At 65.1% G+C, this 57,671-nt stretch carries 46 protein-coding genes and 1 tRNA gene (1 of these 47 running past the window's edge); 22 read left to right on the forward strand and 25 right to left on the reverse strand.

Features of this window, described 5'->3' with window-relative positions; translation table 11 throughout:
- From C4S73_RS28820 to glpK, 4 genes are all read right to left on the reverse strand, one after another.
- Positions 1-1,652, reverse strand: a 1,652-nt coding sequence (locus C4S73_RS28820; RefSeq protein WP_244595776.1) for a DNA translocase FtsK, incomplete at its 3' end; no start/stop codon positions are given.
- 422 nt (positions 1,653-2,074) lie between these two features.
- Positions 2,075-2,290: a DUF1059 domain-containing protein gene (locus C4S73_RS24755; protein WP_103875265.1), complete on the reverse strand. Its 216-nt coding sequence runs from the start codon at positions 2,288-2,290 to the stop codon at positions 2,075-2,077.
- 384 nt (positions 2,291-2,674) lie between these two features.
- A tRNA-Gln gene (locus C4S73_RS24760) sits at positions 2,675-2,748 on the reverse strand.
- A 164-nt stretch (positions 2,749-2,912) separates the two neighbouring features.
- Complete coding sequence (glpK, locus tag C4S73_RS24765; RefSeq protein ID WP_103875266.1) at positions 2,913-4,418, reverse strand: glycerol kinase GlpK; 1,506 nt, start codon at positions 4,416-4,418, stop codon at positions 2,913-2,915.
- Positions 4,419-4,725: 307 nt separating this feature from the next.
- Between glpK and C4S73_RS24770 the strand changes: the two genes are divergently transcribed.
- The 3 genes from C4S73_RS24770 to C4S73_RS24780 all read left to right on the forward strand — a co-directional run bounded on the left by C4S73_RS24770 (position 4,726) and on the right by C4S73_RS24780 (position 8,213).
- Positions 4,726-5,808 carry a Ppx/GppA phosphatase family protein gene (locus tag C4S73_RS24770; RefSeq protein ID WP_244595784.1) on the forward strand — a complete coding sequence of 361 codons (1,083 nt, stop codon included), beginning with the start codon at positions 4,726-4,728 and terminating at the stop codon, positions 5,806-5,808.
- Positions 5,809-6,084: 276 nt separating this feature from the next.
- Complete coding sequence (locus C4S73_RS24775; protein ID WP_244595785.1) at positions 6,085-6,762, forward strand: RlmE family RNA methyltransferase; 678 nt, start codon at positions 6,085-6,087, stop codon at positions 6,760-6,762.
- A gap of 377 nt (positions 6,763-7,139) precedes the next feature.
- A complete protein-coding gene (locus C4S73_RS24780; protein ID WP_103875269.1) occupies positions 7,140-8,213 on the forward strand; it encodes a D-alanine--D-alanine ligase family protein in 1,074 nt (357 codons plus the stop codon).
- A gap of 74 nt (positions 8,214-8,287) precedes the next feature.
- Here C4S73_RS24780 and C4S73_RS24785 read toward each other — a convergent pair whose 3' ends face one another.
- Positions 8,288-9,727, reverse strand: coding sequence for a DHA2 family efflux MFS transporter permease subunit (locus C4S73_RS24785; protein ID WP_103875270.1), 1,440 nt, complete (start codon positions 9,725-9,727; stop codon positions 8,288-8,290).
- Between the two features lie 267 nt (positions 9,728-9,994).
- On the opposite strand from C4S73_RS24785, the gene C4S73_RS24790 reads away from it, so the two are divergent.
- From C4S73_RS24790 to C4S73_RS24835, 10 genes are all read left to right on the forward strand, one after another.
- A complete protein-coding gene (locus C4S73_RS24790) occupies positions 9,995-10,327 on the forward strand; it encodes a hypothetical protein (RefSeq protein WP_146071493.1) in 333 nt (110 codons plus the stop codon).
- A gap of 178 nt (positions 10,328-10,505) precedes the next feature.
- Positions 10,506-11,999: an IMP dehydrogenase gene (gene guaB, locus C4S73_RS24795; protein ID WP_103875272.1), complete on the forward strand. Its 1,494-nt coding sequence runs from the start codon at positions 10,506-10,508 to the stop codon at positions 11,997-11,999.
- Between the two features lie 93 nt (positions 12,000-12,092).
- Entirely contained in the window at positions 12,093-12,503 is a 411-nt protein-coding gene (locus C4S73_RS24800) for an MAPEG family protein (protein WP_103875273.1), read from the forward strand.
- 207 nt (positions 12,504-12,710) lie between these two features.
- Positions 12,711-13,967 (forward strand): efflux RND transporter periplasmic adaptor subunit, encoded by a 1,257-nt coding sequence (locus tag C4S73_RS24805; protein ID WP_160115905.1) that lies wholly within the window; start codon positions 12,711-12,713, stop codon positions 13,965-13,967.
- Positions 13,967-17,110: an efflux RND transporter permease subunit gene (locus tag C4S73_RS24810; protein WP_103875275.1), complete on the forward strand. Its 3,144-nt coding sequence runs from the start codon at positions 13,967-13,969 to the stop codon at positions 17,108-17,110. The genes C4S73_RS24805 and C4S73_RS24810 overlap by 1 nt, the downstream gene beginning before the upstream one ends.
- Positions 17,111-17,399: 289 nt before the next feature.
- The gene (locus C4S73_RS24815) at positions 17,400-18,398 is read left to right on the forward strand and encodes a DUF2865 domain-containing protein (RefSeq protein ID WP_160115906.1); all 999 of its coding nucleotides are present in this window, start codon (positions 17,400-17,402) and stop codon (positions 18,396-18,398) included.
- A gap of 221 nt (positions 18,399-18,619) precedes the next feature.
- Complete coding sequence (locus C4S73_RS24820; protein ID WP_103875277.1) at positions 18,620-19,633, forward strand: extracellular solute-binding protein; 1,014 nt, start codon at positions 18,620-18,622, stop codon at positions 19,631-19,633.
- A gap of 101 nt (positions 19,634-19,734) precedes the next feature.
- Positions 19,735-21,312 (forward strand): ABC transporter permease, encoded by a 1,578-nt coding sequence (locus C4S73_RS24825; RefSeq protein WP_244595777.1) that lies wholly within the window; start codon positions 19,735-19,737, stop codon positions 21,310-21,312.
- Between the two features lie 97 nt (positions 21,313-21,409).
- Complete coding sequence (locus C4S73_RS24830; protein WP_103875279.1) at positions 21,410-23,164, forward strand: AsmA family protein; 1,755 nt, start codon at positions 21,410-21,412, stop codon at positions 23,162-23,164.
- A 101-nt stretch (positions 23,165-23,265) separates the two neighbouring features.
- Complete coding sequence (locus tag C4S73_RS24835) at positions 23,266-24,444, forward strand: E22 family MetX-like putative esterase (RefSeq protein ID WP_103875280.1); 1,179 nt, start codon at positions 23,266-23,268, stop codon at positions 24,442-24,444.
- Positions 24,445-24,582: 138 nt separating this feature from the next.
- On the opposite strand, the gene C4S73_RS24840 is transcribed toward C4S73_RS24835, so the two are convergent.
- Positions 24,583-25,215, reverse strand: coding sequence for a MarC family protein (locus C4S73_RS24840; RefSeq protein ID WP_103875281.1), 633 nt, complete (start codon positions 25,213-25,215; stop codon positions 24,583-24,585).
- Between the two features lie 56 nt (positions 25,216-25,271).
- On the opposite strand from C4S73_RS24840, the gene C4S73_RS24845 reads away from it, so the two are divergent.
- A complete protein-coding gene (locus C4S73_RS24845; RefSeq protein WP_103875282.1) occupies positions 25,272-25,775 on the forward strand; it encodes a hypothetical protein in 504 nt (167 codons plus the stop codon).
- Positions 25,776-26,088: 313 nt separating this feature from the next.
- Entirely contained in the window at positions 26,089-28,863 is a 2,775-nt protein-coding gene (gene gyrA / locus C4S73_RS24850; protein WP_103875283.1) for a DNA gyrase subunit A, read from the forward strand.
- A gap of 220 nt (positions 28,864-29,083) precedes the next feature.
- On the opposite strand, the gene C4S73_RS24855 is transcribed toward gyrA, so the two are convergent.
- A complete protein-coding gene (locus C4S73_RS24855) occupies positions 29,084-30,199 on the reverse strand; it encodes a M20 family metallopeptidase (RefSeq protein WP_103875284.1) in 1,116 nt (371 codons plus the stop codon).
- 186 nt (positions 30,200-30,385) lie between these two features.
- Between C4S73_RS24855 and C4S73_RS24865 the strand changes: the two genes are divergently transcribed.
- On the forward strand, positions 30,386-30,862 hold the full coding sequence (locus C4S73_RS24865; protein WP_103875286.1) for a VOC family protein: 477 nt from the start codon (positions 30,386-30,388) through the stop codon (positions 30,860-30,862).
- A gap of 172 nt (positions 30,863-31,034) precedes the next feature.
- On the opposite strand, the gene ssb is transcribed toward C4S73_RS24865, so the two are convergent.
- From ssb to C4S73_RS24890, 5 genes are all read right to left on the reverse strand, one after another.
- Positions 31,035-31,571 carry a single-stranded DNA-binding protein gene (gene ssb / locus C4S73_RS24870; RefSeq protein ID WP_103875334.1) on the reverse strand — a complete coding sequence of 179 codons (537 nt, stop codon included), beginning with the start codon at positions 31,569-31,571 and terminating at the stop codon, positions 31,035-31,037.
- A 221-nt stretch (positions 31,572-31,792) separates the two neighbouring features.
- Positions 31,793-32,374 carry a biotin transporter BioY gene (locus C4S73_RS24875; RefSeq protein ID WP_103875335.1) on the reverse strand — a complete coding sequence of 194 codons (582 nt, stop codon included), beginning with the start codon at positions 32,372-32,374 and terminating at the stop codon, positions 31,793-31,795.
- Between the two features lie 142 nt (positions 32,375-32,516).
- Positions 32,517-33,185, reverse strand: a complete 669-nt coding sequence (locus tag C4S73_RS24880; RefSeq protein ID WP_103875287.1) for a GntR family transcriptional regulator — start codon at positions 33,183-33,185, stop codon at positions 32,517-32,519.
- A 118-nt stretch (positions 33,186-33,303) separates the two neighbouring features.
- Positions 33,304-34,167, reverse strand: a complete 864-nt coding sequence (locus tag C4S73_RS24885; RefSeq protein ID WP_244595778.1) for an ABC transporter permease — start codon at positions 34,165-34,167, stop codon at positions 33,304-33,306.
- A complete protein-coding gene (locus tag C4S73_RS24890; RefSeq protein WP_103875288.1) occupies positions 34,164-35,174 on the reverse strand; it encodes an ABC transporter substrate-binding protein in 1,011 nt (336 codons plus the stop codon). The genes C4S73_RS24885 and C4S73_RS24890 overlap by 4 nt, the downstream gene beginning before the upstream one ends.
- A gap of 598 nt (positions 35,175-35,772) precedes the next feature.
- Here C4S73_RS24890 and uvrA point away from each other — a divergent pair.
- Positions 35,773-38,694, forward strand: coding sequence for an excinuclease ABC subunit UvrA (uvrA, locus tag C4S73_RS24895; RefSeq protein ID WP_244595786.1), 2,922 nt, complete (start codon positions 35,773-35,775; stop codon positions 38,692-38,694).
- Positions 38,695-38,828: 134 nt separating this feature from the next.
- On the opposite strand, the gene C4S73_RS24900 is transcribed toward uvrA, so the two are convergent.
- The 3 genes from C4S73_RS24900 to C4S73_RS24910 all read right to left on the reverse strand — a co-directional run bounded on the left by C4S73_RS24900 (position 38,829) and on the right by C4S73_RS24910 (position 41,853).
- Positions 38,829-39,938, reverse strand: coding sequence for a beta family protein (locus C4S73_RS24900; protein ID WP_103875289.1), 1,110 nt, complete (start codon positions 39,936-39,938; stop codon positions 38,829-38,831).
- A gap of 10 nt (positions 39,939-39,948) precedes the next feature.
- Positions 39,949-41,223: an XRE family transcriptional regulator gene (locus tag C4S73_RS24905; RefSeq protein WP_103875290.1), complete on the reverse strand. Its 1,275-nt coding sequence runs from the start codon at positions 41,221-41,223 to the stop codon at positions 39,949-39,951.
- A 279-nt stretch (positions 41,224-41,502) separates the two neighbouring features.
- Entirely contained in the window at positions 41,503-41,853 is a 351-nt protein-coding gene (locus tag C4S73_RS24910; protein ID WP_103875338.1) for an AraC family ligand binding domain-containing protein, read from the reverse strand.
- A gap of 921 nt (positions 41,854-42,774) precedes the next feature.
- On the opposite strand from C4S73_RS24910, the gene C4S73_RS24915 reads away from it, so the two are divergent.
- Complete coding sequence (locus tag C4S73_RS24915; protein ID WP_103875291.1) at positions 42,775-43,116, forward strand: hypothetical protein; 342 nt, start codon at positions 42,775-42,777, stop codon at positions 43,114-43,116.
- 30 nt (positions 43,117-43,146) lie between these two features.
- Entirely contained in the window at positions 43,147-43,968 is an 822-nt protein-coding gene (locus C4S73_RS24920) for an arylamine N-acetyltransferase family protein (protein ID WP_103875292.1), read from the forward strand.
- Between the two features lies 1 nt (position 43,969).
- On the opposite strand, the gene C4S73_RS24925 is transcribed toward C4S73_RS24920, so the two are convergent.
- Together C4S73_RS24925 and C4S73_RS24930 are read right to left on the reverse strand one after the other, a co-directional pair.
- Positions 43,970-45,709, reverse strand: a complete 1,740-nt coding sequence (locus tag C4S73_RS24925) for an adenylate/guanylate cyclase domain-containing protein (RefSeq protein WP_103875293.1) — start codon at positions 45,707-45,709, stop codon at positions 43,970-43,972.
- 58 nt (positions 45,710-45,767) lie between these two features.
- A complete protein-coding gene (locus tag C4S73_RS24930) occupies positions 45,768-46,748 on the reverse strand; it encodes an ABC transporter substrate-binding protein (RefSeq protein ID WP_103875294.1) in 981 nt (326 codons plus the stop codon).
- A 702-nt stretch (positions 46,749-47,450) separates the two neighbouring features.
- Between C4S73_RS24930 and C4S73_RS24935 the strand changes: the two genes are divergently transcribed.
- Both C4S73_RS24935 and trmFO read left to right on the forward strand, forming a co-directional pair.
- The gene (locus C4S73_RS24935) at positions 47,451-47,606 is read left to right on the forward strand and encodes a DUF1127 domain-containing protein (RefSeq protein ID WP_103875295.1); all 156 of its coding nucleotides are present in this window, start codon (positions 47,451-47,453) and stop codon (positions 47,604-47,606) included.
- A 166-nt stretch (positions 47,607-47,772) separates the two neighbouring features.
- Entirely contained in the window at positions 47,773-49,179 is a 1,407-nt protein-coding gene (trmFO, locus tag C4S73_RS24940; protein WP_103875296.1) for a methylenetetrahydrofolate--tRNA-(uracil(54)-C(5))-methyltransferase (FADH(2)-oxidizing) TrmFO, read from the forward strand.
- Between the two features lie 86 nt (positions 49,180-49,265).
- On the opposite strand, the gene C4S73_RS24945 is transcribed toward trmFO, so the two are convergent.
- The 5 genes from C4S73_RS24945 to yajC all read right to left on the reverse strand — a co-directional run bounded on the left by C4S73_RS24945 (position 49,266) and on the right by yajC (position 53,849).
- Positions 49,266-50,177 (reverse strand): phytoene/squalene synthase family protein, encoded by a 912-nt coding sequence (locus tag C4S73_RS24945; RefSeq protein WP_425290376.1) that lies wholly within the window; start codon positions 50,175-50,177, stop codon positions 49,266-49,268.
- A 79-nt stretch (positions 50,178-50,256) separates the two neighbouring features.
- Positions 50,257-50,634, reverse strand: a complete 378-nt coding sequence (locus tag C4S73_RS24950) for an Mth938-like domain-containing protein (protein WP_103875297.1) — start codon at positions 50,632-50,634, stop codon at positions 50,257-50,259.
- A 17-nt stretch (positions 50,635-50,651) separates the two neighbouring features.
- The gene (secF, locus tag C4S73_RS24955) at positions 50,652-51,602 is read right to left on the reverse strand and encodes a protein translocase subunit SecF (protein WP_103875298.1); all 951 of its coding nucleotides are present in this window, start codon (positions 51,600-51,602) and stop codon (positions 50,652-50,654) included.
- 29 nt (positions 51,603-51,631) lie between these two features.
- Positions 51,632-53,242, reverse strand: a complete 1,611-nt coding sequence (secD, locus tag C4S73_RS24960; RefSeq protein ID WP_103875299.1) for a protein translocase subunit SecD — start codon at positions 53,240-53,242, stop codon at positions 51,632-51,634.
- A gap of 223 nt (positions 53,243-53,465) precedes the next feature.
- On the reverse strand, positions 53,466-53,849 hold the full coding sequence (gene yajC, locus C4S73_RS24965) for a preprotein translocase subunit YajC (protein ID WP_103875300.1): 384 nt from the start codon (positions 53,847-53,849) through the stop codon (positions 53,466-53,468).
- Between the two features lie 212 nt (positions 53,850-54,061).
- Here yajC and C4S73_RS24970 point away from each other — a divergent pair, with 212 nt between their 5' ends.
- Complete coding sequence (locus C4S73_RS24970) at positions 54,062-54,940, forward strand: ATP-binding protein (RefSeq protein WP_103875301.1); 879 nt, start codon at positions 54,062-54,064, stop codon at positions 54,938-54,940.
- Between the two features lie 245 nt (positions 54,941-55,185).
- Here the strand turns inward: C4S73_RS24970 and C4S73_RS24975 are convergent, their stop codons facing one another.
- The 3 genes from C4S73_RS24975 to surE form a co-directional block, all read right to left on the reverse strand.
- Complete coding sequence (locus C4S73_RS24975; RefSeq protein WP_244595779.1) at positions 55,186-56,313, reverse strand: LysM peptidoglycan-binding domain-containing M23 family metallopeptidase; 1,128 nt, start codon at positions 56,311-56,313, stop codon at positions 55,186-55,188.
- A 351-nt stretch (positions 56,314-56,664) separates the two neighbouring features.
- Entirely contained in the window at positions 56,665-57,348 is a 684-nt protein-coding gene (locus tag C4S73_RS24980) for a protein-L-isoaspartate O-methyltransferase family protein (RefSeq protein WP_103875302.1), read from the reverse strand.
- 146 nt (positions 57,349-57,494) lie between these two features.
- Positions 57,495-57,671: the 3' portion of a 5'/3'-nucleotidase SurE gene (gene surE, locus C4S73_RS24985; RefSeq protein WP_103875303.1), read on the reverse strand. It continues 585 nt past the right edge of the window; the window shows 177 of its 762 coding nt (coding positions 586-762); its start codon lies off the right edge, out of view; the stop codon is at positions 57,495-57,497.

Consider the following 57,671-nt stretch of genomic DNA (forward strand, 5'->3'; position numbering starts at 1 on the left):
ATCTCGTCGACGATGACGACGATATAGGGCAAGGGCTCGAGGTCCATGACCTCTTCCTCGTAGATTGCCTCGCCGGAATGCTTGTCGAAGCCGGTCTGGACCGTGCGGGTGATGACCTCGCCGGCGGCCTTGGCCTCGCCGACGCGGGCATTGAAGCCGTCGATGTTGCGCACCGCGACCTTCGACATCTTCTTGTAGCGTTCCTCCATCTCGCGCACCGCCCATTTCAGCGCCACGACCGCCTTCTTCGGGTCGGTGACGACGGGGGTGAGCAGATGCGGGATGCCGTCATAGACGGAGAGTTCGAGCATTTTCGGATCGACCATGATCAACCGGCACTGCTCGGGCTTGAGCCGGTAGAGCAGCGACAGGATCATGGTGTTGATCGCGACCGACTTGCCCGAGCCGGTGGTGCCGGCGACCAAGAGATGCGGCATCTTGGCGAGGTCGACGATCACCGGCTCGCCGCCGATGGTCTTGCCGAGGCACAAGGCGAGCTTGTGCTTGGTCGAATCGAAATCCTGGCTCGCCAGCAATTCGCGCAGGAAGACCGTCTCGCGCTTGGCATTGGGCAGCTCGATGCCGATGGCGTTCTTGCCCTGGACCACGGCGACGCGGGCCGAGATCGCGCTCATCGAACGGGCGATGTCGTCGGCCAGCGCAATCACACGGGAGGATTTGGTACCGGGCGCCGGCTCGAGCTCGTACAGCGTCACCACCGGACCGGGGCAGGCCTGAACGATTTCGCCACGCACGTTGAAATCCTCGAGCACCCCCTCCAGCAGTCCGGCATTCTGCTGCAGCAACTCGGTCGGAATGGCAGCTCCGAGCGCCTGTGGCGGCTCGGTGAGGAACGTGATCGGCGGAAGCGCGAAATCATCGGCGTGATCGATATTCGCAGCATTCCCGGCCTGATCGCTGCTCAGCTTGGCCCGTGCTGCGACGTCGTCCCTGATTTTCCGCGATACGGCAATTCCGCGCCCGGAAGCCGCGCTGTCACCAGCCACGCCCTGAGCGCTTGCAGAGATCGCCGCCGCCCCCTGCCCTGTTTCGGATTGTGGCCGAACCGACCCCCTGACATTGACATGAGAGGCCAGGGACGCACGCGCGGCCGACCCACGAGCAACGAGGGCAGGCGCAGGACGAGCGGCAGTAACAGGAGCAGGAGCAGGAGCCACCGGAGGCTCGTGGTTGATCGCAATATTGTCGTCCGGCGCAGACAAAAGCTCGGCAAGAACGGGAGACGTCCCCTGTAGGCCGGCGCCTCCACAATACGCATCGTCAGGCTCGGCTTCGACTTCATCGGGCGCAGCGCCGGACAGCCCCTCCCAGAAGGCATGGTCGGAGATGAAGGCGAAAGGCGTTGGCGCCGCCGGGATCACGTCCAGCGAGGCGGCACTGTCCTCCTCGCGTCGCATCGGCACGATGTCGACTTCACCTTGCAGGATCTCGCCCTGAAGAGGAACCTCGCCCTCATGAAGATCATCCGTTGCAGCCGTTAACGGCATCGTGGAATCGGGCTTTCTGGCCCAGACCTGATTCATCAGGCGGTTTGGAGTGCGCCAATAGCGGACCTGGGTCGGCTCCGATGTCAGACCCGCAGCCGGCTCCTCGTCGGGAACATCGACACCAAATGCGGCAGCCAGCGGCATGGCTGGCTGCGCTTGCGGCTCGCAGGATGTCGGGTTCGCGCGCCTGAGCCTGACGGGCGCAGGAGAGACCGGCGGCATCGCCGTCTCGGCTCCCCGGCGACCGGGCGGACCTGCCACTTCGCTGTCGCCATTTTGCGATGAAAATCGTTCTGTTTCAATACTCTGGGCGAGAGTGTGAATGCCGAACTTACGCATGCGATACCGCGAACTCTACAGATCTGAACCGGCACCAACGCCTATCGGCGGAGGGTTAAGAGGCGGTGAATGATGCCCGGCAAATGGTGCGGCGTTTCAGCCTGGCGTCGGTAAGCGACCAGTATCGGCTACGCCATGCGCGCTCGGATCAGCAGCAGAACTCCCCTGCCGCGCCCAGTATCCCGAGCGCGGCGTTGGAAGAGATGAAAACGACGGCGCTTGCCAGATCAGGCGGCGCGACTTGGTGCCTCCTCAGACGGCATACCATCCTTGATGATGCCTCTGAGTTGGCCCCGCAGTTCGGGCGTATCCTGATGACCGTGCACGGCGACGGCATGCTGCACGGCCGCCTCCAACAGTTCGCCTTCGCTATCGGCGCTGATCGCGACCGAGCAGTTCATCTCGCTCGGGAATGCGCGGCAGTCTACGAACTTGCGTCCCATGGCGTCCTCTCCGCTTGGGAGATTTCAAGCACCCTTCCAGTCGAAATGAAGCGTGCCACATTGGTACGCTACGCTTCCGCAGGGCGCTTGGCAAAAGCTGCGCCGAGCCGCTGGAATGCCGCTCCCGCTAAGAGGCTCGGCCCAACAGACCCGATAGCCACACGCTGCCCCAGCTCCTCCTCAGGATTCCCGGCAACTGACGGCGGGAGACGATAGCGAACCTCCCAGCGGCGTCGCAGCAGCGTCAGCAACGCGCCCGTTCCGGGGGCATGAATGACTTCGCGCAAAACATGCCCGTCGGGAACGCGAAATGGGCTGCCAGAGCAGCCGGAGCGAGTCGCAAATGCTTGATTTAATTTATCTACCGAAAGCCACCTGGGTGAGTGGCTGGGGGACTAGGATTCGAACCTAGACAACCAGAGTCAGAGTCTGGGGTCCTACCGTTAGACGATCCCCCAACGGCGCGAAGCGCTTTTCGTTGGTGAGCCGGGGTCTAATCAAAGCGCGCTGAGATGGCAAGCCCAGAATGCGCGGCGTCACATAATCTCTGTGAAGCTGTGCGGCGATGTCCGGTCCTCGGTCTCCCACCACGCACCCGCCGTTGCAGCGCCCCTGCGCGGCCTCATGCCCGGCTCAGCGTACGCCTGACGCTGTCGCGCCAGCCGGCGACCTTGCGTTGGCGCTGGCTGGCGGCCATGGCCGGCGAGAAGCGGCGCTCCAGCCGCCAGAGATCGGCGAAGCGGTCGGGCTCGGGCAGAAGCCCGGCATCGAGCCCCGCCAGATAGGCCGCGCCCAGTGCCGTCGTTTCCAGCACGACGGGCCGGTCCACCTGGAGGTCCAGGATGTCGGCGAGGCGCTGCATCGTCCAGTCGGAGGCGACCATGCCGCCATCGACGCGCAGCACGGAACGCCCGCCCTGCCCGGCTGCCGGCCAGTCGGCATGCATCGCCTCGATCAGGTCGAGCGTCTGAAAACAGACGCTCTCCAGCGTGGCCTGGGCGAATTCGCGCGGACCGGTGTTGCGCGTCAGGCCGAACATTGCGCCACGCGCTTGCGCATCCCAATGCGGCGCGCCCAGGCCCACGAAGGCCGGCACCAGATAGACGTCCTGCGCCGGGTCCGCGGCCTCCGCAAGCGGCCCGGTTTCGGCTGCCGTTCCGATGATGCCGAGACCGTCGCGCAGCCATTGCACGGCGGCGCCGGCAATGAAGATCGAGCCCTCCAGCGCATAGGTGCGCTGCCCGCCGAATTGATAGGCGATCGTGCTGAGCAGCCGGTGCTTCGAGACGACCGGCGCAGCCCCTGTGTTGAGCAAAGCGAAACAGCCGGTGCCATAGGTCGATTTCACCATGCCGGGCGAGAAGCAGGCCTGCCCGATGGTCGCCGCCTGCTGGTCGCCGGCCATGCCGCGCACCGGGATCGCGGCGCCGAAAAGCGCAGGCGCGGTCTCGCCGAACAGGCCGGAGCAATCCCGGACCTCGGGCAGCATCGCGGCGGGAATGTCGAACAGCGCCAGCAGCTCCTTGTCCCACACGCCCTTGCCGATATCGAACAGCATCGTGCGCGCCGCATTGGTGGCGTCGGTGGCATGCACGGCGCCGCCGGTCAGCCGCCAGAGCAGGAAGCTGTCGACCGTCCCGAAGGCGAGCTCGCCGGCCTCGGCGCGGCGGCGCGCTCCCGGCACATTGTCGAGCAGCCAGGCGATCTTGGTGGCGGAGAAATACGGATCGATTCGCAGGCCGGTGCGCTGCGCCACCAGCGCTTCATGGCCGGCCTCGGCCAGTTTCGCGCAGGCATCCGCCGTACGCCGGTCCTGCCAGACGATGGCGCGGTGGATCGCCTGGCCGGTGCTGCGGTCCCAGACCAGCGTGGTCTCGCGCTGGTTGGTGATTCCGATCGCGGCGATGTCGCTAGCCCCGAGATTCGCCTTGGCGATTGCCTTGCGGCAGGTCGCGAGCACGCTGTTCCAGATATCCTCAGGCTCATGCTCGACCCAGCCAGAAGCCGGAAAATGCTGTGGAAACTCCTGCTGGGCGCTGGCCACGACCGCCAGAGACGCGTCGAACAGGATGGCGCGCGACGAGGTCGTTCCCTGATCGATTGCGAGAATATGGCGTGCTGCGGCCATGTTATGCGCTCCCTGCCTTGTTCGGCCGTCGTCCCGGCGGCCTGCCCGAGACTTGCCGGAGCCCGCGCCCCCCGGCAAGGGGCCAAGGGAGGGGCCAAGGGAGAGGCCAAGGGGCAACGCATCAACTCGCTCAACCAATCATGTGCCGGAGCAAGGTTCCGCTTGGCACCGCAGTCCCGCTGTTGTTACCCTCGGCATCGAAGCAAGCAGCCGCATCTCGCATGTGGCTCCCGTCGCGCCTCAGGCGCGGCTGGTCAAAGGATTGGAAACGGTGACGGTCGACGACCGGCAGGAGCAGGACGTCACAATCGTGGCGCCCGCGCATGTGCATAGCGCCGATCCCGATGCGGTCGGCACGAAGCCCGTTGCCGGGACCGCGAGCCCATTTTTACCGACATATGCCCCCCGCCCCCCGGTCGCGACCTATGCGGCGCTCGATCTCGGCACCAACAACTGCCGCCTGCTAATCGCGCGGCCGGCGCAGCATGGCTTCCGCGTCGTCGACGCCTTCTCGCGAATCGTGCGCCTCGGCGAGGGCCTTGCCGCCAGCAGCCGGCTCGGCGACGCCGCCATGGACCGCGCCGTCGAAGCCCTGAAGATCTGCCGCGCCAAGATGGCAAGCCGGGGCGTCACCCGCGCCCGGCTGGTGACGACGGAAGCCTGCCGCGCCGCCACCAACGGGCTCGAATTCGTCCGTCGCGTTGCCGCCGAGGCCGAGCTCGACCTCGAGATCATCGACCAGCGCACCGAAGCCTCGCTCGCGGTCTCCGGCTGTGCAGCCCTGGCCGACCCGGCCGCCGAGGGCGTCATCGTCTTCGATATCGGCGGCGGCTCGACCGAGATCATCTGGATGGGCGGGCGGGCTGAAGCGCGCGACCCCGCCGCCCGCATCCGCGAATGGGCCTCGCTGCCGATCGGCGTGGTGACGGTGGCCGAGCGCTATGGCGGCATCGACGTCAGCCGCGAGCTGTTCGAGCGCATGGTCGAGGATTGCGCGCAGGCGCTCGCCCCCTTTGCGCTCAAGGCGGCCGGGGCGCGCGGAGCCAGGAGCTTCCACCTGCTGGGGACGTCTGGAACGGTGACGACCGTCGCCGGCATCCATCTCGGTCTCGCCCGTTATGACCGCCGCGAGGTCGACGGGCTGTGGATGCGACAGGAGGACATCCTCGCGGTCATCGACCAACTCGTCGAGATGGACTATGCCGCACGGGCGGCCAATGCCTGCATCGGCCGCGAGCGCGCCGATCTCGTGCTGGCCGGCTGCGCCATCTTCGAAGCGATCCGCCGCGCTTTTCCAAGCGAGAGGGTGCGGATCGCCGATCGCGGACTGCGTGAAGGCATTCTCCTCCGGATGATGCATGAAGATCGCGCCTGGTGGCGCCGGAGATAAGCATATGCGCAGGTCAGGGCCGGCACGGATGATGGGCGGGCGGACATGAGCACCGGTAAATCGGGCGGCAAGGCAACAAGCGGCAAGGCGACCAGCGGCGAGGCTTCGGGCGCTAGAGCTTCCGGTGCCAAGGCTTCCGGTGCCAAGGCTTCCGGTGTCAAGGCCTCGGGCGCCAAGCCTTCGGGCGCCATGGCGCCGGGCGCGAAGGCTTCGAGCACCAAGGCTTCCAGCACCAAGGCTTCGGCCACCAAGGCCAAGACGGGCGGCGCCCGCGACATGCGGGTCAAGGTCAAGAAGGCCGGCAAGCTGAAGCACTCCTCGCAGCTCTGGCTCGAGCGGCAGCTCAACGACCCCTATGTGAAGCGCGCCAAGGAGCTCGGCTACCGTTCGCGCGCCGCCTTCAAGATCGAGGAGATGGACGACCGCCACAAGTTCCTGAAGATCGGACAGCGGCTGGTCGATCTCGGCTGCGCGCCGGGCGGCTGGTGCCAGATCGCGGCAGCTCGCATCGGCCTCGAAAAGGGCAAGGGCCGCATCGTCGGCATCGACTTGCTCCCGGTCGATCCGATCCCCGGCGTCGATCTGATCGAGATGGACTTCATGGCCGACGACGCCCCTGCCCTCCTGACCGAACGCCTCGGCGGCCGGGCAGATGGCGTGATGTCCGACATGGCCGCCAACACGACCGGCCACAAGAAGACCGACCACCTCAAGATCATCGCGCTGGCCGAGGCCGCGCTCGAATTCGCCAACGGCATCCTGGCGCCGGGCGGCTTCTTCCTGGCAAAGCTGTTCCAGGGCGGCGAAAGCGCCGAGCTCCTGGCCCAGCTCAAGCGCGACTTCACCACCGTGCGCAACCTCAAGCCGGCCGCGAGCCGCTCGGATTCGTCAGAGCTTTACGTGCTGGCCACGGGCTTCCGGCGCAAGGCGGAGACCGACGACGCCGCGGTTTGAACCGGCTGCGATCAGAGGGAGCTGGGCGTTCGGAAATTCCTCCAGCCCTTAGCCTGAGAGCCCTGCCGATAATGTCGTGAGCGATTTCAGTCGGTTGGCATTTCGCCTCGACAGGCGCCGTCATCCCGGGCGACCGCAGGGAGACCCGGGATCCATTCCGGAGCCCCACCGGTAAGCCCTCGGGAGTGGATCCCAGATCTCCGCTTCGCTGCGTCCGGGATGACGACGCATCTCGCTTGAAGCAGCGTCTCGAAGGATGAGGGCTGAATTCTTCGGCCGTCACGTGGCATTCTTTCGAGCGCTATTGGCCCATTCCGCATCGATTCTTTTACCGATGCCGGGGTAACAGCGAATGTCGGAACGGAGGACTGGATTCGATGGCGAAAAGACTACGGGTCGCGGTTCTCTTTGGCGGGCAGTCCGCCGAACACGACGTCTCCATCCTGTCGGCCAGCAATGTGGTGAAGGCGCTCGACGCGACGCGATACGAGGTCGTGCCTGTCGCGATCACGCGTAGCGGCCACTGGCTCCTGATCGATCTGAATGGCGGTGCCCTGCCGGATCGCGTCCCCGATGACGGCACGCAGATCTGCCTCCTGCCGGGTGGGAAGGGGCGCCTTTTCGCCATCCCGAAAACCGGCCACCCCCACGAGCTTCCGGCGATCGACATCCTGTTTCCGGTTCTGCACGGCCTGCATGGCGAGGACGGCTCGATTCAGGGCCTGGCCGAAGCGGCAGGCGTTCCCTTCGCCGGATGCGGCATCCTCGGATCGGCGACCGCAATCGACAAGGACGTCGCCAAGCGCCTGCTGCGCGAGGCCGGATTGCCGGTCGCGCGCTCCGTGACAATTCGGCGTGGCGAGACACCGTCCTTCGACGAGATTGCAGGCCAGCTCGGCACGCCGGTCTTCGTAAAGCCCGCCCGCCAGGGCTCGTCGGTCGGAGTGAGCAAGGCCCGGACGGCCGAGGAATTGAGCTCTGCTTTGACCGAGGGGTTCAGGCACGATCACAAGGTGCTGATCGAGGAATTCATTCAAGGACGCGAAATCGAATTCAGCGTTCTCGAACAGCCCGATGGCGAGCTGATCGTCTCCCTGCCCGGCGAGATCGTTCCGGCCGAGGCCCATGGCTTCTACACCTACGAGGCCAAATATCTCGACGCCGACGGCGCCGCCCTCAGCATTCCCGCAGATCTGCCCGATGAGGCAACCCAGCGGCTCAGGGACATGTCAGCCAAGGCCTTCCGCGCGTTGGGTTGTGACGGCATGGCGCGCGTGGACTTCTTCGTGCGCGCCGATCTCAGCGCCCTCGTCAACGAGATCAATACGATTCCGGGCTTCACCGATATCAGCATGTACGCCAAGGCGCTGGCGGCCAGCGGGATCGCCTATCCCGAGATCCTCGACCGCCTGATCGCCCACGGCCTCGCGCGGGCGCAAGCTCAAGGCTGAGCTCTGCAGCATCGGCTTCTTCCGAAAACCGCGTTCCACTTTTCGGGCGGATGCTCTAGTGCCGGCGCTGCCGCTCACTCCAGCGGCTTCTGGTCCGCGATCGCCTCGGCCGTCGCCTTGCGGGCGCTGAATGGCGCGTGGCCCGAGACTTCCGAGCCGGCATCGGGCGCAAGCCGCATCATCCACAGCACGGATGAGGCCGAGATCACGCCGACCAGGACGAAGGCCGGCCAGAAATCGCCCGCCCCCAATGCCTTGCCGCCATTGAAGGCGTTGGCGGTCTCGAGCGCGAAGGCGCCAACCGTCACGCCCACGCTCAGCGAGAGCTGCTGCGCCACGCTGGACAGGCTGGTCGCGCTCGACATCTGGGGGTTGGAAACATCGGCATAGCTCAGCGCATTGATGCCGGTGAACTGAAGCGAGCGGAAACAGCCGCCCAGCAGCAGCACCGCGAGCATGATGGCGTGCGGCGTCGTCGGCGTGAACAGTCCCGACGCCGCAAGGAAGGCCGCGCCGATCAGCGCATTCACCGTCAGCACACGCCGAAAACCGAAGCGCGACAGGATGGTCTTGGCCAGCGTCTTCATGATCAGCGCGCCCGCCGCCGAGGCGAAGGTGATCAGCCCCGACTGGAACGCGTCGAGCCCGAAGCCGAGCTGCAGCATCAGCGGCAGCAGGAAGGGAATCGCGCCGATGCCGGTGCGGAAGATCGAGCCGCCGATCACGCCGATGCGATAGGTCGGAATCCGGAACAGCGCGAGATCGAGCACCGGATGCGGGACCCGGCGCGCATGGAACCAGTAAGCGACCAGCGCCGCGATTCCCGCGGCGACGCAGAGATAGGACACCGCCTCGGGGAGCAGATGCCGCCCTCCCGTGACGAGGCCCAGCATCAGCGTGGCGAAGCCGAAAGACGACAGGATGAAGCCCTTGATGTCGAGCGGCGCGACGTCCTCCTCGCGCACATCTTCGAAAAACAGGCTCGACAGCACGATCCCGACGAGCCCGATCGGGATGTTGATGAAGAAGATCCAGCGCCAGTCGAAATAGGTCGTGATGAAGCCCCCGAGCGGCGGCCCGACCACGGGCCCGACCAGCGCCGGCACGGTGAGATAGGCCAGCGCGCTGACGAGCTCGGCCTTGCTGACGCTTCTCAGGATGACGAGTCGGCCGACCGGCACCATCATCGCCCCGCCCATGCCCTGGATGAAGCGCGCCCCGACGAAAGCGCCAAGCGAATTGGACATGGCGCATAGCACTGAGCCCAGCATGAAGACGACCAGCGCGGTGCGAAAGATCGTGCGCGCGCCGTAGCGGTCGGCCATCCAGCCGGAGATCGGGATGAACACGGCCAGGCTCACCAGATAGGACGTCACGGCCAGCTTGAGCGCGATCGGGTCCTCGCCGAGCGACTGGGCGATCACCGGCAGCGACGTCGCGATCACCGTCGAGTCGGTGTTCTCCATGAACAGCGCGCAGGCGACGATCAGGGGCAGGAGTTTGGCGCGCTGCAAAGCGGAAGGCTTTCGGAGTGAAGCGATGCCCCGCTTTATCGGGCGGCGATGCAGGTGACGAGAGCCGAAACCTTCACAAGTTCACCAAAAGCCCGATCTGGCCGCAGAGCCGCCATGCGTCAGCCGGATGATTCGGCTTGAAAGACAAGTCCGTTATGCGTTTCGACCGCTCATTGCCCCATCTGTGGCACTCTATATCTCGTCTGTGCGGTCCCAATCGGACCTTCGCGAAGGGGCGACCTCGCTGACTGAATGGAGAAACGTCCCATGACCAATCTTGCAAGCAATTTCAATGCGTTCGGTCGCGTTCCCGCAGGTTGGCGTGGTGCCGGCCTTGCGTTCGTGGCCGGCGTTCTCATGAGCGCCGCCGGCGCTCTGCCCTCCTCTGCCGCCCCGCTGACGGATTGGAAGGCGGCGTGCACCTTCGCGACCATGCCACAAGGACCTTCCGGCGACGCGATCCGATATGGCTACTGCCTGCGTCAGTGGGACTGCCACCGACTGGCCAATGCCGAAGGACGAACAGTGTTCGAACTGGGTTGCTTCGGCGTCGCGCCGGACGCCCCCGCCATCCATAGCTCGGCCCGTAGCTACCGCTAGTGGCGGTCAGGCGATGCGGGACTCGGAAGCCAGCTTTCCGATCCCGCAGCGCAAAATATTTACACGCCGCGCTCTAGCCGCGCCAGCTCACGCATGCTAACGGGCCTCGTCAACTTGGCTATGGGCGCACCCGCCCGGCCCTGAACTTAAGCCGGTATCGCCGGCGTCGGAGTTGACGATGACGCTTCCCCTCGACGGCCTGATTCGCGACGGTCTCACCTTCGACGACGTGCTGCTTGAACCCGGCCCCTCCGAGGTCATGCCGGCCGATGTCGATATCCGCACGCAGCTCACCAAGACGATCTCGCTGAACCTGCCGATCATCGCCTCGGCCATGGATACGGTGACGGAAGCCAGGATGGCGATCGCCATGGCGCAGGCCGGCGGCCTGGGCGTGATCCACCGCAATCTGGAGGCCGACCAGCAGGCCGCCCAGGTCCGGCTCGTGAAGAAGTTCGAGTCCGGCATGATCGCCAACCCGATCACGATCTTCCCCGACGAGACCCTGGCCGACGCGCTCGGCCTGATGAAGCAGAACGGCATCTCCGGCATCCCGGTCGTCGAGCGCGGCCCCCAGGGCCACAAGGGCAAGCTCGTCGGCATCCTGACCAATCGCGACGTGCGCTTTGCGGCCAACCCGGAACAGCCCGTCGCCGAGCTGATGACGAAGGACCGGCTGATCACGGTGCGCGAGGGCGTCGCCCAGGATGAGGCGCGCCGCCTGCTGCACCAGTTCCGCATCGAGAAGCTGGTCGTCGTCGACGACCACTATCGCTGCATCGGCCTGATCACCGTCAAGGACATGGAGAAACAGGTCGCCCACCCCAATGCCGCCAAGGACGCACAGGGGCGGCTGCTGGTCGCGGCTGCGACCACCACGGGCGATCTCGGCTTCGAGCGCTCGGAGATGCTGATCGATGCTGGCGTCGACCTGATCGTCGTCGACACCGCCCACGGTCACTCCGCCAAGGTGCTGGAGGCGGTCACGCGGGTGAAGAAACTCTCCAACACCGTTCAGATCATTGCCGGAAACGTCGCCACCGCCGGGGGCGCCCAGGCGCTGATCGATGCCGGTGCGGATGCCATCAAGGTCGGCATCGGCCCGGGTTCGATCTGCACGACGCGGATCGTCGCCGGTGTCGGCGTGCCCCAGCTCACGGCGGTGATGGACGCGGCCTCTGCCGCCAACAAATCCGGCATCCCGGTCATCGCCGATGGCGGCATCAAATATTCCGGCGACCTCGCCAAGGCGCTGGCGGCGGGCGCCTCCTGCGCCATGGTCGGCTCTTTGCTGGCCGGCACCGACGAGACGCCCGGCGATAGCTTCCTCTACCAGGGCCGCTCCTACAAATCCTATCGCGGCATGGGCTCTGTCGGCGCCATGGCCCGCGGCTCGGCCGATCGCTACTTCCAGCAGGACATCAAGGACGCGCTGAAGCTGGTGCCGGAGGGCATCGAGGGCCAGGTCGCGTATAAGGGCCCGGTTTCGGGCGTGCTGCATCAGCTCGCCGGCGGCCTGCGCGCCGCGATGGGCTATGTCGGCGGCCACGATCTCCGCGACTATCAGGCCAAGGCCCGCTTCATCCGCATCACCAGCGCCGGCCTGCGCGAGAGCCATGTGCATGACGTGACGATCGTCCGGGAAAGCCCGAACTATCCGACCAGGTCTTGAACTCCAAACCTTGAGAACTTTCCCACGACATGCGAGCGCTGGCTGCGTGCCAGCTCTCCTGTCCGCGAGGCAAGGCCCATCGAGGCAAGACACATGACGATCAAGCTGATCTACCCCGCGCTAGCCCTCATCCTGTGGATGTTCATCGTGCTGGGCATCGTGTTCCAGCGCAGGCAGAAAGCCTTCGCGAGCAAGGAGGTACGGCTCTCCGATATCGCGGTCTCAACCGAGCGCTATCCGGAGCCAGCCCGCCTCGCCGCCGCGAATTTCTCGAACCAGTTCGAAACGCCGGTCATCTTCTTCGCGCTGATCATGCTGGCGATGCACGTGGCCGCAGTCGGCTACATCATGGCGGCGCTGGCCTGGGCTTTCGTCGCGACCCGCGTTGTCCATACGCTGATCCATGTCGGCTCCAACAACCTCAAGCTGCGCGGCTCCGTCTATGCTGTGGGCGTCGTCATACTCTTCTGCATGTGGGTCGGCGTCGTTGTCACTGTCCTGTAGAAGCTTTTCGCCTTCTGCTTGCAAGGGAAGCTGACGCCCTTCCTTTAAGGACGCCTGTCACATCTACGATACATGACGCGATAAAGCCGGCTATCTGCTTGCGTCGCAAAGCAGCTCTCTGCATGATAAATTCTTGCGGCTGGGCTGGTTATGGGGACGACCGCTCGTATCGATTCAGGGGCAGTCCCCTCTGGCGCAAGGTTCGACATGGCGGTTCTGAGTTTCGGGCGCGTCGCGGCTGTGGCTGTTATCGGCATTGTCGCCGCCGGTGCAGGGCTTCACTATGCCGGCCGTCCAGTTCCCTGGCCGCTCGACCGCGTCCCTTACGGCAAGATCATTCCTCCCTATGCGGAAGCCAAGCCGGCGGCGCCGCAAGGCCAGCGCGCAGCCGGAGCGCAGCGCCCGCCCGTGACGATCGTCACGACCACGGCGGAGCGGCGTGCCATGCCCGTCCGGCTCGACGCGATCGGCACCGTGCAGACGCTGTCAGCCGTCACCGTGCGCTCGCGCGTCGAAAGCCAGATCATGGAGGTCGGCTTCAAGGACGGCGATTACGTCAAGAAGGGCGGCATGCTCTTCCGGCTCGACTCCCGCCAGCTGGAAGCCCAGCTCAAACAGGCGGAGGCCAATGTCGCGCGCGACCGGGCCCTGCTCGTCTCCGCCGAATCCGATCTGCGGCGCGCGGAGGAACTGGCCAAGCAGAACTTCGCCACGGACCAGCGGCTGGACACGGCGCGCTCGCAGGTCGCCACGATGCGCGCGGCCATCCGGGGCGGAGAGGCCGCCGTCGAGGGCCTGAAGGTCCAGCTCACCTATTACACCATCAATTCTCCCGTCGCTGGCCGCATCGGCGTCGCGATGATGAAGGAAGGCAACATCGCCAAGACCGGCGACAATTCCGGCTCGCTCGCGACGATCCACCAGATCGATCCGATCTATGTCAGCTTCGCACTGCCGCAGCGCGTTCTGCCGGAGATCCGCGCGGCGATGAATGCCGGCACCGCCAGGGTTCAGGCGACACAGCAGGGCACGACCAAGAGCGTCGAGGGCAAGATCGCTGTCGTCGACAACACCATCGACGCCACGACCGGCACGATCCAGCTGCGCGCGCTGTTCGACAATGCCGACGAGACGCTCTGGCCCGGCGCGCTCGGCCAGGTCCGCATCACCCTGCGCGTCGACCCTGACGCCATCACCGTCCCGCGCGAAGCCGTCCAGAACGGCCAGAGCGGCGCCTTCGTCTTCGTCGTCGAGGACGGTACCGCCCGCGCTCGGCCGGTCACGGTCGATCGCATTATCGACGGCCGCAGCGTCATCACCGCCGGGCTCAATGGCGGCGAGGCCGTCGTCATCGACGGGGCGCTCCTCCTCACGGATGGCGCGCGCACCGTCGAGCGCAGCAGCGGCGACACCGGCCGCAAGCCGCCGCCCACTATCACGTCGCAGCGGGGGAGCGCGGGCTGATGAACCTGCCGGAGGCCTGCATCCGTCGCCCTGTCATGACGACACTCGTCATGGCGACCTTCCTCATCTTCGGCTTCTTCGCCTTCAAGCAACTGCCCGTCGCGGCCCTGCCCCGCGTCGACTTCCCGACGATCAATGTCAGCGCGCGCATGCCCGGCGCCAGCCCGGAGACGATGGCGTCCTCGATCGCCGCTCCCCTGGAGCGCGAATTTGCCTCGATCTCGGGCATCACCTCGATGTCCTCGGTTTCGCAGCAGGGCTCGACCTCGATCACGCTGCAATTCGACCTGAACCGCAGCATCGACGGTGCCGCCCTCGACGTGCAGGCGGCGCTCAGCGCCACCGCGCGGCGCCTGCCGCCGGAGCTGCCGACGCCGCCGAGCTTCAGGAAGGTCAATCCGGCCGACCAGCCCGTGCTGTTCATGGTGCTGACCTCGGATACCAAGCCGCTCTACGAGGTGCATGAATTCGGCGAGAACGTGCTGCAGCAGCAGATTTCGCAGCTCAACGGCGTCGCCCAGGTCAACATCTTCGGCGCGCAGAAATATGCCGTCCGCATCAAGATCAACCCGGACGCCGTGTCTTCGCGCGGCCTTGCGCTTTCAGAGGTCCGGACCGCCGTCGCCGCCGCCAATTCGAATTCCCCGGTCGGCACGCTCAACGGCGAGAACCAGCGCCTGACGCTGGGCGCCACCGGCCAGCTCGAACGCGCCGGCGAATACGGCAAGCTCATCGTCGCCCAGCGCAATGGCACGCCGATCCGGCTGGAGGACCTCGCGACCGTCTACGACTCCGTCGAGAACGACCAGACGGCAAGCTGGTACAACGGCAAGCGCTCGATCATCCTGGCGGTCTATCGCCAGTCCGACGCCAACACCGTCGAGGTCGTCGACAGCATCAAGAACCGGCTCGATTCCTACCGCGCGCAGCTGCCGGCCGCGATCAATCTCGATGTGCTCAACGACCGCTCGATCCCGATCCGCGAGGCGGTGGAGGATGTCGAGTTCTCGCTGATGGTCGCCATCGCGCTCGTCATCATGGTGATCTTCCTGTTCCTGAAGAGCCTGGCGGCAACCCTGATCCCGACTTTGGCGCTGCCGATCTCGCTGGTCGGCACCTTCGCCGTGATGCATGCGCTGGGTTATTCGCTCGACAACATCTCGTTGCTGGCGCTGACGCTCGCGGTCGGCTTCGTCGTCGACGACGCCATCGTGATGCTGGAAAACATCATCCGGCATATCGAGATGGGCAAGAAGCCGTTCCAGGCCGCGCTCGACGGCTCGCGCGAGATCGGCTTCACCATTCTCTCGATCACCATCTCGCTGGTCGCCGTCTTCATCCCCGTCTTCTTCATGGGCGGCGTTGTCGGCAAGGTCTTCGTCGAATTCGCCGGCACGATCTCGGCTGCGATCATCGTCTCGGGCTTCGTTTCGCTGACCCTGACGCCGATGCTCTGCGCCCGCTTCCTCAAGCCGCATGACCACCACAAGAAGGCCAATGTGGTCGAGCGTGTCTTCGAGGCCGGCTTCCAGGGGATGCTGAACGCCTATCGCTGGACGCTGGACTGGGTGCTGCGGGCGCGCATCCTGATGCTCGTCTTCACGCTGGCGACGGTCTACATCTCGGCCAGCATGTATGCCTCGATCCCGAAGGGCTTCTTCCCGCTCGAGGATACCGGCCTGTTGCGCGGCGCCACGGAAGGCCCGCCCGACACCTCCTTCGAGGCGATGGCGGCCCGCCAGCAGCGCGTCGCCGAGATCGTCCGCGCCGATCCGGCGGTCGACTACCTCACCTCCAATATCGGCGGCTTCAACGCCACCAATAACGGCTTCCTGTTCATCTCGCTCAAGCCCAAGGACGAGCGCGACAAGGCCGATGTCGTGATCGCGCGCCTGAGACGCGCCGCGGCGGAAGTACCGGGCATGTCGGCCGTCTTCCAGCAGGTCCAGAACATCAACCTCAACGCCGGCCGCTCGTCGCGCGCGCAGTATCTCTACTCGCTGCAGGGGCCGGACCTGAACCAGCTCTTCACCTACGCTCCGCTGATGCAGCAGCGGCTGGCCCAGATCCCGCAGCTGCGCGATGCCAATATCGACCTCCAGCTGCGCAATCCGCAGCTCTCGATCGACATCGACCGCGAGCGCGCCGCCAGCCTCGGCATCACCAGCGAGCAGATCCGGCAGGCGCTCGGCAATGCCTTCGGCTCGCGCCAGATCGCCACGATCTTCACGCCCTCGACCGATTACCAGGTCATCATGGAGGCAGACCGCGCCTTTCAGCAGGATCCGGCCGTGCTCTCGCGCCTCCAGCTCAAGGCGGCGAACGGGCTGAACGTCCCGCTGGAATCGATCGCCACGATCAAGCCGAGCGTCGGACCGCTCGCGGTCAACCGCATCTCGCAGCAGCCGGCGGTGACGATCTCCTTCAACACCGCGCCTGGCATCTCGCTCGGCGACGCCGTCAACGCGATCCGCGCAGCCGAGCGTGACGTCAACCTGCCGCCGACCATCGTCACCAGCTTCGCCGGCTCCGCCCAGCTCTTCCAGGACGCGCTGAAGGGCCAGGGCCTGCTGATCTTCGCCGCGATCCTGGTGATCTACATCATCCTAGGCATTCTCTACGAGAGCTTCATCCACCCGATCACGATCCTGTCCGGCCTGCCCTCGGCCGGGCTGGGCGCCCTGCTCGCGCTCGAATACTTCAACATGGACCTGTCGGTGATCGCGATCATCGGCATCCTGATGCTGGTCGGCATCGTCAAGAAGAACGCCATCATGATGGTCGATTTCGCCATCGAGCGGCGCAAGATGGGCGACGATGCGCTGACCGCGATCCGCGAGGCGGCGCTGGTGCGCTTCCGGCCGATCATGATGACGAGCTTCGCCGCCATCTTCGGCGTGCTGCCGATCGCGCTCGGCCACGGTGCCGGCGCCGAACTGCGGCAGCCGCTCGGCATCGCCGTCGTCGGCGGCCTGCTGGTCTCGCAATTGCTGACGCTCTACATCACGCCGGTCGTGTATTTTTATCTCGACAAGGTCGACAGCTGGCTGTCGGGCCGCAACCGCCGGGCCGAGCCGGAGCTTCCGGTCTCCGCCACGCCGCTGGCCGTCCCGCAAGCCGTGCACAAGCCCGATCTCTCATAGTCGATCCCGAACCGGGATCGCGCCGCTCATCGAGCAGGCCGCAGCGCGTTAAGCATTGCGGCCTTTTTGCTGGCGCGATTTCGCGCTGCGGTTGAAGCTTAACAAAAAGTAAACTACATCCGAAGGGCGGCGGACGAGTAAACAAGCGTAGAGTGGAGTCGACGCAATGTTGCGTGTCCGTGAAGTCCCCGAACGGGTTGTGGCGCGCGGGGAAAACCCTGCCGCACCCGCTACTTGCAGCACGCCTCTGCCACGCGCGAACCGGCCGGCGCGGCCTTCGATGCGTCTGATGGCGATGACCGCTCTCGGCCTTGTGCTGGGCGCTGGCGGAGCGGTCTTCACCGTCTCCCTCGTTCAGGCCGAAGACGATTCCGGCATCCGCGGCGTGCAACGCATGGACGCATCCCAACGCCAGGCACAGCGCGCCCCGCAGCAGATCGCCTATGCGTCGAGCCAGGCCTCCGCCTATGCGCCGGCCCGCAATGGCTGGCGCCTGCCCCTGTTGCAGATGGCGCCTGACGGCCGCATCGCCCATCCGCCGATCGCACTGAACCCCTTCAAGGCGCGCCCTGCGGCCGCCACCCAAGCCAAATCCGCGAACCGGAACAAGACTGCTGCAGTCAGGCTCGACACCGTCTCCGGCGCCGCCGACAAGGCCCGCACCATCTGCGTGCGCCTCTGCGACGGCTTCCAGGCCCCCATCGGCTACCTCAACGCGCAGTCCGATCTGCCCGCGCATGACGCGCTTTGCCAGGCGATGAACCCCGGCATCCCCGTCAAGGTTTTCCGTGTCGCGGCCGGCGCCACCACCATCGACGACGCCCAGGCCGCAGACGGCAAGCGCTACAACGCCCTGCCCGTCGCCTATGGCTATGAGACGTCGAGCGATGCCGCGGCCTGCCGCCCCGCCATCGTCCAGGCGGGCGAAAGGCGCGTCTCGCTGCTGCGTGACTTCACCTTGCGCGCCGGCGACAGCGTCGTGCTCGACGGCAGGGTCCAGACCTTCACCGGCGGATCGCGCTGGCCCTACAGCACCGCCGATTTCCGCGACTTCCGCAGCGTTCCCGAACTCAGCAGGAACCAGCGCCAGCAGATCGACGAACGCGTCGGCGTGTCCCGCATGGAAGCGCAGGCGCGCAGCCTGCGCCGGCAGATGCGGCTGCGCGAGGCGAGCCTGCACGACGACACGACCGCCAGCGACGCCATCCCCTTGCGCGGCTCGCTCGACCCGACGGCGCGCGGCCCCGTCCGCCTGATCGCGATCACCGGGGCCTCACAGCAACGCTGATCCAACCGCGCACGACTAAAGACCTACGACACGGCGTAGCGAAAAAACGCGAACCGTTTCCGAGGGATGGCCAGCTTATTAGAATTAGTCAATATACCATCTAACTTAGAATTGATCTAACGCGTTGATTTAAAAGGATTATCCGGTTGACGCTCCGGAAGCCGGGCTCTATCGCTCGCCAGTCGCGCGCATCTGGCGCCGACGACCGACGGAGCGAGAACATGATCGGAAAGACACATCTGCACGCGCTGGCGCTGGGCTCCTGCCTGCTGGCCGCGCCTGCCTTTGCCCAGAGCGTCAACCTCTACACGACGCGCGAGCCGGCCTTGCTCAACCCGGTCCTGGAATCCTTCACCAAGGACACCGGCATCAAGGTCAACGCCGTGTTCCTCAAGGACGGCCTGCAGGAGCGCATCAAGGCCGAGGGCGCCAACAGCCCCGCCGATGTGATGCTGCTGGTCGATGTCGGCGAGATCAATGCCGCCGTCGATGCCGGCATCACCCAGCCGGTGAAGTCGGCGATCGTCGACAAGGTCGTCCCCGTGCAGCTGCGCGGCGCCGATGACAATTGGGTCACCCTGACCAAGCGCGCCCGTATCGTCGTCGTCTCGAAGGACCGGGTCAGCCAGGACGCGATCACCTATGAGAATCTGGCCGATCCGAAATGGAAGGGCAAGTTCTGCATCCGCGCCGGCCAGCACCCCTATAACAACGCCTTTCTCGCCGCCTATCTCGCCCGCAACGGCGCCGAGAAGACCGAGACCTATCTGAAGGCCCTCAAGGCCAACGTGGCTCGCAAGCCCGGCGGCGGCGATCGCGACGTGGCGCGCGACATCCAGTCCGGCCTCTGCGACATCGCCATCATCAACACCTACTATATCGGTCTGATGAGCCAGGCGAAGAACGAGCAGAAGGGCTGGTATGACGCGATCAAGCCGCTGAAGACCACCTTCGCCAATGGCGGCACCCATGTGAACGTTTCGGCCGCGGCCATCGCCAAGAACGCGCCGAACAAGGACAATGCCGTCAAGCTGATCGAGTACATGCTCGGCGAGAAGGCCCAGGCGCAGTACGCCGACGGCAATTTCGAGTTCCCGGTCAATCAGGCCGTCAAGGACAGCGCCGCCGTCAAGCTGCTCGGCGTGGTGACTCCCGACACGACCCCGCTTGCTGACGTCGCCAAGAACCGCAAGGCCGCCGCGGACCTCGTCGACAAGGTCGGCTTCGACAATTGAGCCTGAGCGTTTCCGCACACGCTTCGCGACGGTCGCCACTTTCGTGGCGGCCGTCGACGCGTTTTGCCTGGGCGTCCCTGCTCGGGGCAGTCCTTGTCGGCATGCCCGTGCTTGCGCTGGCGCTGACCGCCCTGTCCTCGCAGGCCGCGTCGATCTGGCCGCATCTGGCCGCAAACGTCATTCCCGTTGCGCTTGCAAACACCGCCATGCTGCTGCTCGGTGTCGGCCTGCTCTGCACGGTCATGGGCGTCGGCACCGCCTGGCTGGTGACGCAATACGAGTTCCCGGGGCGGCGCGTCTTCGAATGGCTGCTCGTGCTGCCGCTGGCCATGCCCACCTACATCACCGCCTATATCTATGTGGAATTCCTGGGCTTTCAGGGGCCGCTGCAGAGCGTCCTGCGTGCGCTGACCGGCTGGCGCAGCTTGCGCGACTACTGGTTTCCCGACCCGCGCAATCTCGCCGGCGCGATCTGCATCATGGCGATCGTGCTCTACCCTTACGTCTATCTCAGCGTCCGCGCGCTGTTTGGCCTGCAAGGCGCGACCATCGTCGAATCGGCCCGCACGCTCGGCGCCTCGCGCAACAGGCTGTTCTGGCGCATCGGCCTGCCTATGGCCCGCCCGGCTCTGGCGGCAGGCCTGACGCTCGCATTACTTGAAACCCTGAACGACATCGGAGCGACCGAATATCTCGGCGTGCGCTCGCTGACCCTGTCGATCTATACGACCTGGCTCAATCGCGGCTCGCTCCCCGGCGCGGCGCAGATCGCCTGCGTCATGCTTCTGGTCGTCGTCGCGCTGATCCTGGTTGAGGCGAGATTGCGCGGCCAGCGCCGCTTCGCACTTCCGGTGCGCCAGCCGCGCGCCGTCGGGCGCATCAGGCTTGCAGGACGCCCTGCCTTGGGAGCGGCAATCGCCTGCGCCCTGCCCGTGCTGTTCGGCGCCGTGCTCCCGATCGGATTTCTCATCGTCGAGGTGCTCCAGCGCGGCCTTGCGCAGCAGCTCGACGCCGCGCTGCTGCGCAATCTCGCAAACGCTGTCATCCTTTCGGCCCTTGCAGCCGGCCTCGTCGTCGCGCTTGGCCTGTGCATCGTCGCGGCGAGCCGACAGGGCCGCGAAGCCTGGTTGAAGCCGCTGGCGCGGGTTGCCTCGCTTGGCTATGCGGTTCCCGGCACCGTCCTGGCGCTCGGGCTCCTGGTGCCGCTTGCGGCCTTCGACAATGCAGTGGCCAATGCCGCAAGGGCGCTGTTTGGCGCCAGCCCCGGCCTCCTGCTCATCGGCTCTGGAGCGGCGCTGGTCATTGCCTATGTCGTGCGCTTTCTGGCCATCGCGATCTCCGGCATCGATAGCGGATTTTCGCGCGTTTCGCCCCGCATCGACGATGCCGCACGTGCGCTCGGCGCCACCGCGCCTGAGGTGCTGCGCCGCGTACACTGGCCGCTGGCACGCCCGGCGATCGCGGCTGCAGCCCTGCTCGTCTTCGTCGACTGCCTGAAGGAACTGCCCGCGACCCTGCTGCTGCGGCCACTGAATGTCGACACGCTCGCGACGATCGTCTACGGCCATGCCTCGCGCGGCGTTTTCGAGGAAGGCGCGCTCGCGGGCCTGCTGATCGTGCTCGCCGGCCTCTATCCGGCCATCATTCTGGCCCGGGCGAGCGGTAAACGGGCGGGATAGCCGGCTTCAGCAACTCGACAAGCTCGCGGCATCCCCTTAAACCGGTTGCCGCCAGGGGGGCTGGCTGACTGCCGGTTCGACGCCGGCTCGAAAGTCCATGACACGACGCGCCTCGATTCTCGCCTATAGCGTTGCCATCGCGCTCGGCCTGCTCGGATTGCAATCCTGGAGCATTGCCGTCGGACGCGTCGAGCAGCGCGTCATTGCCGCGATCGAGGACCGCACCGGCCTCGTCGTGACCGGCATGGAGCGCGCCGAGATCGCGCTGCTGCCGCTGCCGCGGATCAGCCTGTCCAATGTCCGCTTCACCCAGCGCGACGGTGTCCTGGCCGGCTCGGCGGTGCGCATCAAGGCGCGTGCGCGCCTGCTCCCGCTGCTGGTCGGCCGCTTCTCCTTCAACCGCATCGATCTCGTCGCCCCCCAGATCGACGTCGCGGTCCCCGGCGACGGCGGCAGCGTCACCGACTGGCTCGCTCCGCCTCTGGCCTATCTCGAAAGCCTGCGAAACCAGAGCAGGATCGTCATCGCCGCAGGCTCGATCTTCATCCGGGCGCAGGGCGCGATCCAGAGCGTGCTGCGCGATGTGAACCTCTATCTCGAAGAGCGCGATCCCCATGAGCCGATCAGCCTCTCCGGTTCCCTGAACTGGCGCGGCATCCCGACCGAGCTGAGCCTCGTCTGGCCAATGGCTGACGGGCGGGCCAAGACAGCCCTGTCGGTGACGTCAACGCTGGTGAAGCTGCGGTTCGAGGGCACCCGCTCTGGCCCGCACGACCCGGTCATCAATGGTCAGCTCGCCTTGTCGACCCCGTCCCTCCAGGAGCTTCTCGGCTGGTTCGACGAAAAACCGCGGCTGGTAGCGGCGATCGGCTCGCTCGCGCTCTCGGCCGACGCCCAGATCAAGCCCCACGAGGTATCGCTCAGCAATGCGGTCGCCAGCCTCGATGGCGAACGACTCGACGGCGCGATCAAGCTCGGCGACGCCGGCGAGCGTCTGTCGCTGTCGGGCACGTTGGCAGGCGCGAGCCTCGATCTGGGGCGTCTCGTCAGCCGCCTGCAGATTCCAGCCCTCGGCTCCGCCGGGGACGCACCCCTCACCTTCGAGTCCTGGACAGCACAGGATATCGACCTGCGCGTCTCCGTCGATTCCGCACGGGCCAATGGCGCCCATCTCTCGGATGTCGCGACCTATCTGCTGGTCAAGAAGGGGCGGTTCGAGGCAGGTCTTCTGCGGGCCAACGCCTATGGCGGCAACGTCAAGGGCCGCTTCCTCGCAGTCTCCGCCCCTGGCGGCGTCGACGTGAAACTTCAGGCCGGGCTCGACAAGGTCAATTTCGGTCAGGCCGCAAGCGATGTCCCGCAATTGGCCCGCCTAAGCGGCACGGGCGGCCTCCAGATCACTCTCGACGGTCTCGGGCGCACGGTGGATGAGGTCATCGGCTCGCTCAGCGGCAGGGCCAATCTCGCGCTGCGTCAAGGCGAAATCGGCGGCGTTGCCTTGGCCGAACTCCTGCGCCGCGCCGAACGCAGTCCGGCCCTGGCCTTGCGCGACTGGCGCCAGGGCAAGACGCCTTTCGAGACCGCCACCGCCAATGCCGGGATAGCCAATGGCCTGCTGGTCCTGACAGACGCGCAGATGTCGGGCCCGAGCTACAGGCTGACACTGGCCGGCACCGCCTCCCTGCCGGCGCGCACGCTCGACATGACGGCCCTGCTTACTCCCGTGAACGGTTCGCTGAAACTGCCGTTCACGCTCAAGGGATCGATGGACGACCCGGCCCTCGAGTTGGACGTTGACGCCACCCTGCGCCCCAGCGGCGCGCAGGCCTTCCCCACGCTCCTGACCCGCTGAAGCGGCGGACATCGACGACGCGCGGTCTTCCGCTCGTCACCGAATTCCGCTCTGATGGCCGCAAGGCCGCGTGACGGTCGCCCCGGAGGAGGAAATCGATCATGAAGCGTTGGATCGCGGGCGTTCTCTGCGCCGCTGGAATGATGGTGACTGGGATGGCCGACGCACAGGATCTGATGGTCGAGAAGAAGGTCTTCGACCTGCCGAGCTTCACCACGCAATCGGGCCGCACGCTGAAGAACGTCAAGGTCGGCTGGGAGAGCTACGGCACGCTCAACGCCGACAAATCCAATGCCGTGCTGATCTGCCACTTCTTCTCGGGGAACTCGCACGCCGCCGGCAAATACGAGGCCGCCGATGCCGCGCCCGGCTATTGGGACGCGATCATCGGCCCGGGCAAGGCGATCGACACCAACAAATACTTCGTCCTCGCCTCGGACACGCTGGTGAACCTCAATACCGGCGACCCCAAGACCACGACGACCGGCCCGGCCTCGATCGATCCCGACACCGGCAAGCCCTATGCGCTCGACTTCCCCGTCGTGACGGTCGGCGATTTCGTCAATGTCCAGAAGGCGCTGGTCGAAAGCCTCGGCATCCGGAAGCTCGCCCTCGTCGCCGGCCCCTCGATGGGCGCGCTCCAGACCTATGAATGGGCGGCAAGCCATCCCGAGATGGTCGCCAAGGCGATGCCGGTGATCGGCGCTGCCGAGGCCGATGCGCAGCTGATCGCCTGGCTCGACGTCTGGGCCGCTCCAATCCTCGTCGATCAGAACTGGAACAAGGGCGATTATTACGGCAGGACGCCGCCCAATGCCGGCCTCGCCAAGGCGCTGGCCGTGGTGACTCTGCAGGCGAACCACGCCGAATGGGCCAACGCCACCTTCGGCCGCCGCCCCGCCAAGCCGGATGAGGCCCCCGCCAAGGCGCTCGGCAACAGGTTCCAGATCCAGAGCATCCTCGACAATGCCGGCGAAGCCCGAGCAAAGGTCTCGGACGCCAATCATTTCCTCTATCTGATCAAGGCGAACCAGCTCTATGCCGCCGGCGGCACTTCGCTTGCCGACGCCGCCACGAAGATCAAGGCGCCCGTGCTGCTGATCACCCAGCCGAAGGATCTGGTCTTCACCGCCGACATGATCGAGCATACGGCCGATACGCTGCGCAAAGGTGGCGTGAACGTCACCCAGGCCTTCATCCAGGGCACACGCGGCCATCTCGACGGCGTCATCTCGATGAAACAGGCCGAGGGAGCGATCCGCGCGTTTCTGGAAAAGTGACGCTCGCGAACCTCGCCGTCATGCTCGCCCTTGTGGCGAGCATCCACGTCTTGGACACCGCACACCACTAGCAAAGACGTGGATGGCCGGGACAAGCCCGACCATAGCGGGAAACAGGCGCGGATCGGTCGCTGTCAGCTACCCGCCCTGCACCACCGCCTTCACCCCGTCGATCACGAACTGCACGGCGAGCGCCGCGAGGATGACGCCGAGCAGGCGCGTCAGCACGACATTGCCGGTGACGCCGAGCAGCCTGGCGATCGGCACCGCCAGCCAGAACACGACGAGACAGGATAGAACGACGAGGCCGCAGATCACGGCAAGCGAGACCAGCATCAGCGGGTCTCCCCCGGCCCGGCCCGCCAGCAGCATCATCGCCGTCAGCGCGCCCGGCCCCGCCATCAGCGGGATCGCCAGCGGGAACGCCGCGACATTGCGGATATGATCCAGCGTGATCGCGGTCTCGGCGGTCTGTGCCTTGCGCTCGTTGCGGCGCTCGAACACCATCTCGAACGAGATCCAGAACAGCAGCAACCCACCTGCGATGCGGAAGGCCGGCAGCGAGACGCCGAGCGCCTTCAGCACCACGTCTCCCGCCACCCCGAAAAACGCCATGATGCAGAAGGCGATGATGCAGGCGCGAACCGCGACCTGCCTGCGTTCGCCCGCCGTCATGCCGCGCGTCAGCGAAAGGAAGATCGGCGCCAGGCCCGGCGGATCGAGCGTGACCAGCAGCGTCACGAGGGCGGAGGTGAGGAATTCAATGAACATGGCCCAACCTATGTTAACCTGCGCGCGTGGACGAGACGCCATGGATCGCCCGTTATATGCAGCCATTCGACGCACAAGCGCCAACCAGCATCGAGTTCCGCGGGAATGAGAGTCGCTGGGAGGCCCTGTTTTATGCTGGATTTGGGGTGGCGATCATCTGGTGGGCGGCGTCTAAAGGTGGCTGGACAGGCATCGTCGGCGGCATTGGCTTTGGTGTATTTTTCGCTCTGCTCACATTCGGAAAGGCAATGGCGGAGCCTGATCGGTCGGTGCGTCTGGCATTCGATGCTGACGGCCTCCTCGCGCCGAATGTCTTTGCTCGAAAGCTACCTTGGGCCGCTATCGAAGGTTTCGCGTTTTGTCCCGGTTCGGAGATCGACGACTTTCTGTTCGTCAAGGTGAGAGAACCAAAACTCTACGAACCCATACCAAAGAAGCCCTTGGAATTCTGGCCCGTCACTCAGACTGGCTTTCGCTTGGCAATCGCCCCGCTTGGCTGCGCACCTGACGACATCGAAGCTGCCTTCCGACGCTTTGCGCCCGGCATTCCCAAAATATGACCGCCCGCTCCCAACCGCCGTCATTCCGGACAAGCCGCGCAGCGGCGCAGATCCGGAATCCATCGTAGAGCTCAGTGCCCTCCGATGGATTCCGGGTCTCCGCTTCGCTCCACCCGGAATGACGACGACGATGATTGTGGCGACCAGGTGGCGGGGCACGGGCCGACACCGCGCAGCATGCTGACATCGCCACGCAAGCCATTGATATCGCTAGGCTTTAATTTCACGGGAGAAACGACCGTTTCGCTGGCCTAAAGCCCCGGAATCGGATAGCCAGAAGGTTGAAAAATCGACCAAAAACGGGACTTATCCCTTGAGCGAAGACGACGACAGCAAGCGCCCTGACGAGCCGCATTTCGGCGGCGACATCAAGCCGATCGCGATCACCGACGAGATGAAGAAGAGCTATCTCGATTACGCCATGAGCGTGATCGTGAGCCGCGCTCTGCCCGACGTCCGCGACGGCCTGAAGCCCGTGCACCGGCGCATCCTGTTCTCGATGCACGAGAACAAGAACACACCCGACCGGCCCTACACGAAATGCGCCCGTATCGTCGGCGACACGATGGGTCGCTATCACCCGCACGGCAATCTCGCGGTCTATGATGCGCTGGTGCGCATGGCGCAGGATTTCTCGCTGCGCCTGCCGCTGGTCGACGGCCAGGGCAATTTCGGCTCGATGGACGGCGATTCGGCCGCGGCCGATCGCTACACCGAGGCCCGCCTCGAAAAATCGGCGATGGCCCTGCTGGAGGATCTCGACCTCGACACCGTCGAGTTCCAGCCGAACTATGACGGCAAGGAGCGCGAGCCGAAGGTTCTGCCGGCGCGCTTCCCCAACCTCCTGGTCAACGGCGCCGGCGGCATCGCGGTCGGCATGGCCACCAACATCCCGCCGCATAATCTCGGCGAGGTCATCGACGCCTGTATCGCGCTGATCGACAATCCCGAGATCTCGATCGACGAACTGATCGAGATCGTGCCGGGTCCCGATTTCCCGACCGGCGCCTCGATCATGGGCCGCAGCGGCATCCATTCCGCCTATCACACCGGCCGCGGCTCGATCGTGATGCGGTCGAAGACGCATATCGAGGAGATGCGCAAGGAACGCGAGGCGATCATCGTCACCGAGGTTCCCTACCAGGTGAACAAGGCCTCGATGGTCGAGAAGATCGCCGACATGGTGCGCGAGAAGCGCATCGAGGGCATTTCCGATCTGCGCGACGAATCCAGCCGCGAGGGCGTGCGCGTCGTCATCGAGATCAAGCGCGATGCGCTGGCCGATGTCGTGCTGAACCAGCTCTATCGCTTCACGCAATTGCAGACCTCGTTCGGCGCCAACATGGTCGCGCTGACCGGCGGCCGGCCCGAGGTTCTGAACCTCAAGGACTTCATCTCCGCCTTTGTCGAGTTCCGCGAGGAGGTCGTCTCCCGGCGCACGCGCTTCCTGCTCAACAAGGCCCGCGAGCGCGCCCATGTGCTGTGCGGCCTTGCGACCGCGGTTGCCAATATCGACGAGGTCATCCGCCTGATCCGGACGGCGCCGACCCCGGCCGCCGCCCACGCCTCGCTGATGGAACGCAACTGGCCGGCCGAGGATATCGCGCCGCTGATCGCGCTGGTCGACGATCCGCGCCATCCGATGAATGCCGATGGCACCTACAAGCTGTCGGACGCCCAGGCCCGGGCGATCCTCGAGCTGCGCCTCGCCCGCCTGACCGCTCTCGGCCGCGACGAGATCGGCGAGGAACTGGCCAAGCTCGCCACCGAGATCGCCGACTATCTCGACATCCTGCGTTCGCGCATCCGCATCCAGACGATCATCAAGAACGAGCTGGCCGAGGTGAAGGCCGCCTTCGCCACGCCGCGCCGCACGGTGATCCAGGATTGGGGTTCCGACCTCGACGACGAGGATCTGATCGCCCGCGAGGACATGGTCGTGACCGTGTCCCATGCCGGCTACATCAAGCGCGTGCCGCTCTCGACCTATCGCGCGCAGAAGCGCGGCGGCAAGGGCCGCTCCGGCATGGCGACGCGCGACGAGGATTTCGTCGCAAGGCTCTTCGTCGCCAGCACGCATACGCCGGTGCTGTTCTTCTCTTCGCTGGGTCAGGTCTACAAGGAAAAGGTCTGGCGCCTGCCGCTGGCAGCGCCGAACGCGCGCGGCAAGGCCCTGGTCAACATGCTGCCGCTCGAAAGCAACGAGCGGATCACCACGATCATGCCGCTGCCGGAGGATGAGGAGAGCTGGGAGAAGCTCGACGTGATGTTCGCCACCGCCTCGGGCGGCGTGCGTCGCAACAAGCTGTCGGACTTCGTCAACGTCAACCGCGCCGGCAAGATCGCGATGAAGCTCGACGAGGGCGACGCCATCGTCGACGTGCAGATCTGCACCGAGGATAACGACGTGCTGCTGACCACAGCGCTCGGCCAGTGCATCCGCTTCCCGGTCCCGGAGGTGCGCGTCTTCAAGGGCCGCGATTCGACCGGCGTGCGCGGCATCACCCTGGCCAAGGGCGACATCATCATCTCGATGGCGATCCTGCGCCATGTCGAGGCGGACGGCGACACCCGCCAGGCCTATCTCAAGCTGCGCCGCGCCATTGCCGGTGAAGTCGGCGAGGAGACCGGTGGGAGCGATGTCGAGGAGGCCGCCGGCAATGCCGAGATCAGCCAGCAGCGCTATGTCGAATTGTCGGAGGCCGAGGAGGTCATCCTCACCATCTCCGAGAATGGCTTCGGCAAGCGCACCTCAGCCTATGAGTACCGGATCACCGGACGTGGCGGCAAAGGCATCGTCGCGATGGCGACGACCGAGCGCAACGGCAAGCTGATCGCCTCCTTCCCCGTGGAGGAGACCGACCAGATCATGCTCGTCACCGATGGTGGCCAGTTGATCCGCTGCCCGGTCGACCAGATCGGCGTCAAGGGTCGTTCCACCCAGGGCGTCACCATCTTCGACACCGCCAAGGACGAGAAGGTCGTGTCGGTCGAGCGCGTCAGCGACGATGGCGGCGATGAGGGCGAAGCGGATGGCGAAGCCGATGCCGGCCCCGCAGCCGAGACCGGAGAGCCCAGCGGCGAGTGATCGCCGCCGGCGCCTTGGTCGGGCTCGTCCCGACCATCGTCGTCGATTGCTGACGAATGAAGGCGTCATCCCGGGCGCAGCGAAGCGCAGACCCGGGATCCATTCCGGAGCCTTTGCTTTAAAACGCTCTGGAATGGATCCCGGATCGGCGCGGCTGCGCCGCTTGTCCGGGATGACTCTGCTGGGAAAAAGCGGAGGTGTGGAATAGTGGTGCGGCCACTCAAACCGTCTCCAGCAACCCCTTGATCAAGGCCTGACGCGGGGCGATCGATGAGATCAGGGCGTATTCCTTGAGCGTATGGGCGCCGTCTCCATCGATGCCGAGGCCATCGAGCGTCGGTATGCCGAGCGCGGCGGTGAAATTCCCGTCCGAGCCACCGCCGGTCATCGGGCAATCCTGCAGATCGAAACCGATACCCGCCGCGATCGCGCGCGCTGTCTCGAACAGCCCGGCAACCGCCATGGATTTCTCGTAGGGCGGCCGGTTCATCCCGCCGCTGATCTTGATCGTGACATCGGGATCATGCGGCTTCAGGCCGAGAATGCGGCTCTCCATCATCTGCCCATCGACCAGGCTGGTGACACGGCAATCGACGCTGAACCAGGCATGCTGAGGAATGACATTGGCGGCGGTCCCGCCCCCGACCAGCGCCACGCTGGTGGTGATGCCACGCGCATAATCGGTCATTGCCTCGATCGCGAGGATCTGGTGCGCCGCCTCGCGGATGGCACTGCGCCCATCGGCATGGCGAGAGCCCGAATGGGCTGGCCGCCCCTCGAGCTTGACCTCGAAACGCCCGACACCCTTGCGCGCGGTCACGATCTTGCCGCCCTCGCGCGCCGGCTCCGTGACCAGCACTGCAACGGAAGCGCGGCCGATATCCTCGATCACGCCGCGTGTGGTCGGCGAGCCGATCTCTTCATCCGGCGTGAACAGGAACACCATCGGCCGCTTGGCCGAACCGGCCTTGGCGACCTGTTTGAAGGCCTGCAGCGCCAGCCAGGCCCCGCCCTTCATGTCGTAGACGCCCGGGCCATAGAGCCGGTCGCCCTCGATGCGCACCGGCAAATCCTTGGCGCTGGTGCCGACGGGGTGCACAGTGTCGAGATGCGACATCACCGCGACCGCAGGCTCGCCATTGTCGAGCCCGGCCCGCAGGATCAGGCTGTCGCCCAAACCGTCGCGCCCCGGCAGGCGCTCGACCGCGATCGGCAGGCCTTCGACCTCCTTGGTGACGAGATCCATCATCCCGTTCACGCCGGGAAGATGGTGAGTGGGGCTTTCCAGCGCGAGCCAGACAGACAGGGCGGAGACGTTGGGATCGACGATGCTCATGACGCAACCTTCGCCAAGAAGCGTGGCTGGAGCAAGGACGCCTGGCAGGCGGGCAGGCCTGCCCGGGCCGCATGGCTCCGCCCCTGCCCCTCAGTGCTTGACAGGGCCGGCACAATACATAACCATTCGGTTATATATAGCACCGCAACCGACGCGCCATTCACCAGCCCGGCAAGGAGGACAATCATGCACGTCCAGAAGATCACGCCGTTCCTGTGGTTCGACAACCAGGCGGAAGAAGCGATCGCCTTCTACCTTTCGGTTTTCAAGACCGCCAAGCCCGGCCCGGTCATGCGCTGCGGCGATGCCGGGCCCGGCCCCAAGGGCAGCGTGCTATGCGCGTCCTTCGAGCTGGAAGGCCTACAGATCACCGCCATGAATGGCGGACCGCATTTCAAGTTCACCGAAGCCATCTCGCTCCTCATCCACTGCGGTTCGCAAGAGGAGGTCGACTATTTCTGGGAGAAGCTCAGCGAAGGCAGTCAAACCAGCCAATGCGGCTGGCTCAAGGACAAATACGGCCTGTCCTGGCAGGTCACGCCGGACCGGCTGCTGGAGCTCAATATGGATCCTGACCCTGCCAAGGCCGGCCGCGTCATGCAGGCGATGATGCAGATGACCAAGATCGACATCGCCGCGCTGGAACGCGCGGCAGCGGGGTGAGCGGGGTTTGAAATGCGCAGCCATGTCGGGGAAAGGCACCGTCATCCCGGACGCAGCCATCCCGGACGCAGCGCAGCGGAGCTCCGGGATCCATCGTAGAGCTCCGGCGCCTTACGATGGATCCCGGGGCAAGCCCGGGATGACGGTGTGTTTCAGAGTGAAATCAGACGCTCTAGAACGGAATGTCGTCGTCGAGATGGGTCGAGGACGACCGGCCGCCGCCGCTCGACATGGCCGGCTGCGGCTGGCGCGAACCGCCGCCACCACCCATCGGGCTCTGCCGGCCGAAGGAGCTGCCGCCTGAGCGATCCTCCATGGCGCCGCCGCCCTCGCCATATTCGTCGGAACCGCCCTGCCCGCGGCTGTCGAGAATAGTCAGTTCACCACGGAAACGCTGCAGCACGATCTCGGTCGTGTATTTCTCCACGCCGGACTGATCCTGCCATTTCCGTGTCTGGAGCTGGCCCTCGATATAAATCTTCGAGCCCTTCTTCAGATATTGCTCGGCGACCTTGGCGAGGTTCTCGTTGAAGATCACCACCGAATGCCACTCGGTGCGCTCCTTCTTCTCGCCCGACTGCTTGTCGCGCCAGGTTTCGGAGGTGGCGATGCGCAGATTGACGACCGGCTCGCCGCTACCGAGACGCCGTACCTCGGGATCGCGGCCGAGATTGCCGACCAGAATGACCTTGTTGACGCTACCAGCCATGAGAGGCTCCATTTCCTGCGCACATCGAAACCGGCTTGAAACCGGAGCCGGACCCTACCGATCCGTAACGCCACTATCAATGATGTTCTTGCTTTGTTCAAGAGGCTTCAGCAAGGTTGTCCCCGGAAATATGATTCGCTTCGCGGCATGATCGTTGCCGCGATCCAATGCCCCGCCTCATCCCGGCGCTCCAGCCGGGATGAGGCGGGTTCGATAAAACTTTAGCCCTCGGAGCTCGCCCGACCGCGCGCCCAGAGCGTGAGCGTCGCGGCCCCGAGCGCCGATTTGACGATCGCGCCGAGCAGGAATGGCAGCACGCCAACCGCGATCGCCTTCTCCGCCCCGACGATCAGGCTGAGCCAGCCCGCGCCGAGCGCGAGGCAAAGCGCATTGCCCAGCAGCATGGCGATGAAGGCGAAGCCGACCCGATGGCCGTTCCAGCCGCGCTCGGCAAGCCAGCCGGTGAGAGCCCCGGCGAAGGGGAAGGCAAGCAGGTAACCGCCGGTCGGACCGGCAAAATAGGCGATTCCACCAGTGCCGCCCGCCAGCACGGGCAGGCCCATCGCGCCCTGAAGCAGCCAGGCGAGGATCGTGATGGCGCCGAGCCGCCAGCCATAGAGCGCGCCGACCAGGGTCACGGCAAAAGTCTGCATCGTCATCGGAACCGGCAGCATCGGCACCTTGATATGGGACGACAGCGCCAGCAACACGCTGCCGACGAGAACTGCCGCGATCTGCCAGCGCAGCGAACGGCTCTGCGGATGCAGGGGGCTGAAGGTGGGGTGAAGCGCGATATCCGTCATGGGGAACTCCTGCAGGGCCACGATCAAATTATAGATAATTTAGATCGCCGATCTATTATTGAGTCCACGATTCCGCGGCGATGGCAAGTCTGATCGATAGCAAGTCTGCTCGAGAGCAGCTCCGATCGATGGCTCGGCCCGGCTAACCCACGATCGCGAAGGCATCGCGCATAGCGCCCGATGCCGTCCGCACCGGCCGCTCGCCAATCCAGCGGACATGCCGGGCCAGCGTGGAGACCGCGGTTTCGAGCTGCCCCTGCCGCAGCGCGGTCAGGATCGCGCGGTGGTCATGGTCCGTCCGCGTTTCCCATTCCGAGCGCCAGGCGGAGAACAGAAAGCGCGCGCTGGCCGCGTGCAGATCGTCGATGGCGCTGAGCAGTCGCGGCATGCCGCATGGCGTCACGATGAGGCGGTGGAAGCCGCGATTGGCCTCTTCCCAGGACCGGACATCGCTGGATCCGTCACAAGCCCGGGACGCATCCTCGGCCTGGTCGAGAATGGCGGATGTCAGATGCGGCGCAGCGTGGCGAAGTGCCAATACCTCCAAAGCCGCCCGCATCTCCGCGACCTCCCTCACCTCGCTGAGATCGAAAGCCGCGACCCGCACGCCTCGGCGCGGCTCGCTGATCGCCAAACCCTGAGCCTCGAGACGGCGGAACGCCTCGCGCACCGGCACATGGCTGGTGGCGAACTCCTCGGCGATATGGTCCTGCCGCAGCCGCGCGCCGGGCTCGATCGCGCCGGCTATGATCCGCTCTGCCAGGATCTTGCAGATCCGGACCGCGATGGTGTCGTCTGTGCTCTTCGCCATATTTTATAGATAATTCGCAGGCGAGGCGCTGTCGAGCCAACTTCCCTGACCATTTCCGGACCCGGACCCACAGGTGTCTTCATGCCCGGTCTTCATGCCCGGTCTTCATGCCCGGTCTTCATGTCCTCGGCGGCCCCGCCCGAAAGCCTGCCTGGGCCAGCCTGTCCAGCAGCACCGCCAGCAGCACGATCGCCAGCCCGCCGACGAAACCAAGACCGGGATCGGCCCGCTGCAGGCCGAGCAGGACGATTTCACCCAGGCCCTTCGCCCCGATCATCGAAGCGACCACCACCATCGCCAGCGCCATCATGATCGACTGGTTGAGCCCCTGCAGGATCATCGGTCGCGCCAGCGGCAGCTCGACCAGCCGCAGGGTCTGGCGGCTGGACAGGCCAAGCGCACGGGCCGCCTCGACCGGGCCGAGCTCGACCTCGCGCAAGCCCAGCTCCGTCAGCCGCGCGAAGGGCGGGAGCGCATAGATCAGCGTGGCGACGAGCGCAGGCGCCCGGCCAAGCCCGAGCACCATCGCGACCGGGATCAGGTAGACGAAGCTCGGAACCGTCTGCATCAGATCGTAAAGCGGCGTCGTCAGGCGTGACAGGCGCGGCAGCCTGGCCGAGGCAATGCCGAGCGGCAGCCCGATCACGACGATCATCACCACCGCAACCGCGATCAGCGACAAGGACTGCATCGCCGCCTGCCAGACCCCCAGCAAGGCCAACGCCAGCGCCAGCCCGGCCATCGCCAGCACGAAAGACAGCCTGCGCGATGCAAACCAGGCGGCGATGGCGACGATCAGGATGCCCGCCTCCGGCGGCACACGCATCAGCGCGGCTTCGACGAGCCGCGCCGGTGCCGTCAATGCACTGGCGAAGCTGTCGAGATGATCGCCGAGACCGACGACCAGCGCATCGACGAGACGGTTGACCGCGCCCTGCAGGCTCTTGCCGAGATCGGGTAGCAACGCCTGCGGTCCGCTCACAGACCGGCCTGAACCTTTGCGGCGATGTCGGCGGGGACCCAACCCTTCCAGTCATCCGGCCGGGCCTTCAGGAACCGCTTGGCCTGTTCTTCCGGCGTGATGCCGTTGGTGCGCGCCTCCGCCAGCATCTGCGAGGTCAGGGCGCTCGTCAGCCCATAGCTCTTGAAGAAGGCAGCGAGTTGCGGCGACTCCTGCGTGAAGGCGAGATTGGCGCCGATTACGACGCGGCTGACAGGGTATGCGGTGGCTTGTTTCGGCGCGTCGCTGGCCTTGAGATCGGCCCAGATCGCCGGATCGAAGGCCGGCTCCTGCAGCTTGACGAGATCATAGGCCCCGACCAGCCAACTCGGGCTCCAATAGTAGAACACCACCGGCCGCTTGCGCTTCAGCGCCGACTCGACAGCCGCGACGAGCGCCTCGCCGGAACCGCCGCGCGTATTGGTGAAATCGTCAGCCAGCCCGTAGACGCCGAGCTTCTTGGTGTTGATGCCTTCGCAGACCCAGCCGGCGACGCAATTGTAGAACCGCCCCTTGTTGGGCTCTTCCTGATCGGTAAACAGCGCCTTGTAGCGCTTCAGATCGGTGACGGATTTCAAATCCGCGGCCTTGGCGTCGGCGCCCTCGACGAGGTAGCGCGGCACGTACCAGCCCTCATTGGCGTCGGGGAACGTCGTGCCCAGCGGCGTCACCTTCCCGGCCGCCTCCGCCTTGCTCCAGGCCTCGACCGGATTGGCCAGCCAGATCTCCATGACGATGTCGACATCGCCGCGCGCCAGCCCGTTCACCAGCGGCGCGATCGCGCCTGGAACGCGCTCGACCTGACAACCGAAGCCGCGTTCCACGATGGTCTGCGCGACCGCCGCATGGAAGGCGGCGGAATCATAGTCGAGCCCCGCGATCTTGAGCGGGCGCTTCAGGTCGCAGGCGCTGGCGGGAGACGCCAGAATGCCCAGCAAGCCGGCAAGCGCCACAGCGCCGGCGGGGCGCAGTGCAACTGTCACGGTCATTGGAACGCTCCCCTTGGTCGGTGACGATATCGGCAAGCCAGGACGCCTTACGAGGACACCATACGAGGCCACCATAATCGCCAAACCCTGCGCGCATAACGCCTTGCACGGCGAATTGATCCTTGGCGGAATCATGCCCGCCAATCGCATGTCGCGTCGGTCTCCACGCCGGCAGCCTGCCGAGGCCGGGCATGCCGAACCTGGCCTGCGATCCCGACGGCGGGAGAAGGCATGCTGCGTCCTGACACCTCCTGTCAGGAGAATTCACCGCTGGCGCCCCACGCATGATAATCATGCCGGCCAGACCGGCCGATGGGCTGGCATGGCCGGTCTTTTGCCCTATCTCTACGCCTTCACCCGACCGAGCCTGATGCCGAGACGCGCGAAGCGGCTTTCGGTGGATGTCAGGCTCGAACTTTTCAACCGATCTCATCTCCGGCTGGGATCGAGGAACGCCCCGATGGCTCGCAAGACCTCCGAAGCTGGCAAGACCTCTGTGATTGGCAAGACCTCTGTGATTGGCAAGAGCGCTGTGACTGGCAAGGCTTCCATGAGTGGCAAGGCCTCGCTCGCCGACCAGGCCGCCACGCTGGAGGACATGTTCGACCGCAACCGCGCGGTCGACCCGAACGCACGCGTGATTTCCGTGCGCGGTGCCCGCGAGCACAATCTCAAGAACATCGACCTCGCCATTCCCCGCGACAAGCTCGTGGTCTTCACCGGCCTGTCGGGCTCGGGCAAATCCTCGCTGGCCTTCGACACGATCTATGCCGAGGGCCAGCGCCGCTATGTCGAGAGCCTCTCGGCCTATGCGCGCCAGTTCCTCGAAATGATGCAGAAGCCCGATGTCGACCAGATCGACGGGCTCTCGCCGGCGATCTCGATCGAGCAGAAGACGACCTCGAAGAATCCGCGCTCGACGGTCGGCACGGTCACCGAGATTCACGACTATATGCGCCTGCTCTGGGCCCGCGCCGGCGTGCCCTATTCGCCCGCCACAGGCCTGCCGATCGAGAGCCAGACCGTCAGCCAGATGGTCGACCGGCTCATCGAGCTGCCGGAAAAGACGCGCGGCTATCTGCTGGCGCCGGTCGTGCGCGGCCGCAAGGGCGAGTTCCGCAAGGAGATGGCCGACTGGCTGAAGCGCGGCTTCCAGCGCGTCAAGGTCAATGGCGAGTTCTACGAAATCCCCGATGCCCCGACCCTCGACAAGAAGTTCAAGCACGACATCGACGTCGTCGTCGATCGCATCGTGATCAGGCCCGATCTCGGCGCGCGGCTGGCGGATTCGCTGGAGCAGGCGCTGGAACTGGCCGACGGCATCGCCGTCTTCGAATATGCCGACGAGAAGGAAGAGAATGGCGACGCCAGGCGCGTCACCTTCTCCTCGAAATTCGCCTGCCCGGTCTCAGGCTTCACCATCCCCGAGATCGAGCCGCGCCTGTTCTCCTTCAACAACCCCTTCGGCGCCTGCCCGACCTGCGACGGTCTCGGCCATGAGATGCGCATCGATCCCGACATGATCGTACCCGACAGCGCGCTCACTCTGAAGAAAGGCGCGATCGCCCCCTGGGCCAAGTCGACCTCGCCCTATTACGGCCAGACGCTGGAATCGCTCGCCAGGCATTTCGGCTTCTCGATGACCAAGCCCTGGTCGGAACTGCCCGACAATGCCCGTATCGCCATCCTGTTCGGCACCGGCACCGAACCCGTGAAGATGGCCTATAATGACGGCCTGCGCGCCTATGAGGTGAGGAAGCCCTTCGAGGGCGTCATCACCAATATGGAGCGGCGCTGGAAGGAGACGGAATCGGACTGGGCCCGCGAGGAGATCGGCCGCTTCATGTCCGAGACGCCGTGCAAGGCCTGCGACGGCTATCGCCTCAAGCCCGAGGCGCTGGCGGTGAAGATCGCCGGCGCGCATATCGGCGAGGTCTCGAAGCTCTCGGTCAAGGATGCGCTGGCCTGGGTCACCGCCCTGCCCGGCCGCCTGTCGAAGAAGCAGAACGAGATCGCCCCGCGCATCCTCAAGGAAATCCGCGACCGGCTGACCTTCCTGCTCGATGTCGGCCTCGAATATCTCACGCTGGCGCGCGGCTCGCGCACGCTTTCGGGCGGCGAGAGCCAGCGCATCCGGCTGGCATCACAGATCGGCTCGGGGCTCACCGGCGTGCTCTATGTGCTGGACGAGCCCTCGATCGGCCTGCACCAGCGCGACAACGAGCGCCTGCTCGGCACGCTGCGCCGCCTGCGCGACCTCGGCAACACCGTCATCGTCGTCGAGCATGACGAGGACGCGATCCTGACTGCCGATTATGTCGTCGATGTCGGCCCTGGCGCCGGCATCCATGGCGGCGAGATCGTCGCCAAGGGCACGCCGCAGGACATCCTCGACGATCCCAACTCCCTGACCGGCAAATATCTCACCGGCGAGATGAGCGTCGCGGTGCCCGACAAGCGCCGCAAGGCGACCAAGGGCCGCTCGCTCAGGATCGTCGGCGCGCGCGGCAACAACCTCAAGGATGTCACGGTCGACATCCCGCTGGGGCTCTTCACCTGCATCACCGGCGTGTCGGGCGGCGGCAAGTCGACGCTGGTGATCGACACGCTCTACAAGGCGGTGGCGCGCAAGCTCAACGGCTCGATCGAACACCCGGCCCCGCATGATCGCATCGAGGGCATGGAACTGCTCGACAAGGTCATCGACATCGACCAGTCGCCGATCGGCCGCACCCCGCGCTCCAACCCCGCGACCTATACCGGCGCCTTCACGCCGATCCGCGAATGGTTCGCCGGCCTGCCCGAGGCAAAGGCGCGCGGCTATCAGGCCGGCAGGTTCAGCTTCAACGTAAAGGGAGGCCGCTGCGAGGCCTGCCAGGGCGACGGCGTCATCAAGATCGAGATGCACTTCCTGCCGGATGTCTACGTCACCTGCGACGTCTGCAAGGGCAAGCGCTATGATCGCGAAACCCTCGAGGTCAAATATCGCGACAAGTCGATCGCCGATGTGCTGGACATGTCGGTCGAGGAGGCCAAGATCCTGTTCAAGGCCGTGCCCTCGATCCGCGACAAGATGGAGACGCTGCATCGCGTCGGGCTCGACTATGTCAAGGTCGGCCAGCAAGCCACGACATTGTCAGGCGGCGAGGCCCAACGCGTAAAGCTCTCCAAGGAACTCTCCAAGCGCGCCACCGGCCGCACGCTCTATATCCTCGACGAGCCCACCACCGGCCTGCATTTCCACGACGTCGCCAAGCTCATGGAAGTGCTGCACGAGCTGGTCGACCAGGGCAATTCGGTCGTGGTGATCGAGCACAATCTCGAAGTGGTGAAGACGGCCGACTGGGTCATCGACATGGGCCCCGAAGGCGGCGACGGCGGCGGCCAGGTCGTGGCCCAGGGCACGCCGGAGGACATCGTCCGGATCGGCAAAGGCCACACCGCGCGGTTCCTCAAGGACGTGCTGGAGCGGCGGCCGATCAAGAAGGCGAAGGGGGCGGTGCGGCAGGCGGCGGAGTGAAACGTCAGCGGCATGTCACGGAGCGCAGCATTGCAATCGCAACTGGTTGACCATCATTAGCTGGCCTTCTGTCAGGCGTATCCCTGATTACTGCGCGGATGCGGACACGACTCATGCTCGCTCTTTCACGAACGTTAAGCGTCCTGATCCTCCTCAAATAAAGCAAATTGCTCTGCTGCGACAGTTGTTGGGCCATCCGAGAAGCTGACTCCCGCCATCACACCCAGGTCTCGGACAACCCGGGTCATGTGATGTATCATGTTCCACTCACGCCACATGGTCGCGTTGCCTGGACCATCCAAGCGTTGCGCCACACGATAAATTTGATGATCTGCTCGTGAGAACGCCTGCCCCGCAAACTGCCCGCTATCGATAATTCTCTGACAGACGTCCTGCATAAGGACATCGTCTTTGCCTTCGCTATCGGCTCGAACAACCAAAGTGTGTGTCGGAGTCGTATAACGAATATGCCGAATTGCACGACCGCCACCCTTACCCTTGGGAAAGACCATACCGCTGCAATCGGCGCCGAAATCTCCATAGCCTATCCGATCCGGCGAAACGTCACATTCATCGAGGGCGGCGTGAAAAACACTCCACTCGTCCCGGCTGATCAGTTCATCTCCACCATGAACAGCCGGATTCTTGGAAGGGAAGTTTGACGCTTGGAAAATGATCTTCTGCCAACGACCGACTTGGTCGGCAAGATCGAAGATTCCGGCGATTGATCCGGCAGCGATCTCGGGATCAAGGGGCGCGCCCGAAAAATCTATGAAGAGAACACACTCCTCTGCGGCAACCCTTGCCATCGCCAGCGCTTCACGAATGGCGTCTACATCGACCTCTTCATACGTAACCAAAACAGCGATTTTTAAGGCCGAGCGACACATAAACTCTTTATACAACGGGCTTCTAAGATCTGCCAACCGCGCGACCGGTACAATTTGTGGGTTTCGCCCTTGAGCGATCCTAAAAATCTTCCTTAATCCATCATCATCGAGTTGATTTGCAATAAAATTGGCATCCAAAAAAGCACGCCGAACGGGCCAGTTCTTGCCAATACGCTCACCCGTCATATATGCGATTTCATCGATAGTCGGAACGCGCTCCAGTTCGTGATCATATTCCTTTGGCGGCGGAATAACGAACCGTGGCTCGACGAACTTCTGGATGTCCGGCATCAGGTTTGCAACAGCCGAGTACTCACCCTTCTTAAAACGTAAGCCAGGACAATACGGAAGCATGAAAACCCTCCTAGAAACTGCCAATTATTGCATTACGGACTTTATTAATTCCGATATTTTGTGAAAATATCGAATAATCATCTCTTTCTTTTCTTATTCTTCCGAAAACGATCGACGGATGAATTCCTAATTCGTTCGCAAATCGTTCAACCACAGAAGGCGATTTAGCAATACGCGCAGCAGAACGACGCCAGCGCTCCTCAGGGATTAAAACATTTGACGCAAATGAATTGGCCTCTGCTTCTTGTTCGTCAACCGCCTCGGCTTCCGCCTGATCAAAAAAGCCAATGCGAAGACCAGTACGATAATGAAGGGTAGCGTGAGCTATCTCATGCAGGAGCGTAAACCAAAAGTTGTCGACCGAATCCTTCCGTATTGTCATACCTATCACGGGAATTTCCCCCTCAAGGAAGGCCGCCCCGTCGATCATAAGTCCCGGAATTTGCGGCTCGACAATGAGTATGATGCCGTGCTCAAGCATCATCTCGCGAGCGCGTTTAGGGCCATCATCGTAAACGCTCAAGCGCACTAAGTCCGGCACCCACGTAAGGGCGAGAGGATTATACTGCGGCTTAATATCTGCAATAATCTCACGAGCCCTTTTGGAAACCCGCGCACGCCAAGCGTGAAGTAAAATATCATCGCTGTGATCTCTTACGTTAAGACCCGTGCGAAGCAAAGAAGGGCTTCCAAAAGCAATTTTATTGTCAGCAATAAACCTTTTTAGTTCTGACTCATCGGCCTCGTTAGAGAACCAGCCATTATCTCGCCCATGCTTTAATACTTTTTTAATGTCAGATTTGGAAACATTCTCTATTAAGCACTCTATCCCACGAAATTCTTTTAAATCCAAGATTTCAGCACGAAGATTGACCCCAAGTAAAATCGCAATCTTAGTATAATTCTTCAAACTAATATTGCTATATCTATCCGCCTCGTACCTTTGAATTTGCTGCTCTTTTAGACCAAGCCTCCAGGCAAGCTCCTTTTGAGAGAGGCTCTTCGCTATCCTGGCAACTATTAACGTCAACCCAGGGTCGGCGCCTGCCCGTTGTCGAAGGGCATCATGATCGCCTCTATCCCTCGCAGATTCATACGCAGAGACCAATGAAGAGAGCTCTGAACGCTCAACCTTCATCGCTCGCATTACCTGGGCGGCAACCTCAGGCGGCAGACCCGCGATCATAGGCTCCAATGCGCGTGCCGACGACAACGCCGCATCGAGCGCTGAAATTTGTGCACGCGCCTCCCGAAGTTCCCGCTCATTAAGAATCATATTCAGCATCGTGCCCTCACTAGAACACAACATAATTGTTGCGTCAACGGCGCGGGCGTCTCGGCCGCGTTTGGCCAAGATAATGATTTATCCCGCCCCCCATCATCCGCCTTATCCTGCCCTCGCCCACACCCAAACGGGGCGGCCGTCCGAATGTATACTAGAGGTTGGGTGAGTGAGGGTCGGCGCCTGCGGGCAGGGGTTACGCCCCGGCCCAGCGGCTCCCTCCTCCAGCCCTCCGGACCACCTTCTCCCTCCGGAGAAGGACGAGCGCCGCGGCTCCCCCGCCTAGCCCTGCGCCTCGCGCCAATGCGGATAGGTGACATAGGCGGTCACCGCGTCCTCCTCATGCGCGCGGATCGTCACCTTTTCGCCCTTGGGCATATAGACGATCTCGCCGGGGCCGGCGGTCACCGTCCCGTCCTCCGTCGTGACGGAGAGCCGGCCTTTCAGCACGATCATGATGTCGTCGACCGCCATCGTCTCGCTCAGGCTCGATCCGGCGCCCCAGCGCCCATAGCCGATGGTGACCGGCCCGCCATGCCGCTCGTCGACGAGGTTTCCGGTGAAAATCTCGCCCTCCTGCCCGGGCGAGCGTTCCATCGACGCATCAGCAATCGCGAGTTTGCGCAGTTTCATCATCCTCTCCCTGTCCGTCCGGAGCAGCCCGGCATCCGGGCACGAACAGGAACTACGGGTTTCCCGCGCAGAGGTTCCCCATGAGGGCGGGCCCTTCCCTCCCCGTCATGGTCGGGCTTGTCCCGACCATCCACGTCTTGCGACGCTGATGGAAGACGGCCAGCCAGTGACGAAGACTGCCGCCAATCGTTCCCGCGCAAGACGTGGATGGTCGCCACAAGGGCGACCATGACGGCGAGGCGCGGGCAGGGGTGAGGTGTCGGCCGCTGGACCAGTGAGGCGAAGCCCCAATGGCCGCTGCTGTCAGGTCACGGACACGGCGTCAAAGGGCCGACACCTCACCCTGCCCTCTCCTTACAGGAGAGGGTTCCCCGCGTTGCCGGCGCCTCGACCGGACACAGGAAACTTATCCCCGCCCCCCATCACCCGCCCTATCCTGCCCTCGCCCATCACCCAAACGGGGCGGCCGTCCGGAGGTATGCTGGAGGTTGGGTGAGGGTCGGCGCCTGCGGCTGGTCTTACAAGCCAGACTCGGGAGGCTTCGGGGCACCGCCCTGGGGGTACTACGGCCCCTGTGCGAGGAGCTCGCTGGAAGGCGTGGCGGCGATGGAATGGCGTGGCGACGACGCTTCTCTCCCGTGAGGGAAAGGGGTGTCCGAACCCGCCTCTCCTGAACCGCCCTGCCCGATAAGCGCGGCCCGAGGTCAAAAATCGCCGAAGGCGGAGCGCCACGGGGCGTGCGACGGGTGGCTCAATCCCGCCGCGCCGCGTCCGGGCCTTTCGGAACGCGGATCATTCTCGCGCCTCGCGGCGCTCCGCCAGCCCCTGTCACCCCCGCCGCGCGCCAGCGTGGGCGGATCTTTCTGCGCGCCCGCTTTTCCCGAGCTAGGCGGGCTGCGCGCCCCGCTAGAGGAGCCCGCCATGGCCACGCGCGAGACATCAGCCTTCAGCGCCGAACATATCGCCAAATTCCACCGCATGCAGGCATTGCGGCCCGTCGTCCTGCATCGCATGGGCGATGTGCTCGAGGTCTGGCGCGATTGCGCGAACAAGCCCTGCCGGCGCGCCAGAAGCTGCCAGCGCAGCGACGCGACCTGCCTCTATGCCTTCATGCAGGCGCTGCCGGAGGAAGAGCACCGCCTGTTCCGCTACGCGCTGGAAAACCGCCGCGACGGCCTCGACCCCGACGAGGCGATCGAGCGGGCGCAGGCGCGCGTCGAAAGCGAGATCGCCCGCGGACTATATCAGCCCGCGCCGGGATGACGGCGCGCGGCTTCTGCGAGATAAGACAGCATGACCTCGCCGACACTCTCCCCCTCCGATCTCGCCGCCTATCTCGCCCGCATCGGCTATGACGGCCCGGTCGCGCCGACGCGCGCGGCGCTGGACCGGCTGCATCTGCTGCACCCCCAGGCCATCCCCTTCGAGAACCTGAACCCGCTCGCCGGCCTGCCCGTCAGGATCGACCTCGCCAGCGTCGTCGCAAAGCTCGTCCGCTCGAAGCGCGGCGGCTACTGCTTCGAGCACAACACCCTGTTCAGGGCGGTGCTGGAGGCGTTCGGTTTCGCGGTGGTGCCGCTGTTCGCGCGCGTGCTGATGGGCCAGCCCGAGGACATGCAGACCGCACAGACCCATAAATTGCTGCACCTAACCTGCGAAGGCGAGGATCTGATCGCCGATGTCGGCTTCGGCGGCATGACGCTGACGGGCCCGATGCGGCTCGTGCCCGGCCTCGATCAGCAGACGCCGCACGAGCCCTATCGCCTCGACCGCACCGGCGAAGACTGGTGGCTGCGCGCGCAGGTCGCCGGCGACTGGCGCCTGCTCTACCGCTTCACGCTGCGCCCGACATGGCCGGTCGACGAAGCGGTCTCCAACCACTATGTCGCGACGCACCCGGCCTCTGCCTTCACCACCACGCTGCGCGTCGCCCGCATCCTGCCCAGGGGACGGCTCGCCCTGCTGAACCGCCGCCTGACCGAGCACAGGCTGGGCGAGGCCTCGCTGGTTCAGGATATCGCGGATGACGCCGCGCTGCGGGCCGTGCTGTTGGAGCGCTTCGGCATCGAGGAGACGGACGAGGTCTGGGCGAAGGCGGCCGCCCGGATCGCCTGATCTATTGCCCGGCGCCGATGATCGCGGCGAAGACGGGCACGGGCTGGTCGAAACCCTTCAGGCTGCGTGGGTCCAGTTCGACAAGCGGCACGCGCGAACCGATAGCCTGAGCCGCAACGCGGTCGATCAGGATTTCGGAATCCTCGGCGCTCGAACACAGGCGCGAGGCGAGGTTCACAACATTGCCGATGGCGGTGTAGTCGAGCCGCCCCTCCGAGCCGATCCGCCCGACGGTCGCCGGCCCCATGGCGAGGCCGACGCCAAAGCCGAGCCGGTGGTCCAGCGCCCGCCAGCCGACCAGCAGCGTCTGCACGCTGGTTTGCATGTCGCTGGCCATCCTGACCGCGCGCAGGGCCGGGTCCGGGCAGGATACCGGCGCATTGACCAGCACCATCACCCCATCCCCGGAGAAGCTGGTCAGCGTGGCCTCATGCGCGCCGATCACCCTTTGAAGGGCGTCGTAATATTCGCCGAGCACACCCATGATGGTTTCGGGCTCTTCCCGGGCCGAGAAGGCGGTGAACCCGCGCAGATCGCAGAACACCACGACGACTTCGACGCGCCGCCCCTCGAGCACGCTGTCATCGCCGGTACGGTCGACCAGCTCGGCCACCTGCGGCGCCAGAAAGCGCCTGAGCCGGCTGATGCGCTCCGCGTGCTCCTGCGAGACGGCCAATTCGCCGGCCATCTCGTTGAAGCGGGTCGCGACCCGCTCGAATTCATCGCCCGTCGCAAGATCGATCCGGTGGTCGAACTGGCCCGCGCCGATCCGGGCGACACCGTCCTCCAGCAGGCGTATCGGCCCGATCATGCGCTGGGTCAGCCAGTAGGCGAGCAGCGCCGCCAGCGCCGCGCCGCCGATGAGCAACGCGCCGGTACGCCAGAGCGCGGCATGGATCGGCCCGAACGCCTCGGCCACGGGCTGCTTGACGATAACGCTCCAATCGACGCCGGGGATCGGCGCCATCGCGGCCAGCACCGTATTCCCCGCAATGTCCACGCCGGCAACCGCCTGGCCGGGCCGCGCCAGAATGGCCGCCCGCAAGGCCTTGAGCGGCCAGGTGGCCGCCTCGTCGGCGCGCAAGACCAGGCTGATATCGGGATGGGCAACGAGGCGTCCCGGCTGGTCGAGCACGAACGCCTCCCCGGTTTTCCCGACATGGATCGCCGAGACCACGTCCCAGATGAATTTGAGGTTGATCTCCGCGACCGTGACCCCGACCGCCGAGCGGTTGCCCGCCACTGCGATGGTCATATAGGGCTCCGACCCGCGATAGAACGTGACCGGGCCGAACCAGACCCGATTGCGGCGGGCGCCGATCACGGCTGGATTGGCCGACTGGTCATCGCCGCCCTCGACCCTGTTCAGGCCGATACGCGAGACGAACAGCCGTTCCCGGCCGGCAGCATCGATCAGGCTGAGGCTCACCACGGCAGGGACCTGACGCATGAGGCGCAAGGCATCAAGCCGGCGCCGCTCGTCGGCAGCGTCCGACCAAGGCAATTGCACGGTCCAGCCGAGCTGGTCGCGGATGCCTTCCATGAAGTCCTGGATCTTCGATGCCGCCGAGCGGGCTTCCGCCCCCAGAAGATCATTCAGCCTCGCGCGCTGGTCGTGATATCCGAACCACGCCTCGCTCCCGCCCGCGATGAGAAGCGGCACCACGACCGCCGCAAACAAGGCAAGGAAGTACTTCGTGAACAGCGAGGTTCGTTGGGCGACGGGAGAGTGTGTCACCATGTCAGCTCATGCGCCGGCCTCTCAGCCAGCTTGCTCGGGTCAGGTCATTCGAGAGTAGTCATTCGATCACGGCGTCGGCACTGCTCAAAATCGAGGGCGGAAAGGCAATGCCGAGCGCCTTGGCAGCCTTGAGATTGATGAACAGCTCGACTTTCGTGACCCGCTGAACCGCCAGATCGGCAGGCCGCTCGCCCTTGAGTATGCGACCGGCATACATCCCGGCGTGACGGTGCGACTGGTCGAAATCGCCGCCATAGCTCATCAGCCCGCCGGCTACGGGGAAGTCGCGCGATTGGGTGATGGCAGGCACGCCATGGCGGGCTGCGAGCGCGGCCAGTTGGCCGCTGCGATAGGCGAAATAGGGATCGGAGGTGAAGACCAGCCCACCCGCTTGCATCCCGGCGACAGCCGCGAACACGGCTTCGAATTCCTGTTCGGTGCTGGCGTTCAGAATGCGCAGCTGCAGTCCGAGGCTGCTGGCTCCCGCATGCAGGTTCGCCAGTTGGGAATTCGAGGTCGGGCTGGTCGGGTTGGCCGCAACCGCGAAAACCCGGTTGGCCGGAAAGAGCTCGTGCATGAACTCCAGCCGCTTGAGCGAGGCTTCCACACTCAGGCTCGACACGCCCGTGAGATTGCCGCCCGGCCGGGACAGGCTGCCGACCACGCCCAGCGCAATGGGATCGCCGCCCATCTCAAAGACGATCGGGATCGTCCTGGTCGCCGATTTGGCCGCCAGCGCAACCTCGGCGCCACCCGGCGCCACGATCACGGTCACCTGGCGATTGACGAGTTCTGTCGCGAGGGCAGGCAGCTGGCGGTATTGACCTTCCGCCCAGCGAAACTCGATCGCGACATTGCGCCCCGCGATATAGCCGGTCTCTGCCAGCCCTTCTCGGAACGCCTTGAGGCGACTGGCATAGGGTTCAGGGGATTCGGAGCCGAGATAGCCAATGACCGGCATGGCCAGCCGCTGAGCGCGGGCCGGAGTCATCCACGCTGCCGCACCGCCAAAGAGCGCGACGAATTCGCGCCGCCGCATAGCTCCGGTTCGACGAGCGGCGCAGGGCATGAAACGCAAGGCCATTCCCCCTTCCAACCAATACCGGCTGGTCTCCGGAAGCGCTCGATATGACCCCAATCGCTTTGGCACAGCATAGCCGCACCGCCGGCCTTGCGAAACCCGTTAACCACGATCCAGCCGCTTGGGCGCCGCAGCTTACGCGACCAGGGCAAGCGCATCGGAATCATACGGCTGGGCTGCGACGGAGCAGTGCTTCCAGCTCGTCGAGCACAGTGCGCCCGACAACGGGCCGCAAGCCCCGGTTGCCATGCGTCACACGCGCGTCGGCCCCTGCAGAAGAAGAATTTTAGCCCGCGCAGCCCGCCTGTGTCGGGGCTGGCGGCAAAAGGCCACACGGCCAAGCCGGGCCGTCTTTGACGTGTATCGGCAGACTGAGCAGGTGCAACATGCCTATTCCAAAGGCGATGACGGAATTTCTTAAGGCTCGAAAACTCGAATGACTACGAAATAGGCAGATCTCGAGTCGCAAACGCCACCCAGGGGAGCACGAAACGCGGGAGGTCTCATAAAAATGACCGATCCCTTAACTGACTATGCGCAAGACGCATAACGGAACTGATAACTCGCCTCTGTGAGAGGCAGAGTGGCTCGCCTATATGCAGTGCACAACGAATTCATCGCTGTCGGGACTAACCCCCGAAAGAACTTAGGAGAATTACAATGTTCGTCACCATGATCGCCGCCAAGATCCGCTCGTACCTGCGTTATCGTGAGACCGTCCGCGAGCTCTCGCGCCTGACCGATCGCGAGCTGGACGATCTGGGCCTGTCGCGTTCGGAGATCCCCTTCATCGCCCGTACGCACGCCGTCATCTGATATCCGAGCCTTCTACCGGCTCCGAATAGTTTCTCCCGGGTTCGCGTCCTCCCCGCGAACTTTGGTCGAAGAGCGAATGCCCGCTTTCGAGCGGGCATTTTGCGTTTTGGGCCGGAATTTTTGTCCTCCCCTTGACCTTCCGGCCCGCTGCGGACACATCCCAGCGATGGAACCCATTCACATCATCGGCGGCGGGCTTGCGGGCTCGGAGGCTGCCTGGCAGATCGCAGAGGCCGGCGTGCCGGTCGTGCTCCACGAAATGCGCCCGCAGCGCGGCACCGACGCGCACAAGACGCAAAGCCTGGCCGAGCTCGTCTGCTCCAACTCGTTCCGCTCCGACGATTCGCTAAGCAATGCGGTCGGCCAGCTGCATTGGGAGATGCGCCGGCTGAACTCGCTGATCATGGCCAAGGGCGACGCGCATCAGGTCCCGGCCGGCGGCGCGCTGGCCGTCGATCGCGACGGGTTTGCGGAAGGCGTCACGGCCGCGCTCGAAGCCCACCCACTGGTCACGATAGACCGGGCCGAGATCGCCGGCCTGCCACCTGCTGAATGGGACAAGGTCATCATCGCGACCGGCCCCCTCACCTCGCCCTCGCTGGCGCAGGGCATCCAGTCGCTGACCGGAGAAACCGAACTCGCCTTCTTCGACGCCATCGCCCCGATCGTGCATTTCGATTCGGTCGACATGGATCAGGCCTGGTTCCAGTCGCGCTATGACAAGGCGGGTCCGGGCGGCACCGGCGCCGACTACATCAACTGCCCGCTCGACCGCGACCAGTACGAGGCCTTCATCGACGCGCTGCTGGCGGCCGAAAAGACCGAGTTCAAGGAGTGGGAGGGCACGCCCTATTTCGACGGCTGCCTGCCGATCGAGGTCATGGCCGAGCGCGGGCGCGAAACACTGCGCTGGGGACCGATGAAGCCGGTCGGGCTGACCAACAAGCACAACCCGACGGTGAAGGCCTATGCCGTGGTGCAGCTGCGCCAGGACAATGCGCTGGGCACCCTGTTCAACATGACGGGCTTCCAGACCAAGCTGAAATATGGCGAGCAGGCCGCGATCTTCCGGATGATCCCGGGCCTCCAGAACGCCGAATTCGCAAGGCTCGGCGGCATCCACCGCAACACCTATCTCAACTCGCCCAAGCTGCTCGACGAGCGGCTGCGGCTGAAGGCCGATCCGCGCCTGCGCTTCGCCGGCCAGATCACCGGCTGCGAGGGCTATGTCGAAAGCGCCGCGATCGGCCTGCTGGCGGGCCGCATGGCCGCTGCCGAGCGCCTCGGCAACGAACTCGATCTGCCGCCTGCGACGACGGCGCTCGGCGCGCTGGTCAACCACATCACCGGCGGCCACATCGTCACCATCGACGAGGGGCCGCGCTCCTTCCAGCCGATGAACATCAATTTCGGCCTGTTCCCGCATATCGAGGGCCAGGCAACGCACGGCCCCGACGGCAAGAAGCTGAAGGGTCCCGCCAAGAGCGTCGCACGCAAGCACGCGCTGACCGCCCGGGCGAAGGTGGAGATGGACGCCTGGGCCGGCGGTGCGGCGGTTCAGGCGGCGGAGTAGTCGTCATTGCGAGCGTAGCGAAGCAATCCAGCGCTTCGCTCTACGTCCTCCTGGATTGCTTCGCTACGCTCGCAATGACGGGTAATTCAGCGCCCTGCCCGCGACGCGCGCCAGATCAGCCATTGCCGCTGCCAGGCAGGTAGCGTGATGATCGTGCGGTACGGGTCGTAGCCGCTGCGCTCCATCCGCTTGAGATAGGGCTCGACCAGCGCGACCGGCAAAAACGCCGGCATGACGGCCGAAGGCACGGTCTCACGCAGGTCGCGCAGCTTGGCCAGATGCGCGCGGGCGATGTCGCGCAGTTCCTTCAGCGAATAGAGCACGCCGGGCCCGCCGCGACCGCGCACGATATCATCCCGTGTGACACCGTTGCGGGACAGGATATCGGCGGGAATATAGACCTGCCCCTCGGCGGCATGCCAGGGAAAGGCCCGCATCAACCCGTTCAGCGCATAGGCGACGCCGGCATAGCCGGCAGCCGCGGCGCCGCCGGGATCGCGGCCATTGGCCAGGATGATCGAGGCGAGCCGGATCAGCGCGCTCGACGTTTCCCCCGCATACCCCTCCAGATCGCGTAGCGAGGGCATCGGATCGTCATAGAGATCGAAGACGCGCGCCTCGATCAGCGCGGTCAGGGGCGCGACCGGCAGACGATAGCGTTTGATGCTGTCGAGAAGGGCTGCCGCGACAGGATGAGCCTGCACCTCCCCTTGCGCATCCCCTTCGAGAAGATCGCGCCACCATTGCAGCCTGACCTCGCCGGGCAGCGGCTCGCTGACGAGCGCGCGCACGCGAGCGATTTCGTGGCTGAAGGCATAGAGCGCAAATAGCGACGGCCGCTGCGCCTCGGGAGCGTAGAGACCGGCGATATAGCGATCCTGATCGTGTTCGCGCACCAGCGAAGCGCAATGCGCATAGGCCGCCGGCAGCGCCGCAGGCGCGGTGTCACGGCGATCGTCGGTCTGCGTCTGCGGCATCATCCCGCCCTGGCCTGTCATCTGTCGGCCTCGCTCACCGGGGCATTGTAGGCCGAGCTTGGCCTGTAAGGCTACGCCTGCCGAACGGAGTTAGCGCACTCTATTCGACCGCGATCAGCGCCGCCGCGACTCGCCTGTCTTCGCCCACCAGCACATTATAGGTCCGGGCGGCCGCGCCTGTCGCCATGCCTTCGATCGTGATCCCGACCTGCCTGAACCTGTCACGCAAGACCGACGGAATGAAGGCAATGTCGTTGCCCGTCCCGATCAGCAGGAAATCGATACTCTCAGCCTCGTCGAGCACAGGCTGCAGGCTCTCAGGCGTGATGTCGGCGAAGCGCGTCACCGGCCAGATACGAATGCCGGCCGGCGTCACAAGCACCGAGCCACGATGGCTCATATCGGCGAAGCGGAAGCCACCGGCTCCGAACGCATCGAGTTGGTGGCGGCCGGGAAGAAAACCGTCGAAGCGCGCCATGACCGACGCCTTCTGCCTCAGCCCGCCTTCGCCTTGGCTCCGGCAGGCACCTTCTCGTCGGCCTGATCAAGCCGGCCGGACCGGACATCGAGATAGAGCAGCACAGGCGTCGAGATGAACATCGCCGAATAGGTGCAGACCACCACGCCAAACAGCATGACAAGCGCGAAGCCCTCGATCGCCGAGCCGCCGAACAGCACGAGCGCGATGAGCGCGAGCACGGTCGTGGTCGAGGTGATCGCAGTGCGCGACAGGGTCGAGTTGACCGAGAGGTCGAGCAGATCGGCCACCGGCATGGCCTTGTAGCGCCGCAGCAATTCGCGCGTGCGGTCGAACACCACCACGGTCTCGTTCAGCGAATAGCCGACGATGGTCAGGATCGCCGCGATCGAGGTCAGGTTGAATTCGAGCTGCGTGATCAGGAAGAAGCCCATCGTCAGCACGATGTCGTGCAGCGTGCCGAGGATCGCGCCGATGGCGAGCGGCATCTCGAAGCGGAACCAGAGATAGATCAGCACGCCGACGATCGCGAGAACGACGCCGAGCGCGCCGGCCTGCACCAGCTCTCCGGAGACACGCGGGCCGACCGTCTCGACCCGGCGGAAATCGTAAGCCGACGCGAACGCCTCGCGCGCCTTGACCACGACCTGCTGCTGCGCCACCTCGCCACCCGGCTGCAGCGCAAAGCGCATCGAAATCTCGCCGCCGCTGCCGAACTCCTGCACCTCCGCCTCGCCGAAGCCGAGGCCGTGCGCCGTCTGGCGCACGGAAGCGATGTCGGGCCGGCCCGCCTTGGCCTGCATCTCGATCAGCGTGCCGCCCTTGAAGTCGATGCCGAAATTCAGGCCGATCGTCAGGAAGAGCGTGATCACCAGGATCGAGTAGGCCGCCGAAAACGGATAGCTGAACCAGCGGAAACGGACGATCTTGAAGGTGGTATTGTCGGGAACGATGCGAAGCAGACGCATGCGCTATCTCCTCAAAGGGGTTGCTTGCGTCAGAACGGAAGGGCTTTGGGCCGAGCCCAGCGATACCACAGCGCGATCAGCATCCGCGTCAGCGTCACGGCCGTGATCACGGTCGTGAGAATGCCGAGGATGAAGACGACGGCGAAGCCGCGGACAGGTCCCGAGCCGAGCGAGAACAGCGCCACGGCCGCGATCAGCATCGTGACGTTGGAATCGATGATCGTGGCGAAGGCGCGCTGGAAGCCGGCCTCCAGGGCGGAGACGAGAGATCGGCCCTGATGCTCCTCCTCGCGCATGCGCTCATAGATCAGCACGTTGGAATCGACTGCCGTACCGATGGTGAGCACGATGCCCGCAATGCCCGGCAGCGTCATCGTCGCGCCCAGCACCGACATCAACCCGAAGATCAGGCAGACATGGACGAGCAGCGCGATCGAGGCGATGAAGCCGAACACGCCATAGGTCAGGATCATGTAGAGGATGACGAGCACGGTCGCGATCAGGGTCGCCATCTTGCCGGCCTGGATCGAATCCGCGCCGAGGCCGGGGCCGACCGTGCGCTCCTCGACGATCGTCATCTTGGCCGGCAGCGCGCCTGCACGCAGCAGGATCGCGAGGTTGTTGACGGCCTCGACGGTGAAGTTGCCCGAGATCTGGCCCGAACCGCCGGTGATCGGCGACTGGATGACCGGCGACGAGATCACCTTGTTGTCGAGCACGATCGCCAGCGGGCGGCCGAGATTTTCCGTCGTCGCCTGCCCGAAGCGCTGCGCGCCGCGGATGTTGAAGCGGAAATTCACGATCGGCTGGCTGGAGCGCGAATCGAAGGCGGGCTGCGCATCGACGAGATCAGCGCCCTCGACGATGACGCGGCGCTCGACCGGCACCAGAGCGCCGCCCGAATCCTGCGACGGCAGCATGTCGACATCGCCGCCCTGATTGTCGGCGACCATGCGGAACTGGAGCTTCGCGGTCTGGCCCAGAATGTCCTTGAGCCGCTGCGGGTCCTGCAGGCCCGGCACCTGAACCAGAATACGATCGAGGCCCTGGCGCTGGATGTTCGGCTCGGTCGTGCCCAGCGCGTCGACGCGACGGCGCAGCACTTCCATGGCCTGCTCGACCGCGCGACGAACGCGCTCATTGGCGCCGGCCTCGCTGACCGAGAGCTGGACCAACCCGTCCGGCTGCTCCGAGATCTCGATCGTGTTGTTGCCCGACGGCCCGAAGGCGCCGAGCGTTCCCACAGGCTGCGCCAGTTCACGCAGCTTCGGCATCAGCCTCGCCCGGTCGGCGGCATCCGGCACGCGAACCTGCACGCCGCGCGCCGTCATGCCGATACCGCCCTGGAAGGCGATGCGCTCGTCACGCAGGATGCGGCGCAGATCGTCGCGCAGCTGCGTCACCTGGCTGCGCACGAGGTCCGCTCGGTCGATCTCGAGCAGCACATGCGAGCCACCCTGCAGGTCGAGCCCCAGCACAACCGCATGGATCGGCAGCAGGATGCGCGGGATCCAGGATGGGGCGCCCACCTCGATGGCCTTGCGCGTCTCGGGCGAAAACAGGTTCGGCAGAGCGAAACCGCAGCCGAAGAGTAGCACGAGCAGGACGAGGATGACCTTGCGGGTCTGGAAACGAAGCATCTGCGTGAACAGCCTTGTTGTCGCGCGCCGGCCCCTCACAGGGTCGGGCGTCGTTCGAGAGCATGACGACTTAAGTCAGAAACGCCTCGTCATCCTGGACAAGCGGCGAAGCCGCGCAGCTCCGGGATCCATCAAAGGACGATGTCGAGGCCTTCGATGGATCCCGGGACGACCTGCGGTCGCCCAGGATGACGGCTGTGTTTCCATGCCAAATCATCATGCTTCAGCTCTTGACCGGCTCGCCCTTGGTGCGGACGTCCTGGATCATGCCCTTGACCAGACGGACACGCACGCCGTCAGCGATCTCGGCTTCGATCTCGCCGTCGTCGATGACCTTCGAGACCTTGGCGACCATGCCGCCGGCGGTGACCACCGTGTCGCCACGACGCACGTTCTTGATCATTTCCTGATGCGTCTTGGCGCGCTTCTGCTGCGGGCGGATGATCAGGAACCACATGATCACGAAGATCAGCAGGAACGGCACCAGCTGGAGCAGCATGTCGGTGCCGCCACCGGCTCCGGTTGCCTGGGCGAAAGCGGGGGTGATCACGAAAGAAACTCCTTCATCGCAGCGGCGCAGCACGCCGCCGGCCGCAGGGCGCGGCATAAGCATCGTCAGGCCAGAAAATCGCGCGGACTATAGCCAGCGACACCGGTAAATCAATCAGAGGCGGCCGATCGCCCGGCCACGCCCCTCACCTATGGTCTTGGCGCCATTCGCGCAATGGCCTTGCGCTTTGCAACACAGTGCAGTTAACGGTGCGTTTGACCGTACCGCCGGGTACGGTTGCCAGACCGACCGTTCGAAGGCGCTCCACGATGACCGACATCGCCACCGACCAGACCCTCGAAACCCTGCTGCGCATCGCCTCTGCGCTGGAGCGCATCGCTCCGCCGCCGCGCAAGCCCGTGGATATGACGATCGCCGACGCCTTCGTCTGGCAGCCGGCCGGGCCTGAGCTCGCGCCTGTCGCCAAGGTCAATCGCGTTGCCCTGTCGCTTTTGCGCGGCGTCGATCGTGTGCGCGACACGCTGGCCGAGAATACCGAGCGCTTCGCACGGGGACTGCCGGCCAACAATGTCCTGCTCTGGGGCGCGCGCGGCATGGGCAAGTCGTCGCTGGTGAAATCTGTACACGCCGACACCAACAAGCGACTGGCAGGCGAAGCCCTGCCGCTGAAGCTGATCGAGATCCACCGCGAGGACATCGAAAGCCTGCCCGCGCTGATGGGGCTGCTTCGGCCCGACCGGCACCGCGCCATCGTCTTCTGCGACGATCTCTCCTTCGACGGAGAGGACACCTCCTACAAGTCGCTGAAGGCGGCACTGGATGGTGGCGTCGAGGGGCGGCCCGAAAACGTCGTGTTCTACGCCACCTCGAATCGCCGCCACCTGATGCCGCGCGACATGATGGATAATGAGCGCTCCACGGCGATCAACCCCGGCGAGGCGATCGAGGAAAAGGTCTCGCTGTCGGACCGTTTCGGCCTCTGGCTCGGCTTCCACAAATGCAGCCAGGACGAATATCTGGAGATGATCGACGGCTATGTCGGCCATTTCGGACTGGCGATCGCGCCCGATGAGCTACGCCGCGAAGCACTGGAGTGGTCGACGACGCGCGGCAGCCGCTCGGGCCGCACCGCCTGGCAGTACATCCAGGATCTGGCGGGGCGGCTGGGAACGAAGCTCGGCGAATAGCGCCTCGTTCATCACATACGCGCCGTCATCCCGGACAAGCCGCGAAGCGGCGCCGATCCGGGATCCATCGAAGGGCGCCAGCGCTCTACGATGGATCCCGGATCTCCGCTTTGCTGCGTCCGGGATGACGGAGCTTCGCCATGGCCAAGGTCGCATAAAAACGAAACGGGACGGCCTCTTTCCTGGGACCGTCCCGCTCTTGTTCCGATCGGCGGGGTCTCGCGAATACCGATCGAAGTGTAAGCTCAGTTGTTGAGATAAGGCGTCGGATCGACCGGGGCCGAGCCCTTGCGCAGTTCGAAATGCAGCTGCGGCGAGGAGACGTTGCCGCTCTGGCCGGAGCTTGCGACGACCTGACCGCGCTTGACGGTTTCGCCGCGCTTCACCTTCAGGTCGCCATTATGGGCGTAGGCCGAGACATAGCCGTTGGGGTGACGGATCAGCACCAGATTGCCGTAGCCCTTCAGCTCGCTGCCGGCATAGGCGACGGTACCGCCCTCGGCAGCCTTGACCGGCGTGCCTTCCGGCACGGCGATGTTGATGCCCTCATTGCCGCCCTTGCCGCTATAGCCGGCGATGACGCGGCCGCGAGCCGGCCAGCGGAAGTCGGCCTTGTCGGACGCTTCTTCCGGCTTGGGGATGCTGGCGGTGGTCTTGGGCTCGGGCGTGGGCTCCGGAGCGGATTTCGGGATGGCGCTGACCTTGGGTTCGGTGGCAGGCGCGCTGGCGACGACGACCGGCTTGGCCTTCTCCGGGACGGGAGCGGGCACAGGCTTCTTCGCCTCTGCGACGACCGCCTTGGCAGCAGGCGCAGCGGCAACCGGCGCAGATTTGCGGGCTTCGGCCTTGGCCTTGGCCTCGGCGGCGAATTTTGCCCGCGAGTCGCGCATGGCCTGGGCATCGGCCGCAGCCTTCACCTTGGCATCGGCAGCGGCATTCGCCTTGGCTTCCGCCGCGGCCTGCGCCCTCGCCCGAGCGTCGGGCACGGCTGCAGCCACAGTCGGACGGGACGTTGCAGAAGCAGCAGCCGGTCCGGCGACGAAGCGGGTCGTTTCGGTGCGCGCGGGGGCTGGTGCCTGCGCAACCTGGTGAGCGACTGGCGCCGAGCCCGAAGCGTTGTAGACCGGAATCATCAAACGCGAGCCGGGAGCAACGTTCGTGTTGGAGAGACCATTCGCCGACATCAGCGCCGAACGCGGCACGCCATAGCGTGAGGAGAGGACATCGAGCGTCTCGCCCTGGGCAACGACGACCGGTGTGCCGCCCTGGGCCGACCAGCCGGCGGCATTGCCGCTGACCGGCTGCGGCGCCGTGCTGCGCAGGGCCACGGCCGATTGCGGCGGCGGCAGAGGCTGCGAGCGCACGCTGCTCATAGCCGGGGCCGGCTGCAGTGGCGCGCTTGCGATCGAACCCGTCGTGACTGGATCGCGACCGTTCGACGGCGCCTGTGCAGTCTTGAAGGGACTTGCGAAGGGAGCCTCGGTGAAGCGCATCGTCTCCGAAGAGCAGGCGCCAACACTCAGGGCAAGCAGACAGACCGTCGACACACGGCGGACGACGCAGGGATTGATCAATCCGGCTTGAATACGCATGGACAGAGTACTCGCGAACAACGCAACTCGATGGGGATCATTAAAGTCCCGTTCAGGTTACGAAAGCGTTTCGCCTCGGACTCGGCCTTCACCTTTTTTCGATTTTGTCGCAGCCGGCTCAACAAGCCCGGCTCAGAGCGCCCGTGCAAGCCCCGGCGCCAGCGGCGGCAGGCGCACGACCGGCCCCAACGCATGATCGAAGCTGCCATCGGCCAGCCGCGTCACCACCACGCGCCGCGCCACGCCCTCGACGCGGATCGCGCCGACGAGCCGCCCGCTGGGCGAAAGCCGCGCGAGCAGGGCTTCGGGCACCGCATTGGCCACGCCATTGACCAGCACCCGGTCGAACCGCCCCAGCGTGCGGTCGGGCTGGAAGCCGTCGGCATGGCGCAGATCGATGACTGCCTCGAAGCCGGTGCCGGCGACGCGCTCATGGGCAGCCAGCGCCAGCGTGCGGTAGCGTTCGAGCGACACCACCTCCCCGCCCATGGCCGCGAGCAGGGTGGATACATAGCCGGAGCCGGTGCCGACCTCGAGCACACGGGCCGACGGCTGCATCTCAAGCGCCGTCAACAGGCTGGCCACGGTATGCGGCGCCGTCATCGTCTGGCCGCAGGGCAGCGGCACCGAAACATCCTGTCGCGCGAGATCGGCGAAGCGGGAGGGAGCGAAACGTTCGCGCGAGACGCGCTCCATGGCGCGCAGCACGGTAAGATCGCGCACGCCCTGCGCTCGCAGCGACAGCAGGAACGCGACCGTGCGTTCGCCCTCGCTGGCCGGCGCGTCTTCGGTTTCGGTGGGGTGTTCGACGGTCATGATACCCTCAGCCCTCATCCTGAGCGGCCGCACAACGGCGTCTCGAAGGATATTCCAGGATGCTCCCGAATCCACTGGAGCACCCTTCGAGACGCGCTCTGCGAGCGCTCCTCAGGATGAGGGCCGAGACAAGGGCGGACATCGGCTCAAGCAAAAACCCGCGCAAATCGCGTCAGCGTCGGCTCATGCGTCAGGTCGAGTTCGAGCGGCGTCACCGAGATCCTGTTCTCCGACAGGGCGCGCAGATCGGTGCCATTGGCCGGCTCGCTCTTGCCGCGCGAGAAGGCTATCCAGAAATACGGGTTCCCGCGCCCGTCCTGGCG

Origin of the sequence: Allobosea lathyri, from assembly GCF_900108245.1 — a bacterium.
GTDB classification, from domain to species: domain Bacteria; phylum Pseudomonadota; class Alphaproteobacteria; order Rhizobiales; family Beijerinckiaceae; genus Allobosea; species Allobosea lathyri.

Bases quoted from the DNA above. Each gene is read 5' to 3' on its own strand.
- C4S73_RS24755 (WP_103875265.1), bottom strand. From the start codon at position 2,290: ATGGGACGCAAGTTCGTAGACTGCCGCGCATTCCCGAGCGAGATGAAC.
- glpK (WP_103875266.1), bottom strand. From the start codon at position 4,418: ATGGCCGCAGCACGCCATATTCTCGCAATCGATCAGGGAACGACCTCG.
- C4S73_RS24775 (WP_244595785.1), top strand. From the start codon at position 6,085: ATGCGGGTCAAGGTCAAGAAGGCCGGCAAGCTGAAGCACTCCTCGCAG.
- C4S73_RS24780 (WP_103875269.1), top strand. From the start codon at position 7,140: ATGGCGAAAAGACTACGGGTCGCGGTTCTCTTTGGCGGGCAGTCCGCC.
- C4S73_RS24790 (WP_146071493.1), top strand. From the start codon at position 9,995: ATGACCAATCTTGCAAGCAATTTCAATGCGTTCGGTCGCGTTCCCGCA.
- guaB (WP_103875272.1), top strand. From the start codon at position 10,506: ATGACGCTTCCCCTCGACGGCCTGATTCGCGACGGTCTCACCTTCGAC.
- C4S73_RS24800 (WP_103875273.1), top strand. From the start codon at position 12,093: ATGACGATCAAGCTGATCTACCCCGCGCTAGCCCTCATCCTGTGGATG.
- C4S73_RS24805 (WP_160115905.1), top strand. From the start codon at position 12,711: ATGGCGGTTCTGAGTTTCGGGCGCGTCGCGGCTGTGGCTGTTATCGGC.
- C4S73_RS24810 (WP_103875275.1), top strand. From the start codon at position 13,967: ATGAACCTGCCGGAGGCCTGCATCCGTCGCCCTGTCATGACGACACTC.
- C4S73_RS24815 (WP_160115906.1), top strand. From the start codon at position 17,400: ATGGCGATGACCGCTCTCGGCCTTGTGCTGGGCGCTGGCGGAGCGGTC.
- C4S73_RS24820 (WP_103875277.1), top strand. From the start codon at position 18,620: ATGATCGGAAAGACACATCTGCACGCGCTGGCGCTGGGCTCCTGCCTG.
- C4S73_RS24825 (WP_244595777.1), top strand. From the start codon at position 19,735: ATGCCCGTGCTTGCGCTGGCGCTGACCGCCCTGTCCTCGCAGGCCGCG.
- C4S73_RS24830 (WP_103875279.1), top strand. From the start codon at position 21,410: ATGACACGACGCGCCTCGATTCTCGCCTATAGCGTTGCCATCGCGCTC.
- C4S73_RS24835 (WP_103875280.1), top strand. From the start codon at position 23,266: ATGAAGCGTTGGATCGCGGGCGTTCTCTGCGCCGCTGGAATGATGGTG.
- C4S73_RS24840 (WP_103875281.1), bottom strand. From the start codon at position 25,215: ATGTTCATTGAATTCCTCACCTCCGCCCTCGTGACGCTGCTGGTCACG.
- C4S73_RS24845 (WP_103875282.1), top strand. From the start codon at position 25,272: ATGCAGCCATTCGACGCACAAGCGCCAACCAGCATCGAGTTCCGCGGG.
- C4S73_RS24855 (WP_103875284.1), bottom strand. From the start codon at position 30,199: ATGAGCATCGTCGATCCCAACGTCTCCGCCCTGTCTGTCTGGCTCGCG.
- C4S73_RS24865 (WP_103875286.1), top strand. From the start codon at position 30,386: ATGCACGTCCAGAAGATCACGCCGTTCCTGTGGTTCGACAACCAGGCG.
- ssb (WP_103875334.1), bottom strand. From the start codon at position 31,571: ATGGCTGGTAGCGTCAACAAGGTCATTCTGGTCGGCAATCTCGGCCGC.
- C4S73_RS24875 (WP_103875335.1), bottom strand. From the start codon at position 32,374: ATGACGGATATCGCGCTTCACCCCACCTTCAGCCCCCTGCATCCGCAG.
- C4S73_RS24880 (WP_103875287.1), bottom strand. From the start codon at position 33,185: ATGGCGAAGAGCACAGACGACACCATCGCGGTCCGGATCTGCAAGATC.
- C4S73_RS24890 (WP_103875288.1), bottom strand. From the start codon at position 35,174: ATGACCGTGACAGTTGCACTGCGCCCCGCCGGCGCTGTGGCGCTTGCC.
- uvrA (WP_244595786.1), top strand. From the start codon at position 35,773: ATGTTCGACCGCAACCGCGCGGTCGACCCGAACGCACGCGTGATTTCC.
- C4S73_RS24900 (WP_103875289.1), bottom strand. From the start codon at position 39,938: ATGCTTCCGTATTGTCCTGGCTTACGTTTTAAGAAGGGTGAGTACTCG.
- C4S73_RS24905 (WP_103875290.1), bottom strand. From the start codon at position 41,223: ATGCTGAATATGATTCTTAATGAGCGGGAACTTCGGGAGGCGCGTGCA.
- C4S73_RS24910 (WP_103875338.1), bottom strand. From the start codon at position 41,853: ATGAAACTGCGCAAACTCGCGATTGCTGATGCGTCGATGGAACGCTCG.
- C4S73_RS24915 (WP_103875291.1), top strand. From the start codon at position 42,775: ATGGCCACGCGCGAGACATCAGCCTTCAGCGCCGAACATATCGCCAAA.
- C4S73_RS24920 (WP_103875292.1), top strand. From the start codon at position 43,147: ATGACCTCGCCGACACTCTCCCCCTCCGATCTCGCCGCCTATCTCGCC.
- C4S73_RS24925 (WP_103875293.1), bottom strand. From the start codon at position 45,709: ATGGTGACACACTCTCCCGTCGCCCAACGAACCTCGCTGTTCACGAAG.
- C4S73_RS24930 (WP_103875294.1), bottom strand. From the start codon at position 46,748: ATGCGGCGGCGCGAATTCGTCGCGCTCTTTGGCGGTGCGGCAGCGTGG.
- C4S73_RS24935 (WP_103875295.1), top strand. From the start codon at position 47,451: ATGTTCGTCACCATGATCGCCGCCAAGATCCGCTCGTACCTGCGTTAT.
- trmFO (WP_103875296.1), top strand. From the start codon at position 47,773: ATGGAACCCATTCACATCATCGGCGGCGGGCTTGCGGGCTCGGAGGCT.
- C4S73_RS24945 (WP_425290376.1), bottom strand. From the start codon at position 50,177: ATGACAGGCCAGGGCGGGATGATGCCGCAGACGCAGACCGACGATCGC.
- C4S73_RS24950 (WP_103875297.1), bottom strand. From the start codon at position 50,634: ATGGCGCGCTTCGACGGTTTTCTTCCCGGCCGCCACCAACTCGATGCG.
- secF (WP_103875298.1), bottom strand. From the start codon at position 51,602: ATGCGTCTGCTTCGCATCGTTCCCGACAATACCACCTTCAAGATCGTC.
- secD (WP_103875299.1), bottom strand. From the start codon at position 53,242: ATGCTTCGTTTCCAGACCCGCAAGGTCATCCTCGTCCTGCTCGTGCTA.
- yajC (WP_103875300.1), bottom strand. From the start codon at position 53,849: ATGCCGCGCCCTGCGGCCGGCGGCGTGCTGCGCCGCTGCGATGAAGGA.
- C4S73_RS24970 (WP_103875301.1), top strand. From the start codon at position 54,062: ATGACCGACATCGCCACCGACCAGACCCTCGAAACCCTGCTGCGCATC.
- C4S73_RS24975 (WP_244595779.1), bottom strand. From the start codon at position 56,313: ATGAGCAGCGTGCGCTCGCAGCCTCTGCCGCCGCCGCAATCGGCCGTG.
- C4S73_RS24980 (WP_103875302.1), bottom strand. From the start codon at position 57,348: ATGACCGTCGAACACCCCACCGAAACCGAAGACGCGCCGGCCAGCGAG.